We start from the raw sequence: 57,671 nt of genomic DNA on the forward strand, positions 1-57,671 counted from the left end.
GCTTAATGCAGGGAAAGTTTTCCCAACCAGCAGCACTTTCAATGTATTCACCTTCTCGGCTATACGTTTCTTGGAATCTTCGGAAATGCCCATGTCGCCGGAGAGGTAATATTTTTCGGCCAAATGCACCCAAACAGCCTCAGTACCTACTGTTTTAGGATTTTCATACTGATTGGCAATATAAAAAACCACCCAGGCTTTCGCATCCTTGTTTGCAGAAGCTTTTTTGATCATCAGATCGGCGTCGCGGATCAGTGAATCGGGGGTTTGTACGACGAGGTTTTTGAAATAACGATCGAGGCGCGGTTCCAGGAATGGGGTATTGACAATTCTTGCGTCCGCAAAGTCGAATGCATCCCAGTAATGTGATTTGTAGTAGTTGAATACCCAGATCGAGTCGGGCTTACCGTTCGCTAATTTTGGCGCCGTTGGTACATCGGGGTCGATTGACATTTTCAGCAATTGCGAAGTAAACGCTTCCGGATTGTCAGTCAGTACTTTCTGACGGTAGGCTGTAAAACTTTCCTGTATCTCGCGGATCTTAACCTTGGACTCGGGAGTGCCGGTTTTACCCAAAGCTTCAATTTCCTTCGCGCCTTTTTTCAGTTCTTTCTGGTAGTTATAAAAAAGCTCATTTTCCTTTGAGCCGGTAATTTTCATGTTCCCGATCATATCGACCGTGTCCGTTTCTATCGCGAAACTGGTCTCTTTCCCCGAATAGATCACTTCGATCAGTCGTTTGTTGCCCGGGAACAGGATCACGTACAAGCCGCCGGGAAGATTTTGCGGACCTTCAAAAACGATCTTACCATTCGCGTCGGCTTTGGCTGTGTCTTTTGGTACAAACTGGTTTGGAGCGCGGTTGTAATGCCCGATAATAAAGGACGAATCCTTCACGCCTTTGATCGTCGCTTCAAGCCGATACCCTTGCCCGAATGCATTTAAAGATAGTATTGAGACTAAAAACAGGGACAGGAAGGAAGTTCGGAAAGACGGGCTCATCAGATGGAAGTTTGCTTATCAGTGTTTATTTTGATTATTTCAAATCACGGCTGCAACAAAATTAGTTTCAAAACGACAACTTCTACCAGGTTCTTATTCAAATGTTTTTTTTTCTGTCAAAAGCAATAGACTTCCTGGTAATGCCGCTGAGCATTATCCTGTTATTCCTGGTTTACGGATTTTTTGCTAAAAACAACAAGCGGAAAAAGTGGGCGATCGGGCTGGCCCTTATTTCACTTTACCTTACATCCAATAGTTATCTGGTTATCAAAGCACTCAACGCGTGGGAGCCAAAAGTGACTTCCATGCAGCAGATTCAAGGTACTTACGACGTCGGTGTGCTGCTTTCCGGCGGACTGATAGCGGGTAGCAAACCCTATTCGGATCTGGTTTCAATAGGCGATAACGGTGACCGCGTTTTGCAGACTTTCAGGCTGTACAAGGCGGGAAAGATCAAGAAAATATTGATCACCGGCGCTAGCCTGGAATATCAGATGAAGCTGCGAAAAGGCGAAACACGTGAGGCTGCGGCGCTGATGGTCCAGTGGGGAGTTCCTGCTTCGGATATCATGTTTGAGGAGAAAGCCAGGAATACGCGCGAAAATGCGAAGTACTCGGCTGCTATCCTCAAACAAAAATTTCCATCCGGCAGATATATGCTGATCACATCGGCCTTCCACATGCGCAGGGCGCGGGGCTGTTTTGAAAAAGCAGGGATCAAGGTAGATATCTTTCCCGCTGATTACCACGGAGGTTACAACGATATCAGTTTCAATACCCTCGTAATCCCCGACGCAAATGCTTTTGCCGATTTTAGTATATTATGGCATGAACTGGTCGGCTATATTGTGTATAAGATCGCCGGGTACAGCTGAAAATCCAGTGCGTTTTAAACGCTCAGGATCTTCACCATTCTCAATAAATCCTCATTAATAGGCTTTGGAAGACGGATTGTGTCTTCAAACGGGGTATAAACAAGGTCGTTGTTGACAATACCCGCCATTACATTTTTCTGTCCGGCGATCAGACCTTCCACTGCACCCAGCCCGAGGCGGCTTGCTAGGATACGGTCGTACGCAGAAGGCTGGCCTCCGCGCTGGGTATGTCCCAATGTAGTTACACGGATATCCGCATTTTCATCTACCTGCGCCTTGATCTTCTCGGCTACTTCCTGTGCACTTCCCTCTTCGTCACCTTCGGCAACTACAATAATGGAAGATGATTTCGAGCGGCTCCATCCCTGTTTCAAAGTTTCAACCACTTCTGAGATCGGGGTTAGCACTTCCGGCACCATCACCAGTTCGGCGCCGCCGGCAATACCTGATTGTACTGCGATATAGCCCGAGTCACGGCCCATTACTTCAATAAAGAATATACGGTCGTGCGAGCTGGCGGTATCACGGATCCGGTCGATCGCGTCAAGCGCAGTGTTCACGGCAGTATCGAATCCGATCGTGTAATCTGTTCCGTAAAGGTCATTGTCGATCGTTCCGGGTGCACCAACTGTCGGAATTCCGTATTCATTTCCAAAAATCATGGCGCCGGTGAAAGTACCGTTTCCGCCAATCGCCACCAGACCTTCGATCCCATGCGCCTGCAAGTTCTCGTACGCTTTTTTGCGTCCTTCCGGTGTCATAAATTCTTTACTTCTTGCCGATTTGAGGATAGTACCTCCCCGCTGAACTATATTGCTTACCGAGTGTGATTCCATTTTATACAAATCACCGGCAATCATTCCGTTATATCCTTTTCTGATTCCAAAGACTTCAATCCCATGGTAGACAGCGCCGCGGACAACTGCCCTGATACAGGCGTTCATACCAGGTGCATCTCCTCCTGAGGTAAATACTCCAATTCTTTTCATTTAATGTCGGGTTACTTCTATTCTTTTAAATGTGTCGTGTCTTTTCAACCATAAAAGGCACAATTTCCGCAAATTTATCCGGTATTTCCTTAAAATATATAACCAAATTCTTAATTCTGTTAAAATTTTGCCGGAACAAGATTCTCGTTTTGCACCCTAAACATATATCAATACTTATATATTTGCGCCTGTTAATAGAAATATAATATTCACTTTCAGCCTGCCTTCTGAAACGTCACTGTTTGAAAAGTGATATTTTTGACGGCGCGGTGAAATTCGCTCTGCAAATTCCAAAACCAAGCCCCGGCTTACTTATTATCGAAATGAAAAATCTGATTTCCTGGCAAAAAAGCTGGCCCCACCTGATTGCTGTCATTGGCTTCATCCTGCTGTCGATCATGTACGTTTCTCCCGTTTTGCAGGGCAAGAAAATGGTTGCCGGAGATGATATTCAGGCGAAGGCAGCTGCAAGAGAAGTGCTCGATTATCATAAGCAAACAAAAGAATGGTCGTCGTGGACGAATGGGATGTTCGCCGGAATGCCCGCCTACCTCGTCGCGACGGATTATCCTACCAGTATTTCCACAAAAATAGGTCAGGGTGTGAACAAGATCCTGCCTGCTCCGGCCAATTACCTGCTCATCGGCATGGTGAGTGCGTATGTACTCTTTCTCGTGCTCGGTGCCGGCGGCTGGCTGGCTGCACTAGGCGGGGTTGCCTTTGCGTTCTCGACTTTCAATGTGATCAACCTCGAAGCCGGTCACATTTCGCAGGTAATCGCCATTATGTACGCGCCGGGCGTGATTGCGGGTGTTATAGTCGCATTCCGGAAAAACTGGCTGGCAGGCGCCGCATTGACCGCGCTTTTTCTATCTCTGGAATTATATGCCAATCACGTGCAGATTACCTATTATCTGGGCATCGGAATAGTGATTCTGGTAATTATTGAAAGTGTTTCCTTTATTAAAAGAGGTGCGGTAAAAGAGCTGGTTCCTATTTTGGGCGGGCTCGCGCTGGCGGCCGTGCTGGCTGTGGGAACGCACACGACCAGACTATGGAATGCATATGATTACACCAAAGAAACCATTCGCGGGAAGTCGGAGCTAACCAGCAAAGATCCTTCCAAAAGTCCTGAAAAAGGCAGCGGGCTGGACAAAACCTATGCATTTGCATACAGTTATGGATTCGGTGAGCTGCTTACATTGGTTATCCCGAATGCCTACGGAGGCGCCGGATATGGGCCGCTTTCTACAAATTCTGAAACTTATAAAACACTTACCGCGAGGGGCGTCGACGCTGCCAATGCGCAAAGCATTATCCAGCAAATGCCGCTCTACTGGGGAGATCAGCCTATTATGGGCGGCCCTAACTACGTCGGTGCGATCGTTTTTTTCCTTTTTGTACTCGGTATTTTTATTGTTAAAAGTCCGCTCAAATCTTGGGTAGTAGGTGTGGTGTTGCTGTATATTGTCTGGGCTTTGGGAAAAAGCTTCGCCGCGGTCAACTACCTGTTCTTCGATTATTTCCCGATGTTCAACAAGTTTCGCGCGATGACGATGGCCGTGTCACTGGCGCAGCTGCTGATGGTTATGCTTGGAATTCTGGCGCTGATCACGGTTGTACAGCGAAAAATCACGTGGAAAGAATTTCAGAAACCATTTTTAATATCACTCGGTATTACCGGTGGCTTAATGCTGATCATGGCGGTTATGCCCACACTGTTTTTCAGTTTCCAGGCTGCCGGCGATTCGACCACCTACGAGCAGTTTGCACAACAGACCCAGGATAAGGCATTTGCACAGCAGCTTGTTAACTCAATCGTGCAGGATAGGGTGGGTTTGATGAAAAGTGACGCATTCAGGAGTTTGATATTCGTATTGCTCGCGGCAAGCCTGATCTGGTTGTGGATGATCGAAAAAGTGAAGCCGGTAGTGCTGTATGTAGCCTTATTTGCATTGATGATCTTCGACCTTTTCGGTGTGGATAAAAGGTATCTCAACAATGAGGATTTTGTGTCGAATTACGTGGCGCAGGGAAATATTGCACCTTCGCCAGCCGACGAACAGATATTGCGCGATCCCGATCCTAACTACAAAGTGTATGATCTCACAGCCCGTCAGGGCGCATTCAATAGCGCAGAGGCTTCTAATTTCCATAAGTCATTGGGCGGCTATCACGGTGCGAAACTTCGGCGGTACCAGGAGCTTTTCGAACGGCAGATACTCACTGAAAGGCCCAATTTTGGCATGGTGAATATGTTAAACACAAAGTATTTTATCAGTGCAGACCAGCAGGGTAACAAAGTTGCGCAGACCAATCCGGGAGCGCTCGGGCATGCCTGGTTTGTAAATAGCTTTAAAATTGTCCCAAACGCCGACGCTGAAATGGCTGCGCTCGATTCGCTGAAACCACGCACAGAGGCAGTACTCGATCAGAAATTCGCTTCTAAACTGCAAGGTCTGAGCATCCAGCCGGATTCTGCGGCGGCAATTAGTCTGATCAGTTATAAACCGAATGAGTTGATTTACGAAAGCAATGCAAAGGGCGAGGGGCTGGCTGTTTTCTCAGAGATATATTACAATGTACGCGACGAATGGAAAGTGACGATCGACGATAAACCTGCGGACTTGCTGCGGGCGAACTATGTACTGCGCGCATTGCGGGTACCCGCCGGGAAGCACACGATCAAGTTTAGTTTTGAGCCTGTTTCGGTAGATGTAGGTCATAAAATTGATCTGGCCAGCTCACTGTTATTATTAGGATTGATCGCGGGCGCTGTATTTGTGGCAGTTAAAAACAAAAAAGCATGAAAAAGCTGCTGCTGATTTTATTGGTAGTATTCGCATTTGCAGGTTGTAAGAAGCCCGAAGTTGATACCGATCTTTTGCTGGTAGCCTACCCAAATCCTGCTACGAGCCAGATCTCGGTATACCTGATAAACGACCAGCAGCAAGCCTGCATTATCCGTATTTTTGACCCGAATGCAAAGCAGATCGCCGAGCTGAAAGTGGATGCGGGCACTTCAACCAGCGGTATTAAATTCGACCTGGAAGGGCAGGACAGAGGTACTTATCAGGTAGTAGTGGAAATAGGAGGTATTACACTCATCGAAAAATTTTATAAAGTATGAGATTCCTATCCGCGATTTTTTGTGCCTTGTTCCTGACAACCGCGTTTGATTCTCATTCTCAAACCAAATCAACCGCATGGTATGCGACGGCCAATGGTAATTTTTACCTGCCCGTCGACAACCGGTTAAAGGGCGTTTATCCGATTTTGGGTTACGATAAAACAACTTCTCCCAAAATACTCCTGGGCGGCGTCGGGTTTGGTGCAGCAATGCTGAAACCGCTGAGCAAGGATTTCAGCTTCAAAGCACAAACTAATTTTTCCAAACATACTTACTGGGAGGAGCAGGTGCAGATGAGAGATTATGTCGCCTCTTCGATCGGATACTTTCAATCCGGTTCTTCGGATTACGGACTGGGCCTGGCTGCAATGATCCATTATTTTCCCGTTGAAGCTTTCTCAATAGGAGCCGGAATCAGTGCGCAGGCTACTTTAATTTCATTTTCAAGAACTCCCGGAATGTACATCGGTGCAGATATTGATCCCGGTTTCGTTGTAAATCGCTATTACAAACCGGTCATGCCGATGGTGCCGGTTGAGCTTTCGTATAAACTGAAAAGTTTGCTGTTCAATGTGCGTTACGAGGCCGGATTCACCAACAGAATAAAAGGAGACCTGGCTAAGTACAAAACTGATAAATTTAGTCTCCTAACATTCGAACTTGGGTTTTTGCTCAATTAAGGCGCTTTTCCAAGGTTAATTTTTCTAAAAATCTATCAAAAATGACAGACAGGAGATATCCGATTGGTCCGTTTGTTCCTCAGGAAAGCTACACTGAAGAAGAGCTGACCGAGTTGATTGCTACTATCGAATCCGCTCCTTCGGCCTATCGCGAGCTGGCGGCCAGCTTTTCAGAGGAGGATCTTGCCAAGACTTACCGGGAAGGCAGCTGGACTGTTCAACAGCTTATTCACCACGTGGCAGATATCCATTTGGTGCACTTTTTCAGAATGAAAAAAGCATTGACCGAACCGGATTATAAAGAGGTTACATTGATCAATATGGACGGTTGGGTCAAAACGCCGGAAGCTAATTTTTACCCTGTTGAAGATTCGCTGGCTGCTTTTGAAAGTATTGGAAACCGGTATGTTTACCTCGCCAAAAACCTCACTGCCGAGCAATTGGATATTGCGTATTTTCATCCTGTCCGTCAAATCTGGATCAGTCAGAAAAATGCATTGGCAATGTCGGCCTGGCACGTTAAGCATCATTTTGCACATATCGAGCTCGCGCTGGGGATTCTTGAATAGCTTTTAATGCAAAAGTATGTCACAAGCTACCGGTAAATATCTGATCCTCATTGGTCTGGCGGTTGTTCTGATTGGCATTATCGTTTATTTCCTAAGTGATAAATTGCACTGGCTCGGCAGATTGCCCGGCGATATCCGCGTTGAAAAGGAAAATTTTAAATTTTACTTCCCAATAACTACAATGCTACTGCTCAGCGGGTTGCTGAATTTGGTTATTTGGCTGGTAAGGCGTTTTTGGGGTTAGTACAGGGTATTCTATTCTGTAAAATCATGAGCAATATTTCCGGGAGTATTATTTATCTTTTTGTTTTTGTCGTTGTTTGGCGCATGTTGCGGGAATCCGGCGAATTGCAAAGAGCAAGTAAGGCACGGTTTTCGATGTTGTATTTGCATGAAAATTCTCCTTACCGGCGCGACGGGTTACATTGGAAAACGGCTGCTCCCTGTATTGCTTGAAAATGGGCACGAAGTAGTATGTTGCGTCCGCGATAAGAACCGGTTTCCCACGGGCGGCATCTACGCGCAGCCCGGCATTTCTCTCTACGAAGTTGATTTTCTGAATGATAAAGTGGCTGAAAAGCTACCGGCTGGGATCGACGCTGCCTATTACCTGATTCACTCCATGAGTGCTGATTCAGGGGATTTTGAGAAAATGGAGGCAGTTTCGGCCAGAAATTTTATGAATCTCATCGCTGATTCTGGCATTAAGCAGATCATTTATCTCGGCGGGATCACCAATAGTAAGGAGCTTTCTAAACATTTATCTTCCCGAAAAAAAGTGGAGGAAATTCTCGGTGGAAGCGCTATTCCACTCACGGCCGTAAAGGCGGGAATTATTGTAGGATCGGGCAGCGCGTCTTTTGAGATAATTCGGGACCTGGTTGAAAAATTGCCCTTGATGGTCACACCTAAATGGCTCACTACCAAGAGTAAACCTATTGCTATCCGTAATATCCTGGAATTTCTTTCCGGTGTTTTGTTAAATGAAAAAACATTTGACCGTTCTTTCGACGTGGGTGGCCCGGAAGTGCTGACTTACAGGCAAATGCTGTTGCAATTTGCAGAAGTACGCGGATTAAAACGCTACATTTTAACATTGCCGGTGATGACGCCGAAGCTGTCGTCATACTGGCTCTACTTTGTCACTTCGACCTCCTTCAAACTGGCCGCCAATCTCGTCAATAGTATGAAAGTAGACGTTGTTCCGGAGAATAACGAGCTGGAACAAATGCTGGGCATAAAACCGATATCGTATAAGGAAGCCGTTTCGCTGGCTTTTCAAAAGATCGAACAGAACAATGTCGTTTCCAGCTGGACGGATTCATTTGTTTCGAGCTATTCAAACAGCTACATGATCGAACATATCCGCATTCCGAAAGCAGGTTGCTTTACGGACCGGCGCCAGAAAGAAATCACCGAAGATGTGGATCAGGTTGTTGAAAATATATGGTCGATCGGTGGCCGGCGCGGGTGGTATTATGGAAACTGGATGTGGAAGCTGCGCGGATTTATGGATAAAATGGTCGGTGGAGTGGGGCTACGTCGTGGCAGGACTAACGCGCATTCCATTTATAGTGGCGATACCCTCGATTTCTGGCGGGTACTGGCGGCGGATAAGCCCAACAAAAGATTGCTGCTTTATGCAGAAATGAAATTGCCTGGTGAGGCCTGGCTCGAATTCAAAATAGTGAGCAAAGATTCCAAAAACTACCTGATGCAAACTGCCACATTTCGCCCGAAAGGGCTATTGGGCAGGTTATACTGGTACTCCGTGCTGCCTTTCCACTTTTTTGTGTTTGAAGGTATGGTCAAAAATGTGATCGGGTACCGGGAAGAAGTTGTTTGACGGCGGGTGTTACCAGATCAAAATGTAGTTTGAGCTTCTTCCGCCAGCTTCATCTTTATACAAGATTCCTTTGTTTATCAGATCCTGGATATCTCTCCCAGCGGTGTCTTGTGAGCTTTTTGTAATTTTTGCCCACTTCGAAGTTGTCAGTTTTCCAAAGAAATCATCCTCCATTTTCCTGACCATCAGTTGTTGCCTCGCATTCAAAGTCACGTCTGCATTTTTATCCCAAAATGCTGCCCGTTGCAATACTACATCCAGCATTTGCAGCGTGTTGCCTAGCGAATCCTTCAAGCATTGAAGATACCAGTTCAGCCAGTCTGTGATTTCCAGGTTATTTTTCTGGGTCTTTTCAAGCACCTCGTAATACTCATTTCGGCGCTTTCTTATCTGTGAAGACATACTATAATAGCGTTGCGCACTTCCTTCTGCACGCGCCAGTTGCATATCCGCGATCGCCCTCGCAATCCTTCCGTTTCCATCGTTAAATGGGTGAATGGTAACAAACCAAAGATGAGCGATTCCGGATTTCAGAACAGGGTCAATGGCCTGGTTACTATTGAACCAGGTAAAAAAAATGCGCATTTCTTCTTCAAGACGAGCCGCATCAGGTGCTTCAAAATGAACTGTTTCCCTACCTATTGCTCCCGAAACCACCTGCATAGGACCTTTCCCGCCGTCGCGCCATCTGCCGGTTGCAATTGCAAACATGACGCTTTTACCCGAAGGAAATAGAGACGAATGCCAGCCAAATAAGCGATCATCCGTAAGTATATCGGTAAAGTTTTGCGTTGCATCCAGCGTCATTTCCACTACACCTTCTACATTCCGGTCAGAAGGCACAAGGCCTGCTATTTCCAATCCGAGCCGTCGGGCTATGGAAGATCGAACCTGGTCAGGATCCAAATGTTCCCCCTCAATCTCGGTAGACTTGAGTATATCTTCGGTAAGTGTTTTAAGAGCGGCTTGTGTTCGGGTCAAAAAGCCAAGTGACTGCATTCTCCCGGCAACTACACCTTGCAGGTAACGTACTTCTCCCAGCGTTCGGGATAAGTCTGATTCTTCCCACGTAAATTCCGGCCAACCCGCTTTTTGATGGATGTACAATGCCATATTGCTTGATTTGCGGTGAATATAATCACTATTCTCCGCAATAATGCGGAGAATAGCCTACTTAATCTCCGCATGCTCGTCAAAACCAATAAAAACATGGATCCAGATTGACCTGCCTAGTCTGATAATAATGGGTTGCAGCAGGAATAGAATAACTGTCAGCGCTACGAAAAACCAGTTCATTTCCATCTTGAAATACCCTAAAAACAAGATGGAAAGCAGCGTCATAATGAAAATGACGATCGGGAAGCTAGTCCATAACGCGCCAATATAAAAGCCAGGTTCTATCTTGAAATCCTGGCCGCAGGCTGCGCAGTGATCGGGCATATCCAGACTACCTTTCAAACTATAAGGATTTCGTTTTATAAAAAGATTTCCTTGACGGCAGCGCGGACATTTGAAGGTGATAATGCTGGCTAACTGCATGTTACTTACGGACAGGCTTCAAGCCGAGCATCGGTCTGGTCCCGATGGAAGCCGGTTGTTTCTGGAATGTCAATAAGCTGGTGATCTCTTGTGGTTCTATATATTGACGATAGCCGGAAATGTATCTCTCAATGATAAATGCCTCTTCCCGCTCAAATGAAACCGATCCGGTTCCGATAAATGCGGACATATCATACAGCTTTTTGTGCCAGATCGCCGCGCCGAGGTTACCATCGAAATGGTAGTGATTTTCAAATCCATGATCGAATTTAAAGTGGATCGGCTTCCCCGCATTCGCGATCAGGCTCTCCGGCGTACCCGTTAATGTGATCGGAATGTAAGTTTTCTTGTCATAAATAAATCCGCCGTAGTTATTTTTAATATGTTCCCGCATATTGCGTGGCGCGTCGCCGACCAGCAATGCATCCACCAGCAAAATGAGTTTCGCTGCATTGAATTGTTCGGGGTTTTCGATAAGTGGGAGTGTTGAAATGCGTATCATCGGCGGAAAAGTTACTGAGTTGCAAAGTTAACTAACAATTGTACCGCGTTTACGGCATGATAATTTTCGATTGGAGCAAAAAATATACAAAATTCAAAAAAATCAATGACAGTAAAAACGTACAGGTTCATCGGCCTTCTGGGCGATGGACGAGAAAATTTCAGTGATAAAGAACTGGATCAGGAACAACCAACCGAGCCTGTCGTAATCGACGCATTCGGCTTTTCGGATGTGTACAGGTATTCGGGATATGTGTTTTTGAATGAAGAATGGTATAAGAAATACGATAAAAATTCCCACGCCGATACTTCGAAAATTGACAGTTTGCTCGTTAATCTGGTAAAATATGCCGTGAAAGATTCGAAGTCGGAGAATTTGGCGAAAGTGGAGGCTTACCTGCAATCTCCGCCGGAGACCGTGGAGCAGGCGATTGAGGTTTGGAAAGGGTTTTGGGATCCGGCGCTGAAGCGGATATAGCGTTTTCGCACGTCCCCGGACTGAAGTCCGGGGTAATTGATTTTGGGCTTTGCTTGGTTACGTTTTTGCACGTCCCCGGACTGAAGTCCAGGGTAATTGATTTTTGCCTTCGCTTCGCTGGGCTCTGACTTTGTTGTTACCAACAAAAGGGTAACCGACAAAACTGCCTCGCAAATCAATCGTTACCGCGGCCGCGGTTTGGGAACAGGTATTTGGTGACTGCCAGGAAGAATGCGGCTACGTTGATCGTGGTGGTGGTGATCAATGCAATGGTAACCTCGTTCGAAAGTGTGAAATCAAGGTTGAAGTTGGATTGCTTGAACTGGATCGTTTTGAAGCCAACCATCAGAATTATTACAAATATTCCGAACAGCCACAGCGCGACCATCCAGAAAATGAGTTTGGCGTATTTCTTCCGCTCCTGCGTGTCTTGCCGGTAGCTTTCCAGTTCAGCTTTGTTTTTTTCCTCGGCGTAGCCCGCGGTACTTCTTGGGTCACGCGTTGCAAATACTTGACTGTCAGTCGTAATCTGATCGGGAATATCAGACTGACTGTTGATCACGTCGGCTACATTCTGGACGATATTGGGTGATGGCATCGGTGGTGCAGGCTGGCTTTATGGCAAAATTCTACTCAAATTTCGGGTTAAGCTTCCTGGGTAGAGATATTGAAAGATTCTTTGAAATACTGCTTGGTCAGGTCCGGGTTGATCGGCGTGTTAAGTGCCCGTTTGGCAGCCACGTCCCAGGGCGAGCCCGGTAAATGCGTCCAGTTCGCGAGCTTGATACCGTCTACACTTTTGGCAATATTCCAGACATCCAGTAAAATCGATTGCGTATTGGCGTCAAGATTGAGGTCGCCCGAGGGTTGCGGCGCGGTGATTGGCTTGTCGGCCCAGCCTTTGAAAGTATTATAAACCGAAGGAATAACGGGCCCATATCTCCAAGCCTGAATATCATCGGCCAGCAGCGGTTTTTCTGTGAGCGCCAAATGCATTCCATTGGCCAGATAAAGCACTTTTTGCAATTTCATGTTCGTGAGCGGCACGTCGTCTACAATGCCGAGATTCACGAAATAAGAAGCTACCTTAATTGCATCGTACATATCAATAATCTTAGTTTGTGAGAAGGAATTAGAATAAAAAGCAACAAAAATGTCCTGAATATAACGAAATATCTTTGAAAAATAGTTTCGTAACAGGGCTTATTGCGCTTGTAAATAGCTTTCGGTACGGAGATTTTTTTTGTGGTAAATAAAATTTAGGTCGTATCATTATACGCAGATTAAGTTAGTTTCATTTTACTTAGAGTAGCATGCAGGAAGACATTCTTTTGCAGATCAGCAATAAATTAAAGGAGGTAAGGAAAAACAAAGGAGTTACTCTTCAGGAAATTGCCGACGATGCCGGAGTGACCAAAAGTCTGGTTTCTCAAATTGAAAACAGCCGCACCATTCCCTCGCTTCCCGTCATGCTCGGGCTCATCAAAGCATTGGACATCGATCTCAATGTATTTTTCAACGATATTATTTCCAAAACACCAGGCGAAAATGTGCTGATCCGCAGAAAAGAGGACTACCAGCCATTCACGAAAGAGAATGCGAAAGGCTTTTTTTACCAGCGGATATTCAGCAAGCAATTCAAGGATAATCACATTGATGTGGTCCTTTTACGGCTCGAAAAAGATGCGAAGCGGCCGATGGTAAAGACCAATGCGTTCGAATTTAAATACGTGTTGCAGGGCTCCGTTGAATACACGGTCGGAAAGAATAAGTATGTGCTCAATCAGGGCGATTCCATGTTTTTCGACGCGAACGAATTGCATAACCCCAAATGCATCGACGGCGACGAGGTGTTGCTGCTTGTTATCTACTTTTTTCACGATCCTGTGTAGCCTTTCTTTACACTCCGCACTTATCTTCTTCGAAAGTTAAATATAAATTAACATTCGCTTAATTTGTTTTTACGTCATTCCTTCTAGTTTTGTGAAATCAGTTCGTGTTAGCGGGCTTAGTTGACGGGTTAAGTATTACTTTACTATTGCCCATCCTAAATCAGATTTTTCACCAATTATTGAGAATTGAAAATGATAGAGTTAGTTGTTTTTGATATGGCCGGAACGACGGTTAAAGACAGGAATTTCGTCGGTATTGCCTTTCAAACCGCCATGCAATCGCAAGGTTATGATGTGGCTGTTGAAATCATTAATCCCTTAATGGGCTACGAAAAGCCGCTGGCGATCAGGATGATGCTGGAAACGCATGAAGCTGAAAAGTCAAAAATAACAGATGAATTGGTGAGCAGCATTCACAAGCGGTTTGTGGATGAAATGATCCATTTTTATAGCACCACCCAGGAAATAGCGCCGCTTCCAAACGTGGAAGAAACATTCGAAACGCTTCGCGCAGAGGGCATTAAAATTGCTCTCAATACTGGTTTTTCAAGAGATATAGCGAATGTGATCGTCGAGCGGCTGGGCTGGGCAGATAAAATAGATATGCTGGTTGCCAGCGACGAGGTACCGCACGGTCGCCCGTTCCCGGATATGATCAATAAAATGATCGCCGAACTGCAAATCACTTCTCCTGAGAATGTCGCCAAAGTAGGTGATACCGAGGTAGATATCAATGAAGGGATCAATGCAGGCTGCAAATATGTGATCGGGATTACGACGGGGGCATTCACGCGGGAAGCATTGCAGCCACATAATCCTACTCATATTATCGACGATATCGCAGCTGTTGTGAATATCGTTTCTCCCAGTCACAGTTTGGCGTAGTCTGTTGTAAATCAGTTAGTTTTATTCAAAATGAACAAATCTGCGATTGTAATCGGAGCGGGCATTGTCGGGCTGGCTACTGCCCGTGCACTGGCTGTGAGAGGCTATCAGGTAACAGTGATCGAAAGGTCTTCCAAAGCAGTGGGCGCTTCGATCCGGAATTTCGGAATGGTGTGGCCGATCGGGCAGCCGGAAGGAAAGCTTTACGAACGCGCATTGCACGCCAAAAGCATCTGGAAAGAGGTACTGGCCGGCGCAAAATGCTGGTCGCAGGAAGCGGGCAGCCTGCATATGGCGTATCATAATGATGAAAAAGAAGTAATACAGCAATTCGTGGAAGTGAGCGGATACCGTCCTGTCAGTTTTCTGAATGCTGCCGAAACGCTTGAAAGATCGCCGGCGGTAAATGGAAGCGGTCTGCTCGGTTCTTTGTATTCAGAAGACGAGATGATTGTGGATCCGAGAGAGGCGATCGCCGCAATACCAGGTTACCTCGAAGCTACCCAGGGCATTACATTTATCTGGAACACAGCGATTTCGGAGATCAATTTTCCGCAGGCAGTATCAGGAACCAAAAGCTGGTCGGCGGATGAAATATATGTTTGCAGTGGACAGGATTTTGAGACCTTATATCCCGAACATTTCGGCGCGGCGCCGCTTACCAAATGCAAGCTGCAAATGCTGCGACTGGAAACCCAGCCTGAAAACTGGCGGATCGGACCGGCATTGTGCGGCGGGTTGTCGCTGATCCACTATCACGGTTTCAAAGCAGCCGCCTCGCTGCCCGGATTGAAAGCGCGTTACGAAAGTGAATATGCCGAACATTTGAAATGGGGTATTCACGTCATGGCGTCGCAAAATGGGCTGGGAGAGATCACAGTGGGCGATTCGCATGAATATGCACTCACGTTCGATCCTTTTGACAGGGAATTTATCAATACCATGATCCTCGATTACCTCGCCACTTTCGCGCGGTTTAAATCTCCGAAAGTATTCCAGACCTGGCACGGGATATATCCCAAACTGACAAATGGGAAAACCGAGATCGTGATCAGGCCCGAAAGCGGAGTTACTATTATAAACGGGCTCGGCGGCAATGGAATGACACTTTCTTTCGGTTTGTGCGACGAAGTGATAGGAGGTACCTACGCACCTATTGACTAAATATAGCTTTTACTATTCCTAAATCCTTTCCTATGAATCCAATCCGGGTTTTGGTCGCTCTTACCGTCTGCTCAATTGCATTGACTTCCTTTCAAACATCAAAAGAAGGTCCCGCCGGGATTGAACATGTGATCGTGATCGGGGTCGACGGACTCAGTCCTGACGGTATTAAAAAAGCAAAAACGCCATTTATCCAGAAAATGATCGCGGGCGGAAGTGTGAAATGGAATGTGCGCACGGTACTTACCTCGGCGAGCAGCCAGAACTGGGCTTCAATGATCATGGGCGCCGGGCCGGAACAACACGGCATCATTAACAACGACTGGGAAATGGACGATCACTCACTACCGGCGATCGTGAACGAAGCCGACGGTCGCTTTCCGACGATTTTCAGTGTGCTACACAAGGCGCGGCCCGATGCAGAAATTGGTGTGGTTTATCACTGGGATGGATTTGGGAGGTTGTATCAAAAGAATGCAGTTAATTACGACAAACGATTCTCCACGGAAGATTCCACTGCTGCCGATTTTATCCAATATATTAAAACAAAAAAACCGGCACTCGGTTTCATTCATCTGGACCACGTAGATCACGCGGGGCACCACGGCGGGCATGGTTCGGCCGAGTATTATCAGTCTGTTTCCAAGGCTGATTCGCTGGTAGGGCAGATACTGAAGGGAATTGAAGACGCGGGGATCATGGATAAGACGCTCGTGATCCTCTGGGCAGATCATGGCGGCATTGGTTACGGACACGGCGGTGCCACGCCTCAGGAAGCTGAGATAGCAGGTGTTTTTTATGGGAAGAGTGTAAAAAAAGGGTACGAAATCGCGCAGCAGGTTTATACATACGACCTGGCTTCTACGATCGCATTTGCACTCGGAATCGAGCAGCCTTATGCCTGGATCGGGCGGCCGGTAAAGCCTGCTTTCGAAGGTTTGAATGAGCCTGAGAATCTCTGGCTGGGCGAAAAAGCAGTTCAGATGCCGGTTATTTTCCCAGACAGAAATCTCTACGCACAAGCCGGCGGACTTTATATTGATAAAAAACCTTCGGTGAAAATAGAAACCAAGGCGAATAATGGCGTGACGCGCTACACCACCGACGGGACCGAGCCTGATCAGTCTTCTCCGGTTTACGAAAAGGAATTTACAGTCGACAAAACGACCGTAGTCAAGGCGAGGAGCTTTGATGAAAAAGGTAACCCGAGCCAGCGCGCCACTGCCTATTTCAGGGTATTGAATTCGGGTAGCGGCAATGGACTGACAGCCACTTTTTACCCTGGGAAAGAATTGAAGAAACTGCCTGATTTTACCAAAACACAAAAAGAAACCAGCTGGACCTCACCCGAATTCAATATGGAAAAGGAGAGGATCAGTAAGTTGATGAAAGCTGGTAATGAGAGTTTTGCATTGCGATTCGAGGGTTTTATACAAATTGACAAACCGGGTAAATATACCTTCTACACCCAGTCTGACGATGGCAGCAAGCTGTTTATCAATGGAAAAGAAGTGGTGGATAACGACGGGAACCACGGCGTGAAAGAGGAATCCGGTTCCGTGGAATTGAAAGCGGGCAAACACCCGATTAGGGTCGAATATTATAATAATGGAGGCGGGTTTTGGCTCGATGCATTCTACAAAGGTCCCGGGCTGACCAAGCAGCTGATTCCTGCGGACAAGCTTTTTATCAAATAATCAAACAATACACTTCCTGACAGCTCACAAAATGGCAGAAGCGCACAACCGAACAGAAGGAGATATTAACCTATCGTCCGCCCGGCGCGAGTGGTATGCATTGATCAGCGACGCAGAGACGGTTTCCTATCTTCACGAAGATGAAACGCACTTTCTGCACCAGTCGCTGTCAACACCCTGCCTGGATGTGCTTGCTTCCTGCGACGGTATTTATCTCACTGATGTTCAGGGTAAAACGTACATGGATTTTCATGGTAACAATGTGCATCAGCTCGGTTACCGCAATTCTTATATCGTCGAAAAACTGAAAGAGCAGCTGGATATTCTGCCTTTTTCCCCAAGAAGGTATACCAATGTGCCCGCTATTGAGCTGGCCAAAAAGCTGTGTAGTCTGATGCCGGGCGACCTGAACCGCGTGCTCTTTGCGCCGGGCGGCACTTCGGCGATCAGTATGGCATTGAAGCTGGCCCGAGTTGTGACGGGGAAGCACAAGGTTATTTCGCTCTGGGACTCATTTCACGGTGCTTCACTGGATGCGATCTCGGCTGGCGGCGAACTGGATTTCAGGAAAGATATGGGACCGTTGATGCCTGGTGTTGAGCGAATTCCGCCACCTATGACCTACCGCGGGCCTTTTTCAGCAGCCGGAAACGGCGACCTGCCTTATGCGGATTATCTGGAATATGTGATTGAAAAAGAAGGAGATATTGGTGCATTCCTGATCGAAACGATCCGGAATACCGACGTACAGATTCCGTCTCAGGAATACTGGCAAAAGGTGCGGCGCATTTGTACGAAACACAACGTTTTGCTCATCCTCGACGAGATCCCGATCGCATTCGGGCGTACGGGCAAAATGTTCGCATTTGAGCATTATGACTTGGAGCCTGATATTGTTTGCCTCGGAAAAGGACTCGGCGGCGGTATCATGCCAATGGCGGCGATCGTAGCGAGAGACAGTTACAATATCGCTCAAAACATTTCCCTAGGCCATTTTACGCACGAAAAAAGTCCGCTCGGCTCCGTAGCTGCGCTCGCGATGTTTGAATACATGGAGCAGAACCAGATCCTTGAAAAAGTAATGCAGGACGAGGAATTTATGAGGGAGGAATTGAATGGACTTAAAGCAAAGTTTCCGCTGATCGGCGATGTGCGCGGGATAGGGTTATTGTGGGGAATTGAATTGGTTACCAACCGTGAAACCAAGGAAAAAGCAGTGAAGCAGGCAGAGATCGTGATGTACGAATGTCTAAAAAATGGACTGAGTTTCAAGGTTTCCCAAGGAAATGTGATCCAGCTTTCGCCACCGCTCATTATCACGCGTGGGCAATTGAAAGAAGCTTTGGCAATACTTGAAAATGCATTGAAAATCGCGTCGGACGCAGTCTGACAAAAATGAGGGAATATGCGACTGAAAGAACTACTTGCCCGCTCAAATGCATTGTTTATTCTGTGGGCTATTATCGCCTCTTTTGGAGCTTATTTCTGCATGTACGCATTCAGGAAGCCGTTTAGCGCAGGTTTATATGACGGCTTGCAGTTGGGCGATATCAGCTATAAAGCGGTTCTGATCATCGCGCAGGTCGCCGGTTATACGCTCTCCAAATTCATGGGTATCCGGGTTATTTCAGAATTAAAACCAGGTACCCGGATCGCATTTGTGATCAGTCTTGTCGTAATAGCTGAGCTGGCGCTGCTGGGTTTTGGCCTCGTGCCGCATCCTTATAACTTTCTTTTCCTATTCCTGAACGGACTCCCGCTGGGAATGGTTTGGGGCGTTATTTTTAGTTTTCTGGAAGGGCGCAGATTCACGGAAATGCTATCTATCGGGCTTAATATCAGCGTTATAGTAGCCTCCGGTATTTTGAAAACTACCTATCTTGAAATCCACCTTTCGTTTCCTGCAATATCCGAATTCTGGATGCCGGCGCTGATGGGCGGACTATTTCTTCCTTTCTTTCTGCTGTTTGTCTGGATGTTAACCTTCATTCCTGCGCCCACCAAAGAGGATATCCGGTTGCGGGCAGAGCGGCCGCCGATGACGCAGGCGGATAAAAAGGAAGTGATGAAACAGTTCGGATTTCCTGTATTCTGCCTCGTTATTTTCTACGGTACGATCGTAGTGATGCGCGATTTTCGGGACAATTTTATGATCGAGATCTGGAATGAAATCGATGCGCATTGGGTAAGCAGCGTATTGACCAAAACTGAAATGATCACCGGCTTCATCGTCCTGATCATCATCGGCTCGCTCGCATTTGTTACCGACAACCGGAAGGGTTTCAGGATCACAAATTTCATTTTGCTGTCGGGAATCCTGCTGATCGGTGGCGCGACCTTCTTATTTGAACAAAAACTGATCAGCGGATTTTCCTGGATGCTATTCCTGGGAATGGGCTTGCTGCTAAACTATACCTTGCTCCAAACTGTACTTTTCGACAGAATGATCGCGCTTTATCGAATCCGTGCAAATGCCGGCTATTTCGTTTACATCTGCGAAAGTATGGGTTATATGGGCAGCGTGGGATTGCTGTTATACAAAGAGTTTTTTCTGAAAGAACTCAGCTGGTCCCACGTGCTGATGCAGTTTTCTTACCTCCTGTTCGGAGCTGGGTTTTTGTTGCTGCTGCTGAGTAATATTTACCTGGCGAGGCGTGCAGACGGGCAATCGCCCAAAAATGGTTCTCCTATTGTTGTGATTTAAACCGGGCACAAAAAAGGGTAAGCTAGCGAATAGCTTATTCAATACAGGCGAGTGTTACTACTTGTACTAATGCTTATTCGGCAATGCAGGTAAGCGCGCAAACTTCGATTGAGTTACTCAGTTTTGCATTTGATCAGAATATAATCAAGATCTCCCTTCGCTGAAAAGGCGGCTATTTGGGTGTATTTTTCATAATTATCCCAGCGCTTGATCTCGTCTTCATCCAGTTTTGGTTCAATGTTTTCTTTCAGATTAAGCAATCCCAGGATCACGCGATTTTCAAACTCATAATCTGACAGATCTTTCAGAACAATGCGGTCTGCAATTTCATTGATAAAGATGATCTCAATCTTACCTTCCCGGTAAATGCGTTTCGGACATTTCTCGCAGCCGGCTTTTGCGTCGCTGAAATAGCTGTCGAGCTTGCCCGGCCCGAGTATCGCTTCTACCTCCTGCTCATTTCTGAATGCAACCTGTCCGAGGTCCAGCGCTACGGTCACTGTGGCGTTTTCATCGTGTTCATCCAGGACGAAAAATTTGACAAAAACAGCAAGAAGGATGATAATAAAAACAACGAATTTCCAATTTGCCCATTTGCGCTTCACCGTACTTTGTTCCATGAGGATGGTCTGATTTTTTAATTGAAGATATTTAATCAGGTAAACAACGAATATCATGCCAGCTTCTTTGAATCAGATTGTCCCTACGCCGCAGTCGAACTACGACCAGCTTTCCATTACGGAGGCGACGGGAATTCAAAAAAAGCTGCGCGGATTTCTGAACCTGGATCCGTTGGAAAAGCAGATCCGGACCATTGCAGGTGCTGATATTTCATTGTCACTCGGCAGTGATACCGTTTATGCCGGGATGATTATTCTCAGCTATCCGGATTTGAAGCCTGTTGCCTATTCACTCATCAAAAGCACCACTGCATTTCCCTATGTGCCGGGCTATCTTGCGTTCCGTGAAATTCCGGCCCTATTGCAGGCTTACGAACAAATTCCTGAAAAACCCGATGTAGTGATGTTTGATGGAAATGGCTTTTTGCACGCCCGGAGAATGGGTATCGCTTCCCACTTTGGGGTTTTGACAGGAACCGTAACTATGGGCTGTGCGAAGAAAAAGCTGGCAGGCATTTACCAGGAGCCCGGCGAAAGTCGGGGCGCATATACGCCGGTGATAGACAAAGGAGAGCAGATCGGTTTTGCACTCAGAAGTAAAGAGAAAGTAAAGCCGGTGTTCATTTCGCCGGGGCACAATATGAGCTTTGACGATAGTATGAATATCACATTGAAGTGCCTTAATAAACACCGACTGCCCGAACCAACCCGAAAGGCCCACGAATATGTGAACCTTTTCAGGAATGGAGAATTAAAGGAAGGTTACCACGAGATCAAAGAGTTGCGGCTATTCTAATCCGCGCTGCCGCCTTGACCTCCAAAGAGCTACTTCAAAACCTTATCGATCTCGTTTAGCAGGTAATTTTTCGGGTCAGAATCGTATTCCCAGAACATAACGCCTGCCAGTTTGTTGTCCAGCACGTATTGGCATTTGTCCCGGATCGATTGCTCGTCTTCATAGCTCAGTATCTGGCCCGTTTTTGCATTGAGCAGATAAGGTACCTTCGCCACATCGTCACGCATTGCTTTGAAGCCTTTTTGATCTACCAGACTATCTTTTACATAAGTATAACCCTTGTAATACTCCTGATTCGTCTGTTTTTGTCCCAAACCATTTTCCAGTTTTGCGACCGTAAACATCCGGCTGTAAAACGGCAGACCAACCACCAGTTTATTAATTGGTACGCCCGCCGCATGGAATGCTTTTACAGCCTTATCAACCGAATGTGCGGCTTTGTATTTGTCGCTCTGGTACAAACTTGCGTGATGCACAACGGTATCTCCCTGAAAAAGATCGTAGGTCATTAAATTTACAAAGTCCAGATATTCAGCAGCTTTGCCCATTTCTGTTGTATTCAAAAACGAAACGAAGCCGGCGGTTGCGGTAGTCAGGAGCTTATCCTTTCCGGATTCTTTTTCTAGAACATCCAGTTCTTTGCGGATCGCTTCGAACATCAATGTATAATTTTGTTTGTCCTCTGGCCTGTAAACGTTTCCTTCTTCACCTGGAATTGCAGGGTATTCCCAGTCGATATCCACACCATCGAGCTTATATTTTCGGATAATATCCACCGAGCTGGCTGCGAATTTCTTCCGGGCTTCTTCCGTGAGCACTGCGTCTGAAAAATTCTCACTCCACGCCCAGCCGCCGATCGAGATCAGGATTTGGAGGCCAGGATTTTTTTCTTTGAGTAAATTGAGCTTACGGAAATTGGTAGAATCGGTTTTTTCATTTGTTAAGAATGCTTTACCGTCTTTCACATCTACAAATGCATAATTGATATGCGTCAGCTTATTGGCTTGTATATTCTCAGTATCGAGCAGCCCGTGGAAGCCACCCACATACCCGATCACGACCGGCCGGGATTTGGTCTCAGTCTGAGCACCTTCATTTTTTTGTTCTGATTTACAGGAGGAGGCAAAAAGCAGCGAACCGGATAATAAAAGCAGTGCGCCGGAAATCTGTCTGACAGATTGGAGAGTAACCATCGGATTGGGGTTGAGTGAAGCATTAAAATAAATATTACTTCAACTCAACTCCTAATAAAAATTGGCATTGCACGTGGTTTAATCCGCTTCGTGCATGTTTTCCAGCTTTTGAAGCGCTTTCTTGATATCAATACCTTTACCCAGCACACCTTTGAACAGATCGCCTTTTTCCTCCACCCGCTGCAAAATATTTTTGATTGTAAAATCGCTGGTTTTCAGGCCGCTTTTGACCTCTTTCCATTCCAGCGGGGTCGATATAGTGGCGCCGGGTTTTGGTCTTACGCTGTACGCGCAGGCAAGCGTCTGCCCGATCCTGTTTTGGAGATAATCGACGTAAATGTGGTTTTTCTTTCTTTTGGCCAGAGACCTTTCCAGGGTTGTAATGCCGGGCAGCATTTCTGTGACCATACTAGCCATGATTTCCGCAAAATCGCGTGCTTCGTCGTAGTTGTATTTTTTATTGAAAGGAATATAAACATGCAATCCCCGAGACCCGCTTGTCTTGCAAAAACCTTCATAACCGATCTTATCCAGTATTTCCTTGATCGCCAGCGCCACCTCGATCACCTCTTCGAAAGTGTTTTTGGGGGAAGGATCAATATCCATGACGATGTAATCTGGGTATTCCAGCTTGTTGACGGTCGAATTCCAGGGATTCATTTCAATGCAGCCCAGATTGGCCACATACAACAAACTTTCCACATCATTACAAACGAGGTAGTTTACCATTTTATCCGTGGATTCAGCATGTATCTCCACCGTTTTCACCCAATCAGGCGCTGAATCTCCTGCATCTTTTTGAAAAAAGCCGGGCTCTGTAATCCCGTTGGGTTGCCGCCGCAGGGAGAGCGCGCGGTTTTTGAGATAGGGTAAAATATACGGTGCGATCTTACTGTAATATTCCAGCAGATCCCCCTTTGTGATCTTTTCGTCGGGCCAGTATATTTTGTCGAGGTTGGTAAGTTCCGCGTGCTTTTTCATATCAGGATGCTTTTCGTTTCGGTGCGCTCAAACTTTCTTTCAGCTGCGCCATCAAATCCTTGCTCTTCGAATGTACGATCTTCATTTTCGGCGTGGCGGGTTTCTTGCCTTTCGCTTTCGCCATGATGAGTTTCAGCAGGTTTTCATTGTAGGTATCCTTGTATCTCGAAATATCAAAATCGGTGGTCAGTTGCTCGATGAGCTGCACCGCCATATTCATTTCGGCCGGTTTAACTTTAATATCCGGGATATTCAGTTCCTCGGAATCTCGGATCTCCTCGGCGAAACGAATTTTATTGAGTATCAGCAAATCGCCTGCGGGCTTGATCAATACCAGACTTTCCCGGTTGCGCAATACATAAGTACCAAGCCCGGCTTTGCCTGTTTTTTTCAATGCATCGCGCAGCAATGCGTAAGGTTTAGCGCCAGATTTTTCGGGTTGCAGGTAATAGGGTGTTTCGTAGTAAATGCTGTCAATATCCTTTTCGTTGACAAACTCGGCGATCTCGATGATCTTGCTTTTTTCGGGGCTGGCCTTTTCAAAATCTTTATCGTCCAGAATCACATAATCGTCTTCTACTTTGTAGCCTTTCACGATATTTTCCCACTGGACTTCCTTGCCGGTATTTGCATTCACGCGGTGGAATTTGATATTGGCGTGGTCTTTTTTATCCAGCATATCAAGGTCCAGCTCGCTGCCCTGCGTTGCACTGAAAAGTTTGACGGGGATACTAACAAGGCCAAATCCAATGGCTCCTGACCAAATAGCTCTCATAATTGTTGCTCGGCTGATTTCAATAGCCAATGCATTCAAAATCCGTGCCTTTGGCGAAACTCAATTGCCCCGGGTTTCAACCCGGGGAGAAAAAGCTATCTCAATTCATATTCTGCAATCAGTGCATCAGCAGGAATGTGAAGAAGTCTGCTGAATTTCCGGACCATCGTTAAAGACAAAGCTTGTTTATAATTCAGGACTTTGCTGATAGTGCCTTTGTCGCCATATTCTTTTGCAAGGTCAACAGGCTTGTAACCAAAATCCTCCATTCTGATCTTGATAAGTTCGACCGGATCGACTTCCGGCAGCTCGCTCGTCCTTTCTTCAAAGTCTGAAATTAAGTGAGCCAACAAGAGTTTTTCCTTGTGCTCGGAAACTCCCGGTTCTGAATACTTGATTTCCTGATAGCGGGCGAGTGCAGCTTCGTATTCCTCTTCCGTATCAATTAAAAACCAGTCTTTTTTCAACTTTTTCATATCTGATTAATCAAAACGTTCAAATTGTGGAAGCATCAACCGCATCATATTCTGTGTGCGTGCCTATGAATCTTATCTCAACTATTTCATCCACATAATCGATTTCCACAATCAGCCGGTATTTATTTCCCACAATCTTAAATCTGGCTCGGCTTCCCGGGATTAGTGCGGCATTGGGAAAATCCTTCAATACATCAGTGCCTTTTTTCCAGATCGCCTTTCTGGTCACCGTCTTCCAGCTCGTCAGGCTTTTACCTGAGTCTGAATGCTTTTTAGCAAACTGATCCAGCTTGCGAGCTCTTACTATAATCATCCTTCAACTCAGTTTGACTTGTTTTGCATACGATAGTCTGATTAAGAAGTTGAGTGATGATTAAAAAACAGGTTGCCATAATCAACCAACAATGTTATAAATAAGTTGGCAAAATACCAACTATGAAAAGCGAACTGTATCCCAGATTTCAATCCGCGGACAGCACAAACGCTTCTTTCGCCGACCACATTTTTACACAGCAAGACAACATAATCTCACTTTTTCAGTGAAAAGTATAAAAAAACTTTTCACTTTGTAACCTATTTGAATTCAGCTAATTACTTATTCTGGAATGACTGAATTAATACTGCCGGACTCAACATTTGGGTTCTGCAGGCTTCACTTGTGGGGAATCTGGCACATCTTTTTAATAAAGCTTTTCGAAAACAATTTCACAGCAGATATTCCACTCGAAAATCAATATCAAATATGGTAGCTTCATTAGGTAACAACGCAATCAATACTTTAAAGCCAGGCGCAGTACTTACGGTAACAGGCGCCATTAATGAAACAGATGCTCAGAAAGAAATTGCAGATTTCCTGCAATCAAGTAACAGAACTGATTTGGGATATTTCCCTATTTCGAAAGACTACTTTTTGCTATATATGAAATCGGGGGGTACTGTAAGTGGAATTGCATAAAGTTTAATTTTTCGTTAGTAGAGAGACATGGTACAGTCAGGTACATTTCAATTGTTGGGGCAAAAGCTCATTAATATTATTATCCATAGAGACGACGTAGTGAAGATAGCACCGATTAAAAAAGGGCAGGGAACCGTCATTCATCTGAAAAACAAAGTTCCTTACGTCGTAAGTGAAAGCGAAAGGGAAGTTTACGAAAAGCTTAACTGGATCGCAGCATAACATTATCTATTGTCATGGAAATAAAAGAGAGGCTTCGGGAAACCGGTGCCTCTTATTTTTTGTACCAATAAGCGCAATGCACCGAACCTGCGCGGGTATATGCATGTTACAGTTTCGCTACACCACAAAGTTCAAATGCCAAAAAAGACATATTTCTTCCTGATTTTAATCCTGGGAAGTCTCACCGCACTCGGTCCGTTTTCGATCGATATGTACCTGCCGGGCTTTCCTGCAATTGCCAAAGACCTTAATACCACAGCCGCAAAAGTATCCCTTTCACTTTCCGGATATTTCGTCGGAATATCGCTTGGCCAGCTGCTTTACGGACCTTTGCTCGATCGTTTCGGGCGTAAAAAACCGCTTTTCATCGGGTTGGTTGTGTATATTCTCGCATCAATCGGCTGCGCATTTACAACGAGCATCGATGGCCTGATCGTGTTTCGCATCATTCAGGCAATAGGCAGCTGCGCGGCCGCGGTAGCATCTGTCGCTATGGTTCGCGATCTGTTTCCAGTTAGTGAGAATGCGAAGGTATTTTCTCTTTTGCTGCTCGTCGTGGGTGTTTCGCCAATGATCGCGCCTACGGTTGGCGGGTATGTGACAGCTATGTTCGGCTGGCACGCGGTGTTTTTTATATTGACAGGAATGGGTATCGCTATTTTGCTCGCGACCATTCTGTGGCTTCCCGATAGCTATAAGCCCGATAAATCCATGTCGCTGAAACCGAAGCCGATTATCATGAATTTCCTGGCTGTAATTCGCGAGCCCCAATTTTATACCTATTCAATCACCGGCGCTGTCGCTTTTGCGGGGTTGTTTGCCTATGTGGCCGGTTCGCCTATCGTTTTTATGGAAGTTTTTCACACGGATGAAAAAGTATACGGGTGGATCTTTGCATTTCTTTCGGTCGGATTTATCGGTTCCAGCCAGCTGAATACGTTTTTTCTGCGGCGGTTTAGTAGTGAACAAGTGGTGAATGCTGCATTGATCTGTCAGGTAATTATCGGAATTGCATTCCTGATCGCCGCGCTGAGCGGGTTACTGACACTTACCTTCACACTCGTTTTTCTGTTTTTGTTCCTTTGCTGCGTAGGTTACACTTTCCCGAATGCAGCGGCACTTTCGCTGGCTCCTTTCTCGAAGAACGCCGGCAGCGCCTCCGCATTAATGGGCGCATTTCAAATGGGAATGGGAACTTTGATTTCTGTCGCGATCAGTATGTTTGAGGTACCTTCGCTGATTCCGATGGTTGCCGCGATGGCATTCTCAGCATCGGCCGCATTGCTGATCCTGGTGATCGGCAGAAAGTTTATTACTACCAAAGTGGAAGTAAGTGCGGGTGCTGATGGCGGGGTAATGCATTGAAGATTTGGGGAGAAGGGAGGAAGGGAGGAAGGGAGGAAGGAGGAAGGGCGGCCCGCGTAGGGAGGAAGGAGAGGATGTTCTGGTAAGATTATGAAAATTATGAGTGAATATTTTAGGAAACTTCTTGATTTACTGAAAGTTGAGCGTGAGGAGGATAGGCAGGCTTATATCCGGATGACGGAAATGGCATCTGTTTCTGAGCGGCGCGCGAATGGACTGGCGTGGTACCCGATCGCGATACGGGGAAATGAAATGAGCCGGGGCGACTACCTGACTGTGGAAGTAGAGCGCACAACCCACCAGGATCTGCCGCACCAGTTACGGTTTGGAATGCCGGCCGTTTTGTTCAGTAACCACGAACCGAAGAAGGACCGGGTGGAAGGAGTTATCTCACACCAAAGCGGTAATAGACTCAAAATCACATTAAAAACCGACGAGCTACCAGATTGGTCGCGCGACGGAAAGCTGGGGATCGATCTGTTGTTTGACGACAATAGCTACGACGAAATGCAGAATGCATTGAAAACGGCGTCGTCGCGTGCGGAAAGTGAGAAGGATTCGCATTTAATAAGAGTTTTGACCGGAGAAAAATCGCCTGGTTTTGATGATACCCTTCTGAAAATTGATATACTCAAATTAAACCCCTCACAAAACGAGGCTGTCAATAAGATACTGTCGGCCAATGAATTGGCGATCGTGCACGGTCCACCGGGAACAGGGAAAACGACTACTTTGGTGCAGGCTATTAAAGCAATGCTGCTGAAAGATCGCAAACAGATCCTGGTCGTCGCGCCGAGCAATACTGCTGTGGACCTGCTGAGTGAAAAGTTAAGTGAAGAGGGGCTGGAAGTGTTGCGTGTGGGAAATCCCGTGCGCGTTTCGGAGCGGCTGCTTTCGCTTACGTTAGATAGTAAAATGGCCGCGCATAGTCGGATCAAAGATATTAAGGCGCTGAAAAAGCAGGCGGGAGAGTACAAAAATATGGCGCATAAATATAAGCGGCAGTTTGGAAAAGCCGAGCGCGAGCAGCGGAAAGCACTTTTTGACGAAGCCCACAAAATCATGAAAGATGTCGCGAGCATTGAGCAATATGTGACCGACGATCTTTTGGCTAAAACACAGGTGGTAACCGCCACGCTGGTCGGGGCGAACCACTATACGGTTAGAAGTTTGAATTACCATACCGTTGTAATCGATGAAGCCGGGCAGGCGCTGGAACCGGCCTGCTGGATCCCGATATTGAAAGCGGAGAAACTCGTGCTGGCTGGCGACCATTTGCAACTGGCGCCCACGATCAAATCGGCCGAGGCGGCCCGGAACGGACTGAGTACGACCTTGCTCGAAAAATCAGTAGCAGCACATCCGGAATCAGTGGTGTTACTGGAAGAGCAATACCGTATGAACGAGGCGATTATGGGTTATTCTTCCAAAGTTTTTTACCAAAATAAACTAAAAGCGCACACATCGGTAGCGACGCGCACACTATTCCCTGGCGATTCGCCGCTGGCATTTATAGATACCGCCGGTTGCGGTTTCGACGAAAAATTACAGGGTACCAGTTCCACAAATCCCGAGGAAGCCGCATTCTTGTTCAAGCATTTGTCGCAGCTCGTAAATGAGCTGACAGAAGCAAATAAAAAGCCGCTTGATATTTCCCAATTCCCTTCAATCGCCATTATTTCGCCTTACAAAGAGCAGATCAATATCCTGAAAGAGCAGCTGCTGCACGCGCCTGCGCTCAAAGATTATCTCTCTAAAATCGCCGTGAATACGATCGACAGTTTCCAGGGGCAGGAGCGGGATGTGGTGTATATCAGCATGACGCGCAGTAATCCCGAGGCAGAGATCGGATTTTTGTCGGATATCAGGAGAATGAATGTGGCTATGACGCGGGCGCGGAAGAAACTTGTCGTGATCGGGGATAGTGCCACTTTGTCTTCGTTACCGTTTTATACAGATTTCATCGCCTACGCTGAGGGACTTGGCGCTTACCAGAGTGCGTGGGAATTTGCGGATATTTAGCAAAAACACAAATACTATTTTTTTTCCAATGCAACCGGATTAGATTTAAGCGCATCTGTCTTTTCAAAGCGCTTACTCACTACCGGCTGCATTTATGCTCAAAAACTACTTCACTGCATTACTTCTTGTATTCCTGACCGCCAATCTGGCTTTTACGCAAACAGCCGCACCGGCCACCGGAATAAAAGGGCTTATCAAGAACAAAAATGGCGATCCGCTTCCATTCGCCGGAATACTCGTAAAAGGAACCAATATCAGCACGATTTCTAATGAAGAAGGCCGCTACCAGCTCGATCTCAAGCCGGGCTATTATGAGGTGATCTTCCAATATCTGGGATTCAAAACGGGCATGAAACCTTTTACGGTCGAGACCGGAATGCAGACTTTTGACCTTACGATGGAAGAGCAGGCGCTGAATCTGGGAGAAGTGAGGATTGGTAGTAAAGGTGAAGATCCGGCGTACACGATCATGCGGCGCGCAATTGCAAAAAGCCGCTACCACTTGTTGCAGGTGGATAGTTATACAGCCAAAGCCTATTCCAAATCGTCCATAGTGATCACCGATCTGCCGATGGAATTTCTGTATAAAAAGGAATTAAAGGAGATTGAAAATGAGACGAATTTTAAAAAGGGCGTCCCGATATTGAATGAAAGCGTTTCGATGGTGACTTTCAAGCAGCCGAATACTTACAAACAAAAAGTGATCGCTTCCAGAAATAGTCAGGACAAGGATTTTGCTAATCCGAATGCCTATTTGCTCGCGAGTTTTTACCAGCCGGAAGTTGTAAAAGCAGTGTCTCCGCTCTCGCCGCGCGCTTTTGCCTATTATAAATTCGAATATCTCGGTGCTTTTCGGGAGAATGGAATTGAGGTGAATAAGATCAAAGTGACGCCGCGCTCCTGGGGCGAGGGCGTTTACCGCGGCACGATCCAGATCATTGAGAACGAGTGGAGCATTTACAGCCTCGATCTGCAAACTGTAAATACTGGTTTTACGATCGATATCAAACAGGTTTATAGTCCGGTGCAGGATGTTTGGATGCCGGTAAACCAGCAATTTCACATTCGGGGAGGTATTTATGGTTTGAAAGGAAAAGCTGATTTTGTGATCTCGCAGTCTTTCAGCAATGTAAAAATCAACCCGACTTTCAGACCGGATATTGTGGTAGTGGATGGTAAAAAAGAAAAGGACGAGGCTAAGAAAGTGAAGCTCAGCAACCGGGAGATCAAATCGCAGAAACTGGAAGAAGTGGTGAGCAAGCAAAAGGAATTTTCGGCCAAAAACCTCCGAAAGTTAATGAAGGAATACGAAAAGCAGGACCTGAAAGAGAAGGAGGAAAAGGGGGAGGATATTGATCTTAATTTCACCAGAAATGATTCCACCGAGGTCGATTCCATGGCCAGCAGACGTACCATGGCATTCTGGGACTCGATCCGCACTGTGCCGCTCACGACCGCCGAAGTGAAAAGTTACACGCGGCTCGATAGTATTATTGTGGTAAAATCCGGGACTGAGGAACAGAAAGATAGTCTGAAAACCGCGAATGCAGACACTACTAAAAGCAAACGGAAAAGCGGCGGCGGGTCGGGATTTCTTAGCGATATTATCCAGGGTACCAGTTTTGGTTTGGGTAAAAAAAGTCCGTGGAGGCTGGATTATGTAAGTCCGCTGCTGGGCGCGCAGATCAATACTGTGGAGGGGCTTGCTTTGAATGGCGGCGGTTTTAAGTTGCGGTACCGCGGCGGCGATCCGAAGAAGAATATGGAAGGTATACAGATCGGGGAGAATGGTAATGTAAAACGTATCTCCTCGCGTGCCGGGCAGCAATTGTCATTCAATGCATTGACGCGCTATTCCTTTGCACGGCAAAAACTGATGGTATTCGGTGGGATCGATTACAGCAGAAAAAGGACCAGCCTAAACCTTTCCGGTGGACAGACGATCTCTCAATTCAACAGCGAGCACCCGATGCATCCGCTGCTGAACACATTTACCACACTTTTTCTGGAAAGGAATTTTATCAAGATATATGAAAAGGATTTCGTCCGCCTCGACTTTAAAACCGACCGGGAAAACGAACATTTTGAACTGAAAGCGAATATAGAATTTGCCGATCGCAGGCCGCTGCGCAATGTGCGTGATATGAATCCTTACAGCTGGATCGACTGGAACCGCCGCGCATTCACTTCCAACATTCCTTTCAATGAAGAAAATACCGACGGAAGCGGCACGGCCTCACTTGAAATCAACCCACATAAAGCCTTGACGCTTGGGATTTCAGCGGCTTACAAACCCTGGCAGAAATACCGGATTAAAGGCGGGAAAACCACTTTTTATGACGACGATTCGCCCATCTTATCCATTAACTACAGGAAGGGTATCAGTACTATTTTCGGCAGCGATGTTGATTATGATTTTGTCCAGATCGGGATTCAGCACGGTTTTGAAACCGGCGTGAGGAGTAAGTTAAGTTATAAGCTGGCAGCTGGTAAGTTTCTGAATTCAAACGCCGTACGTTTCCCCGATTATCAGCATTTTGCCGGAAACAGGTTTTTCTTCCAGTTTGGCGACCCGGTGAGCACATTCCGGATGCTCGACTATTACAGATATTCCACTGCTACGCAGTTTGCGGAGGCGCATGTTTTTAGCGAGTTTCGCAAGTTTTTGCTTACGCAGGTTTCTTGGTTTCGGGTTATGGGGATTAAGGAGAATTTCTTTTTGCATTACCTGGCTACACCTTCTTCGGATAATTATACGGAGCTGGGTTATGGTCTGGACGTAGGTATCCGCTTCCCGTTCCGAATTGAAGTCGCGAACAGTTTTGAGGGTTTCAAATACAAAAACACCGTTTTCCGGATCGGGACTACGATGAATATTAATCTGGGGCGGAATTAATCCGCCGCCAGCGCCTCAAACAATATCTCCGCCGGGTGCAATGCTTTTCGGCCGGTTCCGTCGTGGATCTGGTGGCGGCAGCTGGTTCCTGGGGCGGCGATAATTACTTCTTCGGGCTGCTGACGAACAGCCGGGAAAAGTACGAGCTCGCCAATCTGCATCGAAATATCATAGTGCTCTTTCTCGTAGCCGAATGAGCCCGCCATTCCGCAGCATCCTGAGGGGATCAGTTGTACCGTGTAGTTTTCAGGAAGTGAAAGCATTTTTTTGGTCGGTATCATGCTGGAAATCGCCTTTTGCTGGCAATGTCCGTGCAGCTTGATCAATCGCTTTTCCTTGGTAAACTGATCTTTAGAAATATGTTTTAACTCAATTTCGCGGGAAATGAATTCGTCAAACTGCAACGCATTTTGCGCCAGCTTTTTTGCGTCTTCCAGCATTTCGGTGCTTACCAGGTCAGGGTACTCATCGCGGAAAGTCAATATCGCCGAAGGCTCAATGCCTATCAGCGGCGTGTCGTAAGATATGAGGTCTCGTAACAGGCGGACATTTTCCTCTGCAATCTTTTTGGCGTCTTTTAATAGTCCTTTTGAGAGTTGCGGCCTGCCCGATGGTCCGTGATTTGGTATAACTACTTCGTAGCCAAGTTTTTCCAGGACCAGGATGGTTTTTTTACCAATTTCAACATCATTATAATTGGTAAACTCGTCACAGAAAAGGTAGACTTTTTTGCCGGTAGAACTGGTGCCTTTTCTTCGTTTTTCATACCACTTTTTAAGGGTAGTATTATGTAAAAGCGGCATCGAACGCTCGGGGTGAAAGCCTACTACCTGATTTGCTATTTTGCGCAGCGGCTTATTTTTAAAGATCAGATTATAAGCCCACGGCACATAACTTGCCAGTCCCGTCATTTTAGAAAAATTACCTACCAGCCACGACCGTAACGGAACCCCATGTACGTCGTGATATTGCTGCAAAAACTCCATTTTCAGCTTTGCAACGTCCACATTGGAAGGGCACTCGCCTTTGCAGCCCTTACAAGCCAGACACAGGTCATAAACCTCCTTAATCTCCTCATTATCAAATCGATTTTCTTTTGGAGATCTGGTCAGCATTTCGCGCAGGATATTGGCTCTTGCACGCGTAGTATCCTTTTCATTCCGTGTCGCCATAAAGCTGGGGCACATGGTACCGCCGCTCAATTGCGTTTTACGGCAGTCACCCGACCCATTGCATTGCTCGGCGTGCTGCAAAATATCCTGGTCGTGAAAGCGGAAATAGGTCTTGAACTGCGGCGTTTTCTGGTCCGCTTCGTAACGCAAAAACGTATCCATCGGCGCAGTATCGACTATTTTTCCTGGATTAAATATATTGTTGGGATCCCAAGCTTTCTTAATGTCCTTGAAAAGCTGGTAGTTGTGTTGCCCCACCATTTTAGGAATAAACTCGCCCCGCAAACGGCCGTCGCCGTGCTCGCCGGAAAGTGAACCGTCGTATCGTTTCACCAGGTCCGCAATTTCTTCCGCGATCATCCTGAATTGACGGTGTCCTTCGCTGGTTTTTAGATTGATAATAGGACGCAAATGCAGTTCTCCTGAGCCTGCATGCGCATAATGCACGGCCGACATTCCATGCTTTTTAAGTATTTCATTAAAGTCGCGGATGTATTCTGGCTGGTCATAAACGTCGATCGCGGTATCTTCAATGACTGCAACCGCCTTTTCGTCGCCGGGAATGTTGGCCAGCAAGCCGAGGCCCGCTTTACGCAACGTCCATATTTTTTTAGTATCGTCCCCGAAAAGCAAAGGATAGTGAAACCCGATTCCTGCCTCGCGAAGCTCCTGTTCCATCGCTGCGGCCAGTTGCTCCACTTCCTCTTTGGTCTCCCGGGAAAGGTCAACTACCAGGATCGCGGGGAAATTTCCGTCGGGTTTATTTTTTACAAAAAATGCATTTTTCTTCTGTTCTGCATTGGTAGCAGCACATTCGAGCACGTAATCATCGATCAGCTCTACCGCGTGCGGACCATATTTGAGCGTCAAAATAGTCGCTCTCAGCGCCTCGTCAATAGTGAAACAATGCACGCACACCAGCCCCTGCGTTTTCGGCGGAAGCGGAACAAGGTTTAATTTTATCTCGGTCAAAAAACACAATGTACCCTCAGAACCTGCGATCAGACTGCACATATTGAACTCCTTAGCAGGTTCATTTTCAGCTAGTCCCGCCTGATAAGGTTCCATATTAAGCAGCATATCGAGCGCATAGCCCGTATTTCGCCGCTCTACCGAAGGTTTCGGGAAGTTCTTTCTGATCTCCGCCTGGTTTTCGGCAGAAGCAAGGATCTCATTGGTTTTAAGATATATTTTATCAAGAAGTGTTGCGCTTCCATTTTTACGGGTGGCATCATGCAGCATTGCATTAAAATCGGCTGTCCGGATATTGGAAAAAACTGCATCGGAACCGTCGGCCAGGATCGCCTTTACTTCCAGGGTATGTTCGCGTGTACTTCCATAAACGATCGAATTGGAGCCGCAGGAGTTATTTCCGACCATTCCGGCGATCATCGCGCGGTTAGCAGTGGATGTTTCCGGACCAAAATAAAGTCCGTAAGGTTTGAGCGCCATATTCAGCTCGTCGCGTACGACGCCTGGTTCAACACGCACCCATCTTTCCTCTGCATTGATCTCGATGATTTTAGTAAAATTCCGCGAAACGTCCACGACGATCCCATTTCCTACCACCTGTCCGGCCAGTGAAGTCCCGGCTGTTCTCGGGATCAGGGAAATCCGGTTAGCCGTCGCAAACGAGATCAGCGCCTTGATATCCCCTAGAGACTTTGGAATAGCAACTGCCAGCGGCATTTCACGATAGGCCGAGGCGTCGGTCGCGTAAAGCGTACGCATGGTATTATCGTAATGCAACTCGCCTTCGAGGGTCTTTGAAAAGGAATTTAGCTGGTCGGTGGATACGGAAGAAACCGGTGTCATAAAAGCATTTGGACTAAAAAAGGAATGCAAAGTTACGCACTAGCCACTAGGATTTCCAGCATTTCTTTGAATGATTAACAGGCGGTTGATCCCCTGGAAACGACCGTTGGTTTGCCCATTTGCCGCGTTCGTTAATTAATCAGATTTTAATTGCATGTAACCGTATCGCTGCATTGCATTATCCGAATGATTTTTATTATTTTGTGTGAGTTGTAATGAAAATCTCTAACTATTTATACGAATAATCAGATAAACAAGCAGTTGTATTATAAGTGTTTAGCCGGTTACATTTTGTGATAAGTATTTAGAGTGCCTCAGAAGACCACAGATACCAAATTAATTATCTAACCTATGATGAATTTATCCTTTCAAGAATCTTATTATCAAGATGTTCTAGGGAGAAGCAACCGACTTTTCAGAACAGGCGCGCTCAAAGTGGGCATTTCTACGCTGATCGTTTTGCTTTTATCTGTTGTAAACATTGCTTACGCTCAGGATGTGGAGGTTACCGGCAAGGTAATTGACGGCAAAGGCAGCGGATTGCCGGGCGTTTCGATCACAGTAAAAGGTACCACAAAGGGTGCTAACTCGGATATGGACGGAAATTATTCCATCTCCGCCCCCTCAAATTCGACGCTCGTTTTCAGCTTCATTGGTTTTACATCCAAGGAAGTTGAGATTGGCAACCAATCTAAAATCGATGTAACGTTAAGTGACGACGTAAAGGCACTGGAAGAAGTGGTGGTTGTGGGATATGGTACTGCAAGAAGAAAGGACGTGACGGGAACAGTTACTTCCGTGAGTTCGAAAGACTTCAACGCAGGAATTAACCCAAACCCGTTACAGGCGATCCAGGGTCGTGTGGCTGGTTTAACGATTACCCAACCAAATGGTGACCCAAACACAAGCCCGACTGTGCGGCTTCGCGGTTACACTTCGCTCGCCGGTGGTAGTGATCCTTTATATGTAGTGGATGGAATTATCGGTGTGCCGATCAGCACCATTTCTCCTACTGATATCGAATCAATGGACGTATTAAAAGATGCATCTGCTTCTGCGATCTATGGTTCACGTGCTGCGAATGGTGTTATCATTATTACAACCAAACGTGGAAAATCGGGTCGCGCAACGGTCTCATTCAATAACTATGTGGGGGTGGATGTGATCTCGAATAACCTGAAACTGCTGGATGGTCCTGGATATGTTTCTGAGGTACAGCGTATTAAAGGTGATTCCTCACTATTAGATAGCCAGCGTTTTCCACGCGATGCCAGTGGCGGCTTTCACAATACCGACTGGTGGGATGAAATTTCACGCAGCGGTTTCACAAACAGCCACGACCTTGCGGTTTCCGGTGGTTCGCCTACATTCTCTTACCGGGGTTCTGTAAACTATACAAAACGTCAGGGTATCATTAAAAATACAGGGTTTGATCGTTTGACGGGCCGTATTAACCTTGATCAGAAAGCGCTTGACAACAGGTTGAACATTCAGTACAGCTTGTCTTATACCAATACAAATTCTGATCTGACTGACGGAGGTATCCTGGCAAACGCGACTTTGTTCCTTCCTACGCTTCCTGTACGCAATGCAGATGGTTCCCATTACGAGATCCCAGGTGCATTTGACCTCAACAACCCGGTTGCAATGTTGGAAAACGAAGTGTTCGGGCGTCAGAAAAATACATTGGTTGGAGCAGTCAATCTGAAATACGAAGTGTTAAGCGGATTGATCCTTGGCGTGAACGGCGCTCTTAAAAATGATCAGGAAGTAACAAGCCGGGCACGCGACAGGTCTGTGAAAGCTTTTCAGATTACAAATGGAGAGGCTTCCCGGAACCTGGGTCAGGAAAACGACAAGCTTCTGGAACTGACAGCTACTTATTTAAAAGGTTTTGGTGATAAAGGAAGCAACTTTTCACTTCTTGGCGGTTATTCCTACCAGAATATTGTTAGAGATGGATTCGGCGCGAATAACACACAGTTTGTTGCAACTGGATTGGGTTATGACAACCTTGGACTAGGATCCGGATCATTAATTCTTCCAAAAACAGGGTATGTAAGTTCATACAGAAACCAAACTTCTCTGGCATCTTTCTTCGGTAGAGGTACTTTAAATTTCAACGACAAATACAACCTGACAGCGACACTTCGCTACGACGGAAGTTCGAAATTCGGAGCAAACAACAAATGGGGGCTATTCCCGTCGGTTGCGGCAGGTTGGACAATTTCTGACGAATCTTTCTTCCCAAAATCAGAAGCATTCAATTATTTGAAACTGCGTGCGAGCTGGGGTAAAACGGGTAACTCCGAAGGATTGGTACCCTATCAATCACTTCAGTTATACGGACCAACTACATCTTATTATGACGGTAGTATCAACAACTTCCTTCCTGGATACGCGATCACACAGAATACAAACCCTAACCTGAAATGGGAAGTTGTTTCTCAAACAAACTTAGGTCTTGACTTCCAGTTCGTAAACGGTCGCTTCTCAGGATCGATTGATGTTTTTGACAAGAGAACCAATGATATGCTTTACAAATATTCGGTTCCTGCGGATGGTGTAAAATACTTCACCAACTTCATCTGGGCTAACGTAGGAGAGATGAGCAACAAAGGTATCGAGCTTTCGTTTGGAGGAAATGTTGTTGAGACTGATAATTTCACATGGACCAGCCGTTTGACAGGATCTTATATCAAGAACTCGATTATCAATCTGAAAAGTGATGATTTCGATTCAGGTATCATTCGGTTTAATGCATTCGGAGGCCGTGGTCTTTCCAACGTCTATGCTTCCATCCTTACACCCGGACTTCCACTTGGCTCGTTCAACAACGTAGGTCACTTTGTTGGGTTTGACGATAAAGGACAGATGTTGCTGGAACAAGCAGAGGGTGCAACACCGGTGACAGACCCTGCGAAGGCTAAGTTAGGATTTAAAGATAACCCGCAGCCTTACGTAACCGGCGCGTGGATTAACAGCGTAGCTTACAAGAAGTTTGACCTTAGCTTTCAGCTGAGAGGAGTATTTGGAAACAGTATTCTGAACAACCTGCGCTCTAACCTTTCTATCCCTGGATCTATCCTGGAAACCAATATGTTGGAAAGTGTAAAAGAACTCCCTGGTAATTTTAGCACTAATGCTCTGTCTGATTACTGGCTGGAAAAGGCGACTTATATTCGGCTCGACAACTGGCAGGTTGGTTATAATGTAACCTTGGAAAGCAAATACCTGAGCAACGCACGCATTTACCTGGGTGGAAATAACCTGTTTATCATTACAAAATACCGCGGGGTAGATCCTGAGCTTGAAGTGAAGGGAGATTTTAACAATGATATCTCAGCGCCAAACAGCTTGGGTCTGGATGCAACCGGTATTTATCCTAAGACACGTACATTCCAGTTAGGAGTTAACCTGACATTCTGATATGACCGAGTAGGGTTGTGCTAACAAGCCAGCCGATTCGTCCAAACTTAAAATGAAAATTCAAATGAAACTCAAAGTAAAACATATATTACTTGGCTCCGCATTACTTCTGAGCGGCCAGGCATGTACTGATCTCACTGAAACACCCTTTGACGTAATTCCGACGGATCAATTTGGTTCTACGCCACAGCAACAGGCGGCACTACTTGGGCCACTTTATAGTTCGCTGGGTGATTATTTCGGAAGGTATGCAGAGTTTAATACGGTTACTGACGAGCAGGTAATCCCTACCCGAGGTGGTGACTGGAAGGACAGTGACGCTTGGAAACGTTTGAAACAACATTCGTGGACACCACTTGGTGACGATGATAAATTTAATGGTATGTGGACTTGGTGCTATAATGCCATTACCTCGATCAATCAACAGTTGAATAATCCGGAAATTACGGATGTTGCTACGAAGTCGGAACTGCGTGCATTACGTGCGTTTTACCACTATATATTACTTGATCACTTCCGTAATGTTATTATCGCCGACAAACTTGGCGGTGACGGTCCTACCCAGAAAACGGGAGCAGAAGTATTTGCCTGGATTGAGAAGGAACTGAAAGAAGTTTATCCAAACCTGAGCGAAACTACGGGTGGCGCTTATTACGGCAGGTTCAACAAGTACGTAGCTGATATGACCCTGGCTAAACTGTATATCAATGCAGAAGTTTATACAGGTACACCGAAGTGGGCAGAAGCAAAGGCGGAATGTGATATTATCATCAACTCCGGGAAATACGCTTTGTCAGCTGACTTTTTCAGCAACTTCTCGACGCAAAACCAGTCTTCAAAAGAGAATATCCTGGCGGTTCCTTACGATGCATCAAAGAGAGGCGGCTTTAATATGAATATGCGTACGCTCCACTATTTGAGCCAGTTGACTTACAATACGCCGCAGGCACCCTGGAACGGATACTGTACTGCGACAGAGTTTTACAACTCGTTCAAAGAAGGGGATAATCGCAAGAATATGTGGATCGTTGGACAGCAGTTTTCGTCAGACGGTAAGCCGCTTACAGATGATGGAAAACCATTCATTTTCACACCCGAAATTCCAGCTTTCGAAATGGCAGCGGGACCTGTTGCAAGACTTGCAGGTGCGCGAAGCCAGAAATACGAGATCCAACGAAACGGAGCAAGTAATGATCAGGATAACGACTTTGTAATTTTCCGTTTGGGTGACGCTTATCTGTTGCGTGCAGAAGCTAATCTTCGTCTTGGAAAAACTACTGATGCGATCAAAGATGTGAACATTATCCGCGAAAGAGCTGGTACTACGCCGGTTACGACGCTTACACTGGACGGATTGCTCGCAGAAAGAGGCTTTGAAATGGCCTGGGAATACACCCGTCGTCAGGATCTGATCCGCTTTGGACAGTTTAACAAAGCGTGGCAGTTTAAAACCGCTTCGCCTGTATTCAGAAATATCTTTCCGATTCCTTTGTCACAATTGCAGCTTAACCCAAATCTGAAACAGAACCCGGGTTACTGATTTTCTTTAATTATAATCATCTTTGACAGGAGCAAGCTTATTTCCAAGCTGCTCCTGTTTTAATTTACATAATGTGATAGTTTCTTCGTCAGAAGCAACAATGATTTTTTACCTCCGATGATCAAGATCAGTAAGGGACTTTCGGTTTGTGCGCTAGGTGTTTTAATTTTTTCAGGGTGTTCAAAAAATGAAAAAAAGGATACACTTTTTCAGGAAATGTCTTCCTCAGAAACGGGTATTGCTTTTGAAAATACGATCACAAACAGTGAGGAATTCAATATTTTCAACTACCGTAATTTCTACAATGGCGGCGGCGTCGCGATAGGGGATATTAATAATGATAACCTACCCGATGTATATCTGATAGCCAATCAGGGCGACAACAAGCTTTTCCTGAATAAGGGAAACTTTCAGTTCGAAGATATTACAGCCAAAGCAGGTGTGGTCGGAACAAAATCGTGGAGTACGGGAGCGACTTTTGCCGATGTGAACGGAGACGGGCTGCTCGACTTGTACGTTTGTAATGCAGGTCGATCCGAGGAACGCGCCAATGAGCTTTTTATCAATAAAGGCGACGGTACATTTACTGACCAGGCAAAGGAATACGGACTCGCCGATGGCGGATATTCAACGCACGCCGCATTTTTCGATTTCGATAAAGACGGCGATCTGGATATGTTCCTGCTCAATAATAGCTTCACGCCCGTGGGGCGGCTGGCTTATGCCAATATTCGCAACCAGCGAGACAAAGAGGGCGGCCACAAGCTATTCAGAAATGACGGCAAAAGTTTTACAGATATCAGTGAAGCTGCGGGTATTTACGGCAGTTTGATCGGCTTCGGGCTGGGTATCACAATCGGGGATGTAAATGACGATAATTGGCTCGATCTGTACATTTCCAACGATTTTTACGAGCACGATTATCTTTATATTAATAATCACGACGGTACATTCACAGAATCAATCCAGTCGGCGATGGAGCATACCAGCCTGTCTTCAATGGGAGCCGATATTGCGGATATTAACAACGACGGGAAGCTGGATATATATGTGACCGATATGCTGCCCGGCATTGACCGGCGGCTGAAACTGACCTCTACTTACGAAGGTTACGACCTTTTCGAGCTTAAAGTGTCACGTGATTTTCATCACCAATACATGCAAAATACATTGCAACTCAACCAGTCAGGCGGGCCCGACGGGAAAACTTGGTTCAGTGAAATTGCCAGATTTACAGGCACCCACTCCACGGATTGGAGCTGGGGTGCCTTGATTTTTGATATGGATGCGGACGGGCAAAAGGATATTTTTGTCGCAAACGGGATTAATAAAGATCTTACTAATCAGGATTTTGTCGCGTTCCTGGCCGACCCTTCGAATATTGCAGAAGTGAGCCGGACAAGAAAGTTTGACTATAAAATGTTCCTCGATAAAATGCCTTCCGAGCCGCTCGCGAACTACGCTTTTCGGAATAATGGCAACCTGTCCTTTGCAAATCATTCGGAAGATTGGGGACTCAATACTCCCTCATTTTCAAATGGAGCGGCTTATGGAGATCTGGACAATGACGGCGACCTCGACCTGATCGTGAATAATGTGAACAGTCAGCTTTTTGTATATAAAAACCGATCAAATGAACGGAAGGATTTTCATTATGTGAAGTTTAAACTAAATGGCGACCAGGGAAATGTGAATGCGATCGGGGCGAAAATATATGTGCACCAGTCGGACAAAACGCAGATGCTGCAACAAATGCCAAATCGCGGTTTTGAGTCTTCTGTCGATCTGCGGCTCGTTTTCGGATTGGGTAGTAATTCTGCTATTGACTCGGTCAGAGTAGTTTGGCCAAATGATAAAGAGCAGATTATCAAAAAGATATCGGCCGACTCTACCTACACATTAAACCAAAAAGACGCTACTGCCCCGTGGAAGATCCGTAGTCAAAAAGGCTCGGAAAGCTTTGAAGAATTGACAGCCGGCGGAATTGATTTCACGCATAAAGAGGCGGAATATGTGGATTACAATCAGAATCCGCTGGTGAAACAAATGTATTCGCGGCTCGGGCCCGGACTGGCGACTGGTGACGTGGATAAAGACGGGCTTGACGATGTTTTTATCGGCGGAGCGTCGGGGCAGGGAGGCAGGCTTTACCGCCAAAAATCTAACGGTGCTTTTGCCGAAATAACACCCGATATCTTAAAAAATGAAACCGAAATGGAGGTTTCCGATGCGGCCTTTTTTGACGCCAATCAGGATGGGAATATGGACCTGCTGATCGTGTCGGGCAGTAACGAGTTTAAAGATGACGATGATATATTGCAGCCAAAGTTGTTTCTGGGCGATGGGAAAGGCGGTTTCTCGAAAAGTAACGGTTTGCCAGGATTGAAAATCAATGCATCCTGCATTGCAGTGGCGGATTATGATAAGGATGGTGACCAGGATATTTTTATTGGGTCGAGATTGAAGTCGGGGCAATATGGTATCGATCCGCCGAGTTATTTGCTGACCAACGATGGGACCGGAAATTTCAAGAATTACACCAAAAGATATATTTCGCAAGTTGAGCAGCTGGGGATGATAACGGACGCAATTTGGGCCGACCTCGACGGAGATACTTATCCAGAACTCATTGCGGTTGGCGACTGGATGCCGGTTACTGTTTTTAAAAATAACGGGGGAAAGCTTGATCTGGGCAAACAGGAGTTTAAAAATGAAGCGAGTAACCCGGTTAAAACGAACGGCTGGTGGAATACTGTCGCAGTGGCTGACGTGGACGGCGACGGCGATCTGGATATTATCGGCGGGAATTTGGGGTTGAATTCCCGGTTGAAAGCCAATCAGGAAAAGCCGGTTGAAATGTATGTAAAGGATTTTGACAACAATGGCATTACCAAGCAGATCATCACTTGTCCTGACGAGACGGGCGAGCTATTTCCGATGGTAATGAAACCCGATCTGCTGCGGGCAATGCCTTCCTTGAAGAAGAAATTTGTGAAGTTTGAGCAGTATGCGGACAAGAAAATCGAAGATGTGATTGATAAAAAAGATCTGGAAACGGCGGTGAAGAAAGAGGTTTTTATGCCTGAATCTGCAATTTTTATAAATAACAATAAGGGAACAGCATTCACTTTCAAACCTTTGCCTCCACTGGCGCAATTATCTCCCGTCCACGCAATCATCCCGACGGATTATGACAAAAACGGAACCATAGACCTGATCATTGCGGGGAATTACTACAACGTTTTACCCGAGATCGGCAGGTATGATGCGCTCAAAGGGCTGATATTGAGCAATAGTAAAGGGAATTTTAATGCGGTAATGCCTTCGGAAACGGGTTTGTGGACGGAAAATCAGGTACGGCAAATGCGCCAGTTGAGCCAGGGTCAGATCGTGGTTGGAAACAACAATAGTAAAATTCAGGTATTCAGACCGGTAAGCGGGAAAAAAGTGACTTCTCGTCCCGGATTAGCATCGAAATGAAGAAAATAGCATTGATAGTATTCGCGGCAAGTGTGTTTTTTCAGGCCTGCAAGTCGGATAAAAAGGAAAAGGAAAAGCCCATGTTTGCGGTGAAAGATTCTGCCGCGACGGGCGTTGCATTTACCAATAAGGTTGTCGGAAATGAAAAGGTAAACCTGATGGACTACCTCTATTTTTATAATGGTGGCGGAGTTGCGACGGGCGATATTAACAACGACGGACTTACCGACGTATACTTTGTGTCGAACCAGGGGAAAAACAAGCTGTACCTCAATAAAGGCAATTTTAAGTTTGAGGATATTTCTGAAAAAGCGGGTGTGGAAGGTTTTTCTGACTGGCAGACCGGGGTTACCATGGCGGATATAAACGGCGACGGACTACTGGACATTTACGTTTCTGCCGTCGGGAATTTCAGAGGAATGGAAGGAGCTAATGAGCTCTATATCAACAATGGAGACCTTACGTTCACAGAGAAAGCCGCGGATTATGGGCTGGATTTTACAGGATTTTCTACCCAGGCTGTGTTCTTTGATTATGACAAGGACGGAGATCTCGATTGTTACCTCTTGAACCACGCCGTGCACACGTCGCGCAGTTATGATCGCGTAAGTACCAGGCATTTACGCAATAATGAAGCTGGCGATTATCTATATGAAAGTAAGGTCAGCAATACAAAGGTTACTCCTGAAAGGGCCGTGAAATTTGAGGATGTAAGTGAGAAAGCAGGGATATATGGCGCTGCAATGGGGTACGGTTTGGGAATTGGAATAGCGGATCTGAACAACGACGGCTGGGACGATATTTATGTTTCCAACGACTTTCACGAAGATGATTATTGCTACATCAACAACAGAAACGGCACTTTTACCAATAAAAGCAGCGAAATGTTCCGATACACGAGCAGGTATTCAATGGGGAATGATATTGCCGACGTGAATAACGATGGGTATCCCGATATCATGACGCTCGATATGTACCCGGAGGATGAGGCAATTGAGAAATCGTCGATAGGGGAAGATGCATTGGACATTTATCTGTACAAACTTTCATTTGGTTATATGCCGCAGCTGAGTCGCAACTGTTTGCAAATTAATCAGTTTGGTAAAAAATTTATCGAAGTTGGTGCGATGGCGGGATTGGCTGCAACAGATTGGAGCTGGTCGCCGCTGCTGGCTGATTATGATAATGACGGGATCAAAGATCTTTTTGTAAGTAACGGAATTGCTCACCGGCCCAACAACCTGGATTATGCCAAATATGCGGCAGACGATTCGCTGCGTTACGCGTCTGAAACCTCAATGGAGCTGGACAAGAAGGCGCTGGAAATGATGCCCGAAGGCAAAGTGCATAATTACATTTATAAAGGCTCCACCGGGCCGGTTTTTGAAGATAAGTCGGCCAGCTGGGGTTTTGAAACGCCTTCGCTGTCGAATGGAGCGGCTTATGCGGATCTGGACAATGATGGCGACCTGGATCTTGTGATCAATAACCTGAACGAACCTTCGGTATTTTACCAGAATCAATCAAATACGGTTTCAGGAAATGGGTACCTGCGCATTAAACTGGAAGGTTATCCTCAGAATACTTCTGCAATAGGCGCGAAGGCGGTTTTGAAACAAAAAGGCAGCATTCAAATGCAGCAGCTTTCGACTACCCGGGGCTTCGAGTCTTCGAGTGAGCCGATTTTGCATTTTGGTATTGGAAAAGAGACGGTTATCGATTCAGTGATTATAGTTTGGCCCGATCAGCGCGAGCAGATTTTGACCCGGGTCAAAACCAACCAGATGCTTAAAATCAAATACGAACCGGCGAGTTCTACATTGAAAAATAACCAGCAACTTGTTGAACCGGCGCCCGCAACGCTTTTTACAAATGTGACAGATCAGTTTAAAATACCTTACAAACATGCTGAAAACCTGTATTTTGATTTTTATCGCGAAAGCTTAATGCCATTTATGGTTTCTACGGAAGGACCGAAAATAGCGGTTGCTGATGTGAATGGAGATGGGCTGGAAGATATGTTTGTCGGTGGTGGAAAATGGCAGGCGGGCGAGTTGTACCTGCAAACAAAAGCCGGCGCATTTGCTTTGAGCAGGCAGGCGGATTTTCGGGCAGATTCTACGTTTGAGGATATCGAAGCGGTGTTTTTCGATGCCAATAAAGACGGTTTTCAGGATCTGTACGTGGTATCAGGCGGGAATGAATTTTATGGGAATATGCCCCAGCAGAACGATAGGCTGTACTTCAACGACGGAAAAGGAAACTTTAAAAGAAATGAAAAAGCATTGCCGCCGATGCTTGTCAATAAATCGTGTGTAAAGCCTTTTGATATTGATAATGACGGAGATCTGGATCTGTTTGTCGGCGGAAGAGTAGTGGGATTCAATTATGGAAAGGCTGCGGATTCTTATATATTGATCAACGACGGGAAAGGGAATTTTTCTGATCAAACCAAAAATCTTGCTCAGGGGCTGCTGCAAATTGGCATGGTTACCGACGCGCTCTGGGCGGATATCGACGGTGATAAAGTAGCCGATCTGGTAGTGGCAGGCGACTGGATGCCGGTAACTATATTTTTGAATAAAAAAGGGCGACTGAAAAAAGCGGATCAATACAAGGTTCCAGCCGGCTTCTGGCAATGCATTCAAGCTGCGGATTTTGATCAGGACGGTGATATTGACCTTGTTGCAGGTAATATCGGCAGCAATACAAAATTCAGAAAACGTGCTGATTCTCGTTTGAAAATGTGGGTAAAGGATTTTGACAACAACCAGGGCCTCGAACAGGTTGTCGCGTATAGTGTGGATAGAAAATGGTATCCTATTGCATTCAAAGACGAGCTCGGAAAGCGCATTCCTTCGATAATTAATAAGCGTTTTACAGATTATAAAACATTCGCAGGCAAGACCATAGACGAAATTTTCAAGCCGGAAGAACTGCGTGACGCGCGGTTGCTGGAAGTGGAGAAATTTGAATCTGTTTATATTGAAAACAAAGGCGGAAGTTTTGCTATTCACGATCTGCCTGCTGCTGCCCAGGTTTCTAAAATGTTTGCATTTGCGGTAGCTGATATCAATAATGATGGTAAGCCTGATCTGCTCGGCGGCGGCAATTACCTGGGCGTGAGTACCTACCAGGGCCGATACGATTCGAGTTACGGGCTGGTTTTATTGAATGAAGGAAAAGGGAAGTTTAAGTCCGTATCTGCTGTTGCAAGTGGTTTTCTGCTCGAAGGAGAAGTGCGGGATATTAAGCCGATTACTAAAAACGGCGAAATTTTTTGGCTTGTTGCGCGTAATAATATGCCGGTTTCAATATTTCAGCCCGTCAGATAGATCATGAAAAAGTTACGCTCCATATTGTTTTTGCTGAGTGTAATTTTTAGTTCTTGCGATGATGACTACGCGCCGATCGGTGTGGAACAGAAAGTGGATATTCCGCACGCGATTGTTTCTGTTGAACAAAACAGATCTGCGTCGCAGGCTGATATAATCTTAAAAATCCCCCAAACTGAAACAGAGACATTTCATCTGGAAATGTCCAATAGTAAGGGTGCAAAAATCCCCCTGGTCTCAGGCACAAATGAGGTAACGGGGAAATTTAATCTCCGGAATTTCACTACTACCGGACTGGTCGCCGGAGAAACGTACAAACTGCAACTTACCTACACCGATTCGCAGGGAAATCCTATTGTCACTTCGAGAAGTTTTGTTTCCAAAGTCGCTGCGAACTGGAAGCGGCTGCCACATATTCCGGTTGCCAGCGGCGATTTTACAGGAGCCGCCGTACTTTCTCCACTCTACAATTCTCAGCTGGCCGTATTTCGTTACCAGGATGCTGAAAATTGGAATATCCTGAAATTTATAAACGGTCAATGGGAAAGTTCTGAAACTCAGAAACCGACGCCCCGGCATAATGCGATCGCCTTTCCGCTTAGTCAGGTGGGCGGTCGGGAGTTAGTATTCATGGGTTTCGGTTACATCGACGATGATAAGTTGCCTGGCAAAAAAGCATATCTGAATGATTTTTGGTGGACCATGAGCTTCTATTATATTGGCCAGCATTCAGGTGTTGTTTTTCCCCTTTACGAAGGAATAGACAGGGATGTGAAGTTTTTCCTGACTTTTGACAAAGCCTATTTATTAAAAGAAAATAGCAACGGAAGTATGTGGTCACTGGATATTAGCTGGGACCAGAAAATATGCGCGCCGCTTCCTGAAAAAACGGGCAAAATCGCGGCGTTTACTATTGGAGATAATGGTTACGTGGTCAATCAGTTGCCTGGTACCGCACCACATCTTTACGCCTATTCGCCTGAGAAAGATACGTGGGTCCGCAAAGCAGATTTCCCCGGAAAAATGCGCGATCTGGGAATTGGTTTTTCGGCAAAAGGAAAAGGTTATTTTGGCTTAGGTATTGATAATGAGGGAAATGGGTTGCGTGATCTGTGGGAATATAATGCCGAAAAGAATACCTGGGTTATGCATTCCGAATACCCGGGGCAGGGAAACAGATTGCTTGTTTCGTTTTCGGCTGGGAATAAGGCTTACCTGGGCTGGGGATACGAGTCGCGTCAAATTGATGGAACTGCAGCGAAGCAAATAGTAGGGTGCACTGATTTTTGGGAATTTAATCCATAAATGAAACTTAGACTTTTATTACTGCTTTTACTGGCGGTTATTTCCGGTTGTGTGGATGAAGTACAGCTTCCTGCACGATCGGTAGCGTCGCGGCTTGTGGTAGAGGGACTTGTTACCAACGAAAAGCCGCCCTATACAGTTAAATTGACATTGACCGGGGAATATAACTCATTGATTTACGGGCAAAACGAAATTCCGGTCAATGGTGCGACTGTCAGTATCACGGAAATCGGCGGCCGGACTGTAACACTTTCGCAAGACGCACTTACACCTGCTTATTATTGGATGTATGACTCTACGTTTGTTGGTCAGTCGGGCAAAAGCTACCAGCTGAAAATCATATTACCCGGAGGAGAAACCTACATTTCAGAGCCCGAACTCCTCAATCCGGTTTCGGAAATCGATCGCATTTATGCCGAGTACCGGCCGCGGGCCGATGCCGAAGTTTACATACCCGACCATTACCAGATTTTATTGGATACCAAAGATCCTGCCTCGGCGGGGAATTACTATCGCTGGTCGGGTTACGGTTATGTGCCGCGACTGTCGACGGGCGAGCCGATTGGTTTTGGATTTTGCTGTAAATGGTGCTGGGTGCCGGTTTATGGTTCGAGAAGTGAAGTGCTTTCGGATGTACTCGTGAATGGAAACAGCATTAGCAGGCGGCCGATCATGCTATCGCCGGTTTACTATGTGGGCAGGCATTATATTGAAGTCCGGCAATATTCGCTCACAAAATCAGCTTATCAGTTTTGGGTCAAATTTGAAGAACAGCGCAAGCGTACCGGCTCGCTGTTCGATCCGCTGCCTGCTTCTATTGAAGGGAATGTACACCGCGAGGACGACGCGAATGTATTGGCGCTGGGCTATTTCGGATCGTCGGGGGTGAGCACGCGCAGGCTGACCATACCCGGTGATACCTTGAATGCAGCGAGAATGGAGATTAAATACGGGGATGTTTTTGTGGAAGACGGCAACTGCCAGCTTATTTATAATCAGGGGCAACTTAATCCTCCGGCCAACTGGTGATGAAACGCGGCTGCTACATATTAACCCAAACCGTAACCAGGAGACTGGCGTTTTTAGCGATTTTGCTGCTCATGCCATTTCTTTCATTTGCGCAAAATTGGGTTTTGAAAGGAAATGTGGCGGACTTAACATTCGGTACTCCCATCCCAAATGCGTCTGTGATTTCCCGCGCATCCAAAGCCAGTACAATTTCAGATAGCACGGGTAATTTCACGATTATCTTAAAAGCTGGCGAACAGCTGATTACAGTATCTTCCGTTGGATATTTTCCCAAAAATCTGAGCATTACCTATAAAGAAATCCTGGCGGGCGTGGATGTAAAGCTTGCGCCTGAAACGAGAGAATTAAAAGAACTGATCGTGAAAGAAAAAGCGCCGGACGAAAATGTGCGTTCGAGCCAGATGAGCGTCGCGCGGCTTGATATTAAAAACCTTAAAAATATCCCTGTCGTGTTCGGTGAAGTCGATATTATCAAGGCGCTTACCTTGCAGCCGGGCGTGAGTACGGTGGGAGAAGGTACCTCGGGTTTCAATGTACGTGGCGGCCGGACGGACCAGAATCTCGTACTTCTCGACGGCGCGCCTTTGTTTAATACCTCGCATTTGCTTGGTTTCCTGAGTAATGTAAATGCGGACGCGATCCGTGATGTGACTTTATACAAAGGCGATATTCCGGCGGCTTACGGCGGTCGGCTTTCGTCTTTATTGGAGATCAATACGCGCTCGGGGAATAAAGAGCGGGTGAATGTTGCTGCCGGCGTGGGACTTATGACGGCAGGTATAACAGCCGACGGTCCGCTCACCAAAAACAAGCGGCTGACTTTTCTGGCAGGCGGCCGCGTCGCATATCCTAATTTGCTGATCAAACGTTTTCCCGAACCCACTAATCAGAACAAAGCCTTCTTCTTTGATCTTAATGCACGATTATCTTATGAAATATCTGAAAATAGTGTGCTGTCAGCGACGGGTTATTATAGTCACGATTCATTTAAGTTTCCGGAAGATACCTTGTACGGATGGAAATCTACGGCGGCTACATTGAATTGGAACAAGCAGATTAACAAGTCGTTATCATTTCAGGTCGGGGCTAATCTGAGCTACTACACATTTAATCTGGAAGGTATTTCGCCCACCAATGAATACCTTTTTCAATCGGGTATCCGGCAGCATAACGGACATTTGCGCGTGCTTTGGATACCTTCGCCCGCGCACAAGCTGGATGCCGGGATGGTCTTTACACATTACCAGTTAGCACCAGGCAACCTTTCTCCCGAAAAACAATCGAATATCACAAATATTGACCTCGAAAAGGAACAGGCAATAGAGCAGGCCGCGTACATTTCTGACGAATGGAGCCCGTTTTCTTGGATTTCGGTGAGCGCGGGTCTTCGTTATGTGTATTTCAAAAATTCAGGTCCGGGTACTGTTTATGAATATCAAAATGGCGTGCCGCGCACGGAGGAATCGATTGTAGATACTTTAACTTATGGAAAAGGGAAATCCATTTCAAACTTCGGCGGCTTGGAACCGAGACTTTCTGTGCGGATCAATACAGGGAAGACAAGCTCGCTGAAAATGAGCTATACTAAAACCAGGCAATACCTGCATTTAATCTCCAATACCACGGCCATTTCGCCAGTTGACTTTTGGAAGTTGGCCGATGATTTCGTGCCGCCGCAAAGTGCCGAACAGCTTGCGCTGGGATATTTTCGGAACTTCAATGACAACACATTTGAAACGTCGGTGGAAATTTACCGAAAGCGGCTCAGTAACCTGGTTGAATATAAAAATGGCGCTACATTATTATTGAATCCTGCGCTGGAAACGGATCTGGTGCCGGCAGTGGGAAAGGCTTACGGGGTTGAGTTCAGTATTCAAAAATCAAAAGGTATATTAACCGGGCTTGTTTCCTATACGTACAGCCGGACTTTCGCGCGGGTGCAATCAGGCTTTTCGAGTGAGCAGATCAACAAAGGAGACTGGTTTCCCTCGACGGTTGATCGCCCCAATTCGGTCAGCATTTCAACGCAATGGAAATGGAAAAGGGGCTGGACTTTCGGTACTAATTTTGTGTACATGACAGGCCGCCCGATCACTTTCCCCGACGGTACTTACTTGCTTAATGACGTGGTAGTGCAGGATTATTCGCAGCGCAACCTGGATCGCGTGCCGGATTATCACCGAATGGATGTTTCATTCACGAAAGATACCCGCGTCGCTACCGACCAGCGACGCTATTCGCTCTGGTCATTTTCGCTCTATAATCTTTACGCCAGAAAAAACCCCTATTCAATCTACTTCAAACAATCCGGAACACGGCTGGTGAGTTACAGGCTTTCAGTTTTCGGGACAATTATTCCTTCGATCAACTGGAAATATCACTTTTAACTACATACTCTCCGTTCTCCCACCATCAACTGGCAAATTAACGCCATTGATACTCCCGGCGGCGGGGCTGCACAGGAATGCAACTGCGGCGGCGGTTTCCTCGGCTTTCGCAAATCTCCTGGTAGGGATACTCGCTGCCATTTCGCGGGCAACTTCTTTGGGTGACTGATTCTGCGCCTCGGCACGCATTTCCAGCACGGAATACAGGCGGGCGGTTTCGGTATACCCGGGCAATACATTATTTACCGTGATCCCGAACTGCGCGATTTCAAGCGACAAAGTTTTAGCCCAGCTCGCTACCGCGCCACGGATCGTATTCGAAACGCCAAGCCCGATAATAGGTTGTTTAACAGAAGTACTGATAATATTCACAATGCGTCCGTACCCTTCTTTTTTCATCGAAGGCAAAACAGATTGGACTAAAAACTGATTGTTGATCACATGCATCTGAAAGGTTTTCAGAAACTGATCTGCTTCTGCTTCTGCGATCGGGCCGCCCGAGGGACCACCGGTATTATTCACCAGAATATGTACTTCCGGGCAAAGACGGAGGTAGTTTCCGATTGCTTCTTTCACCTGTTCATGGTCAGAAAAATCGGCCACTACGTAGCGGTGCAACTGCCCGGCCGAATCATCCAGGGTTTCTACAACCTCTCTCAGCTTCTCTTCATTCCGCGCTACGAGCGTTACATTTGCGCCGAGTAATGCAAGCTCAATGCCCGAGGCCAGACCAATACCCTGCGTGGCTCCGCACACAATCGCCGTTTTTCCTTTGAGATCCAGGTTCATATTATTTCAAATTTTAAGGTCATATTAGTTTAAATAACCGCTTCGATTTTAGCAGTTCTGACTTCTAACTTCGCACATTTTTAGGCTATCTTTGCGGTTTATTTTCAGTCAAGAGAATCTTACAGTTAACATTTTACAATGTCTAAAAAAATTCAATCCGCACTTATTTCTGTGTATTATAAGGACGGACTAGAACCTTTGGTTCGCCTCTTGCACACCAATGGTGTAAAATTATACTCAACCGGAGGCACGCAGACTTTCATCGAAAATCTGAATATCCCTGTTACCGCAGCCGAAGAACTGACAGGTTATCCTTCCATTTTCGGGGGTAGGGTAAAAACGCTGCACCCTGCGATCATGGGCGGCATTTTGTATCGTCGCGACGACGAAGGTGACGTAGCGCAGGCGGCGCAATACAACATTCCGGCGATCGATATGGTGATCGTGGATTTGTATCCTTTTGAAGAAACGGTTGCATCGGGAGCAAGTGAGGAGGATATTATTGAAAAAATAGATATTGGTGGTATTTCGCTGATCAGAGCGACTGCGAAGAACTTCAAAGACACCTTGATAGTCTCTTCCCGCGAACAATATGCGGAGGTGGTGGAGCTGCTTACTGCGAAAGCGGGCACTACCGACCTGGAAGACCGCCGCTACTATGCAGGTCAGGCATTTGGTGTTTCCTCGCATTACGACGGGGCGATCAATCGTTTTTTCACCGCTGACAAAACAATTACAGATAAGGCACTTTTTGACTTTACTTCACTGCAATCGCAAACTTTGCGCTACGGCGAAAACCCGCACCAGAATGCTACCTATTACGGTGATCTGGAAGGTATTTTCGAGAAATTGCATGGTAAAGAGCTTTCTTATAATAACCTCGTAGATGTAGACGCGTGCGTAAACCTGATCGATGAATTTCAGGATGCGCAACCAACATTTGCGATCATTAAACATACCAATGCGTGCGGAATTGCCACTGCGGCCACAGCCAAAGCAGCTTACGATAATGCATTGGCCTGTGACCCGGTTTCTGCATTTGGAGGAGTAGTGATCACGAATTCGAAAGTTGACCTCGCGACGGCGGAGGAGCTGAACAAGCTTTTCATGGAAATCCTGATCGCGCCGGAATACGAAGAAGAAGCGTTGCAACTTTTGAAATCCAAGAAAAACCGGATTTTACTAAAAAGAAATACAGTGGAGCTGCCGCAGATCATGTTCAAGACGATCCTGAACGGGGTTTTGGTACAGGATAAAGATCTGTCGACCGAAGTAGCTTCCCAATATACCACTGTCACCGAAAAGGCGCCGACCGAGCAGGAACTGACTGCGATGGAGTTTGCATTGAAAGTTTGCAAGCATACCAAGTCTAACACGATCGTTTTGGCCAAAGAAAACCAACTTCTGGCGAGCGGTACCGGACAAACTTCCCGCGTCGATGCATTGCGTCAGGCGATTGAAAAAGCAAATGCGTTTGGTTTTGATCTGAATGGCGCGGTAATGGCGTCGGATGCATTTTTTCCTTTTGCGGATTGTGTTGAAATCGCGCATAAGGCTGGAATTACGGCGGTAGTGCAGCCGGGAGGCTCTATTCGTGACAAGGATTCGGTAGCCTATTGCGATGCCAACGGACTTTCAATGGTCACAACTGGCATTCGTCACTTCAAGCATTGATTTTTAATGCCACGAATTCACGAATAATAATGCACGAATTATTGGTGTATCATTTGCAGCCGCCGCTGTGGTGTATTCGTGGCATACTTATTAAAAGTATTCTCTTTTGAAAGATAATCGGTTACCGGCGCGCGCATTACGGATTGTTAAAGTGATCATAGCGCTGCTATTCGTGTTGCCGGCCAGCCTTTTCTTTCTCTACCCACAGATATTCTACTGCGAACTGATCGGGCTTTCCGGGTTCCATGAAAACGGTTTGGTTTATTTCAGTCCCGAAATCAGTCCCGCTTCCTACAAAAAGCTGGGCGCCGCTATTAAAAAATCAGAAGCGAGGGTCGACTCTTTTTTTTCAGGCAAAAAATCCTCTCCCAGAATTATCATTTGCAGTAACCTGCAACAATACCAGCGCTATTGCAGCAGTACCGAAGGAGCGGGCTGCAGTGTGGGCACGCCGTGGGGCAATAGCTACGTGATCCTGAATGCACAAGGCGCAAATGTGGATGTGATCGCGCATGAAATGAGTCACATCGAGCTGCTTAAAAGAGTAGGCTGGTGGAAAGTGACCAGTGATATTCCGCAGTGGTTTAACGAAGGCGTGGCATTAATGCTTGACAAACGTTTCGTCAATAATCCCGATCCAGCACTTAAATACCTCGACTATATGGACGAATGGATGTATTATACAGGAGGAGGCCAGGAGATTCTCGAACTGGGAGAGATTACTACGATCAAGGAGTTCTTTAATGGCGGACAGAAAAAGGTAATGTTGGCTTACATGTCGGCGGGAATGGAAATAGCTTACTGGCAAACGCTTTCGGGGCCGGACGGAATGCAGAAATTCATAGAAAATCTCAGCGCAGGAAAATCATTTGAAGAAGCTTATCTGAGTGCAGAAGATGAAAAGTTGAGAAGGTATTTCAGGAGATTGCCGCCAAACCCGCTCCGGTTGACGGTTTCTAAGAAAAAATCAGACTAAATCTTCGTACTAAAAAGCTTGTAGTTATATTTATAAAATGGACTTTAAATACGGTTAAGCCCATCTTCGCGAAATTCCCTCTTGTACTATTTTCGGAAAATAATGTACCTTTCGATTTAAACTGACAAACCTCATTATTCATCACTTTTATACTTTGCAATGCAAGCTTTACAAGACCTTGATTACATCGTTTTTTTCTTCTATTTCATACTTGTTTCCGGTTACGGTTATTGGATTTACCAGCGAAAAAGGTCAGGTGTAGAATCGACCAAAGATTTCTTCCTTGCAGAAGGTTCCTTAACGTGGTGGGCGATCGGAGCTTCGCTTATCGCTTCCAATATTTCAGCAGAACAATTTATCGGAATGTCCGGGAACGGATTTTCAATGGGGCTCGGTATTTCGACCTACGAATGGATGGCAGCAGCAACTTTGATCATAGTCGCTGTTTTTTTTATGCCTATTTATTTGAAGAACAAGATCTACACGATGCCGCAATTCCTGAGCACCCGCTACAATCCGACCGTGAGTTTGATCATGGCGGTATTCTGGCTGGCGCTGTATATTCTGGTCAATCTGACGTCGATTCTGTACCTGGGCGCATTGGCGGTTTCAGGTATTTCAGGGCTTGATTTTCAGTTTTGTATGATCGCGCTGGCGGCTTTTGCGATCATTATTACGATCGGTGGAATGAAAGTGATCGGTTATACCGACGTAATTCAGGTGTTCTTTCTGGTAATCGGCGGTCTGGCTACTACTTACCTGGCGGTTAATCTGGTATCTGCAACGGATGGAATGGAAGGGATTACGGCCGGTTTCAAGCTGATGCGTGAAAACCATGATGATCATTTTCATATGATATTTCCCAAAAGCAGCCCATTTTATATGCAGCTTCCTGGCTTAACGGTATTGCTGGGTGGTATGTGGATCGTGAACCTGAACTATTGGGGTTGTAATCAATATATTACGCAACGTGCATTGGGAGCGGATTTGAAGACGGCAAGAAACGGTATTCTTTTTGCCGCGTTCTTAAAGTTATTGATGCCGGTTATCGTGGTGTTGCCAGGTATCGCTGCTTATGCATTGTACAGCAAAGGAATGTTCCAGAAAGAAATGCTTGGTGACGATGGTGTCATTAACCCGGATATGGCTTACCCTGTATTGCTGAATCTTTTACCTGCCGGTTTAAAAGGACTTTCATTTGCCGCATTAACCGCCGCAGTTGTTGCTTCTCTTGCCGGAAAGGCAAATAGTATCTCGACCATTTTTACACTCGATATTTTCAAAAATTATATTGGTAAAGATGCAAGTGAGAAAACGCTGGTAAGAATTGGCCGTATCGTGGTTGTAGTTTCTATGATCCTGGCGATCGTCGTTTCTCCTTATATGGGAATTGATAAAAAAGGTGGTTTCCAGTTCATTCAGGAAATGACAGGTCTGCTTTCTCCAGGGATCTTCGCCGCGTTTATTATGGGCTTCTTCTGGAAACGGACGAACTCGGCAGGCGCATTATTCGCGATCGTGGGTGGATTCCTGATCGCATTGGCGATGCATAACAACTTTTTCCCATTCGCAGACTGGACCCAGGTCCCATTCCTGGATCGTATGGGAATTGTATTCCTGATTTGCGTGGTGGTAATGGTAATTCTTGGATTGGTAATGCCGGATGAGAAAAAAGGATTGGCAATCGATTCCTCCATGTTTATTCCGCACCGCAGCTTTATCGTCGGTGCCGTGATCGTGATCGGGATGATTACTTTCCTTTACGCTTATTTCTGGTAGCAGATAGCATTATAAAAAAGACCGGCCTGGATATTTCCAGGCCGGTCTTTTTTATTTAAGAACAAAAATTAAGCTTCCTGCTCTTCGATAATTGTGATCTTCTGGATCTTGTCTCCCTGACGCAGCAGGTCAACAGTATCAACACCTTCAACCACTTTTCCGAAGCAAGTGTGGTTGCCGTCAAGGTGCGCAGTGTTATTGCGGCTGTGACAGATGAAGAACTGAGAACCACCTGTATCACGTCCCGCGTGCGCCATTGAAAGTACACCGCGATCGTGGTATTGGTTACCGCCTGAAAGCTCGCATTTAATTTTGTAACCAGGACCTCCACGGCCGGTTCCGGTAGGATCGCCGCCCTGAACCATAAAGTCAGGAATCACACGGTGAAAAATCAATCCGTCATAAAAGCCTTTTTTAGAAAGGTCAACAAAGTTTTTCACTGTTCCCGGCGCGTCTGCATCGTAAAACTCGATGAGCATAGTGCCCTTATCAGTGATCATTTCCGCTTTTGTCATGTTCAGAAGAATATTAGATTTTGAAGATTAAGCTGGGTGGCCAGCCTTTTAATTGGGGTACTGGTGCTATAAAACACAAAGAAAAGGAGAATGAGTCCTTTTCTTTGCATTATCATAAATAAAAGATATTACTCAGGAATCCGCGGCCACTTTTGCCAGATCCATTTCCGCTTTTTTCTGTTCGGATTTAAAGT

47 protein-coding genes (2 of these 47 running past the window's edge) are annotated in these 57,671 nt (G+C 46.1%); 30 read left to right on the forward strand and 17 right to left on the reverse strand.

Going from position 1 to position 57,671, the window contains the following annotated elements:
- Nucleotides 1–1,002: the 5' portion of a TlpA family protein disulfide reductase gene (locus KOD92_RS15300; protein WP_215234451.1), read on the reverse strand. 405 nt of this gene lie to the left of the window's left edge; only the first 1,002 of its 1,407 coding nucleotides appear in the window; the start codon lies at nucleotides 1,000–1,002; the stop codon falls past the left edge of the window.
- Nucleotides 1,003–1,103: 101 nt separating this feature from the next.
- Here KOD92_RS15300 and KOD92_RS15305 point away from each other — a divergent pair, with 101 nt between their 5' ends.
- Entirely contained in the window at nucleotides 1,104–1,877 is a 774-nt protein-coding gene (locus tag KOD92_RS15305; RefSeq protein WP_215234452.1) for a YdcF family protein, read from the forward strand.
- 14 nt (nucleotides 1,878–1,891) lie between these two features.
- Here the strand turns inward: KOD92_RS15305 and pfkA are convergent, their stop codons facing one another.
- Nucleotides 1,892–2,866 (reverse strand): 6-phosphofructokinase, encoded by a 975-nt coding sequence (gene pfkA / locus KOD92_RS15310; protein WP_215234453.1) that lies wholly within the window; start codon nucleotides 2,864–2,866, stop codon nucleotides 1,892–1,894.
- A 323-nt stretch (nucleotides 2,867–3,189) separates the two neighbouring features.
- Here pfkA and KOD92_RS15315 point away from each other — a divergent pair, with 323 nt between their 5' ends.
- The 6 genes from KOD92_RS15315 (at nucleotide 3,190) to KOD92_RS15340 (ending at nucleotide 9,091) form a co-directional block, all read left to right on the forward strand.
- Nucleotides 3,190–5,676, forward strand: coding sequence for a YfhO family protein (locus KOD92_RS15315; RefSeq protein ID WP_215234454.1), 2,487 nt, complete (start codon nucleotides 3,190–3,192; stop codon nucleotides 5,674–5,676).
- Nucleotides 5,673–5,996, forward strand: a complete 324-nt coding sequence (locus KOD92_RS15320) for a T9SS type A sorting domain-containing protein (protein WP_215234455.1) — start codon at nucleotides 5,673–5,675, stop codon at nucleotides 5,994–5,996. The genes KOD92_RS15315 and KOD92_RS15320 overlap by 4 nt, the downstream gene beginning before the upstream one ends.
- Nucleotides 5,993–6,676 carry a hypothetical protein gene (locus KOD92_RS15325; RefSeq protein WP_215234456.1) on the forward strand — a complete coding sequence of 228 codons (684 nt, stop codon included), beginning with the start codon at nucleotides 5,993–5,995 and terminating at the stop codon, nucleotides 6,674–6,676. Before KOD92_RS15320 ends, KOD92_RS15325 begins: the two co-directional genes overlap by 4 nt.
- 41 nt (nucleotides 6,677–6,717) lie before the next feature.
- The gene (locus KOD92_RS15330; protein ID WP_215234457.1) at nucleotides 6,718–7,245 is read left to right on the forward strand and encodes a YfiT family bacillithiol transferase; all 528 of its coding nucleotides are present in this window, start codon (nucleotides 6,718–6,720) and stop codon (nucleotides 7,243–7,245) included.
- Nucleotides 7,246–7,261: 16 nt separating this feature from the next.
- A complete protein-coding gene (locus KOD92_RS15335) occupies nucleotides 7,262–7,489 on the forward strand; it encodes a DUF2905 domain-containing protein (protein ID WP_215234458.1) in 228 nt (75 codons plus the stop codon).
- 147 nt (nucleotides 7,490–7,636) lie between these two features.
- A complete protein-coding gene (locus KOD92_RS15340; RefSeq protein WP_215234459.1) occupies nucleotides 7,637–9,091 on the forward strand; it encodes an SDR family oxidoreductase in 1,455 nt (484 codons plus the stop codon).
- A 9-nt stretch (nucleotides 9,092–9,100) separates the two neighbouring features.
- Here KOD92_RS15340 and KOD92_RS15345 read toward each other — a convergent pair whose 3' ends face one another.
- The 3 genes from KOD92_RS15345 to KOD92_RS15355 form a co-directional block, all read right to left on the reverse strand.
- Complete coding sequence (locus KOD92_RS15345; RefSeq protein ID WP_215234460.1) at nucleotides 9,101–10,204, reverse strand: Fic family protein; 1,104 nt, start codon at nucleotides 10,202–10,204, stop codon at nucleotides 9,101–9,103.
- 57 nt (nucleotides 10,205–10,261) lie between these two features.
- On the reverse strand, nucleotides 10,262–10,549 hold the full coding sequence (locus KOD92_RS15350; RefSeq protein WP_215234461.1) for a DUF983 domain-containing protein: 288 nt from the start codon (nucleotides 10,547–10,549) through the stop codon (nucleotides 10,262–10,264).
- Nucleotides 10,550–10,631: 82 nt separating this feature from the next.
- Entirely contained in the window at nucleotides 10,632–11,132 is a 501-nt protein-coding gene (locus KOD92_RS15355) for a hypothetical protein (RefSeq protein ID WP_215234462.1), read from the reverse strand.
- Between the two features lie 105 nt (nucleotides 11,133–11,237).
- Between KOD92_RS15355 and KOD92_RS15360 the strand changes: the two genes are divergently transcribed.
- A complete protein-coding gene (locus tag KOD92_RS15360) occupies nucleotides 11,238–11,609 on the forward strand; it encodes a hypothetical protein (RefSeq protein ID WP_215234463.1) in 372 nt (123 codons plus the stop codon).
- A gap of 175 nt (nucleotides 11,610–11,784) precedes the next feature.
- On the opposite strand, the gene KOD92_RS15365 is transcribed toward KOD92_RS15360, so the two are convergent.
- Nucleotides 11,785–12,207: a hypothetical protein gene (locus tag KOD92_RS15365; RefSeq protein ID WP_215234464.1), complete on the reverse strand. Its 423-nt coding sequence runs from the start codon at nucleotides 12,205–12,207 to the stop codon at nucleotides 11,785–11,787.
- Between the two features lie 47 nt (nucleotides 12,208–12,254).
- The gene (locus KOD92_RS15370; RefSeq protein WP_215234465.1) at nucleotides 12,255–12,713 is read right to left on the reverse strand and encodes a Panacea domain-containing protein; all 459 of its coding nucleotides are present in this window, start codon (nucleotides 12,711–12,713) and stop codon (nucleotides 12,255–12,257) included.
- A gap of 209 nt (nucleotides 12,714–12,922) precedes the next feature.
- On the opposite strand from KOD92_RS15370, the gene KOD92_RS15375 reads away from it, so the two are divergent.
- The 6 genes from KOD92_RS15375 to KOD92_RS15400 all read left to right on the forward strand — a co-directional run bounded on the left by KOD92_RS15375 (nucleotide 12,923) and on the right by KOD92_RS15400 (nucleotide 19,951).
- Nucleotides 12,923–13,501 carry a helix-turn-helix domain-containing protein gene (locus KOD92_RS15375; protein WP_215234466.1) on the forward strand — a complete coding sequence of 193 codons (579 nt, stop codon included), beginning with the start codon at nucleotides 12,923–12,925 and terminating at the stop codon, nucleotides 13,499–13,501.
- Between the two features lie 192 nt (nucleotides 13,502–13,693).
- Complete coding sequence (locus KOD92_RS15380; protein ID WP_215234467.1) at nucleotides 13,694–14,386, forward strand: HAD-IA family hydrolase; 693 nt, start codon at nucleotides 13,694–13,696, stop codon at nucleotides 14,384–14,386.
- 30 nt (nucleotides 14,387–14,416) lie between these two features.
- On the forward strand, nucleotides 14,417–15,550 hold the full coding sequence (locus KOD92_RS15385; RefSeq protein ID WP_215234468.1) for a TIGR03364 family FAD-dependent oxidoreductase: 1,134 nt from the start codon (nucleotides 14,417–14,419) through the stop codon (nucleotides 15,548–15,550).
- A 32-nt stretch (nucleotides 15,551–15,582) separates the two neighbouring features.
- Nucleotides 15,583–17,247, forward strand: coding sequence for an alkaline phosphatase family protein (locus tag KOD92_RS15390; protein WP_215234469.1), 1,665 nt, complete (start codon nucleotides 15,583–15,585; stop codon nucleotides 17,245–17,247).
- Nucleotides 17,248–17,278: 31 nt separating this feature from the next.
- Nucleotides 17,279–18,637, forward strand: a complete 1,359-nt coding sequence (locus tag KOD92_RS15395) for an aspartate aminotransferase family protein (RefSeq protein WP_215234470.1) — start codon at nucleotides 17,279–17,281, stop codon at nucleotides 18,635–18,637.
- Between the two features lie 15 nt (nucleotides 18,638–18,652).
- Nucleotides 18,653–19,951 carry a DUF5690 family protein gene (locus KOD92_RS15400; protein WP_215234471.1) on the forward strand — a complete coding sequence of 433 codons (1,299 nt, stop codon included), beginning with the start codon at nucleotides 18,653–18,655 and terminating at the stop codon, nucleotides 19,949–19,951.
- 113 nt (nucleotides 19,952–20,064) lie between these two features.
- Here KOD92_RS15400 and KOD92_RS15405 read toward each other — a convergent pair whose 3' ends face one another.
- On the reverse strand, nucleotides 20,065–20,571 hold the full coding sequence (locus KOD92_RS15405) for a hypothetical protein (RefSeq protein ID WP_215234472.1): 507 nt from the start codon (nucleotides 20,569–20,571) through the stop codon (nucleotides 20,065–20,067).
- A 55-nt stretch (nucleotides 20,572–20,626) separates the two neighbouring features.
- On the opposite strand from KOD92_RS15405, the gene nfi reads away from it, so the two are divergent.
- Complete coding sequence (gene nfi / locus KOD92_RS15410) at nucleotides 20,627–21,367, forward strand: deoxyribonuclease V (protein WP_215234473.1); 741 nt, start codon at nucleotides 20,627–20,629, stop codon at nucleotides 21,365–21,367.
- A 29-nt stretch (nucleotides 21,368–21,396) separates the two neighbouring features.
- Here nfi and KOD92_RS15415 read toward each other — a convergent pair whose 3' ends face one another.
- The 5 genes from KOD92_RS15415 to KOD92_RS15435 form a co-directional block, all read right to left on the reverse strand.
- Nucleotides 21,397–22,560, reverse strand: a complete 1,164-nt coding sequence (locus KOD92_RS15415) for a glycoside hydrolase family 18 protein (protein WP_215234474.1) — start codon at nucleotides 22,558–22,560, stop codon at nucleotides 21,397–21,399.
- A gap of 78 nt (nucleotides 22,561–22,638) precedes the next feature.
- The gene (ligD, locus tag KOD92_RS15420; protein ID WP_215234475.1) at nucleotides 22,639–23,541 is read right to left on the reverse strand and encodes a non-homologous end-joining DNA ligase; all 903 of its coding nucleotides are present in this window, start codon (nucleotides 23,539–23,541) and stop codon (nucleotides 22,639–22,641) included.
- A 1-nt stretch (nucleotide 23,542) separates the two neighbouring features.
- A complete protein-coding gene (gene ku, locus KOD92_RS15425) occupies nucleotides 23,543–24,316 on the reverse strand; it encodes a non-homologous end joining protein Ku (protein ID WP_215234476.1) in 774 nt (257 codons plus the stop codon).
- Between the two features lie 95 nt (nucleotides 24,317–24,411).
- A complete protein-coding gene (locus tag KOD92_RS15430; RefSeq protein WP_215234477.1) occupies nucleotides 24,412–24,792 on the reverse strand; it encodes a helix-turn-helix domain-containing protein in 381 nt (126 codons plus the stop codon).
- A 19-nt stretch (nucleotides 24,793–24,811) separates the two neighbouring features.
- Entirely contained in the window at nucleotides 24,812–25,105 is a 294-nt protein-coding gene (locus KOD92_RS15435; protein WP_215234478.1) for a type II toxin-antitoxin system HigB family toxin, read from the reverse strand.
- 429 nt (nucleotides 25,106–25,534) lie between these two features.
- On the opposite strand from KOD92_RS15435, the gene KOD92_RS15440 reads away from it, so the two are divergent.
- The 5 genes from KOD92_RS15440 to KOD92_RS15460 all read left to right on the forward strand — a co-directional run bounded on the left by KOD92_RS15440 (nucleotide 25,535) and on the right by KOD92_RS15460 (nucleotide 32,252).
- A complete protein-coding gene (locus tag KOD92_RS15440; RefSeq protein ID WP_215234479.1) occupies nucleotides 25,535–25,747 on the forward strand; it encodes a hypothetical protein in 213 nt (70 codons plus the stop codon).
- 27 nt (nucleotides 25,748–25,774) lie between these two features.
- Nucleotides 25,775–25,969, forward strand: a complete 195-nt coding sequence (locus KOD92_RS15445; protein ID WP_215234480.1) for a hypothetical protein — start codon at nucleotides 25,775–25,777, stop codon at nucleotides 25,967–25,969.
- Nucleotides 25,970–26,104: 135 nt separating this feature from the next.
- The gene (locus KOD92_RS15450; protein WP_215234481.1) at nucleotides 26,105–27,334 is read left to right on the forward strand and encodes a multidrug effflux MFS transporter; all 1,230 of its coding nucleotides are present in this window, start codon (nucleotides 26,105–26,107) and stop codon (nucleotides 27,332–27,334) included.
- A 99-nt stretch (nucleotides 27,335–27,433) separates the two neighbouring features.
- Nucleotides 27,434–29,356 (forward strand): AAA domain-containing protein, encoded by a 1,923-nt coding sequence (locus KOD92_RS15455; protein WP_215234482.1) that lies wholly within the window; start codon nucleotides 27,434–27,436, stop codon nucleotides 29,354–29,356.
- A 94-nt stretch (nucleotides 29,357–29,450) separates the two neighbouring features.
- Nucleotides 29,451–32,252: a DUF5686 and carboxypeptidase regulatory-like domain-containing protein gene (locus tag KOD92_RS15460; protein WP_215234483.1), complete on the forward strand. Its 2,802-nt coding sequence runs from the start codon at nucleotides 29,451–29,453 to the stop codon at nucleotides 32,250–32,252.
- Here the strand turns inward: KOD92_RS15460 and KOD92_RS15465 are convergent.
- Nucleotides 32,249–35,239, reverse strand: a complete 2,991-nt coding sequence (locus KOD92_RS15465; RefSeq protein ID WP_215234484.1) for an FAD-binding and (Fe-S)-binding domain-containing protein — start codon at nucleotides 35,237–35,239, stop codon at nucleotides 32,249–32,251. The two genes, KOD92_RS15460 and KOD92_RS15465, sit on opposite strands and share 4 nt — an antisense overlap.
- A gap of 351 nt (nucleotides 35,240–35,590) precedes the next feature.
- Between KOD92_RS15465 and KOD92_RS15470 the strand changes: the two genes are divergently transcribed.
- The 7 genes from KOD92_RS15470 (at nucleotide 35,591) to KOD92_RS15500 (ending at nucleotide 51,744) form a co-directional block, all read left to right on the forward strand.
- Nucleotides 35,591–38,668, forward strand: coding sequence for a SusC/RagA family TonB-linked outer membrane protein (locus tag KOD92_RS15470; protein ID WP_215234485.1), 3,078 nt, complete (start codon nucleotides 35,591–35,593; stop codon nucleotides 38,666–38,668).
- A 64-nt stretch (nucleotides 38,669–38,732) separates the two neighbouring features.
- The gene (locus tag KOD92_RS15475) at nucleotides 38,733–40,208 is read left to right on the forward strand and encodes a RagB/SusD family nutrient uptake outer membrane protein (RefSeq protein WP_215234486.1); all 1,476 of its coding nucleotides are present in this window, start codon (nucleotides 38,733–38,735) and stop codon (nucleotides 40,206–40,208) included.
- Between the two features lie 216 nt (nucleotides 40,209–40,424).
- Entirely contained in the window at nucleotides 40,425–43,688 is a 3,264-nt protein-coding gene (locus KOD92_RS15480) for a VCBS repeat-containing protein (RefSeq protein ID WP_229254690.1), read from the forward strand.
- A complete protein-coding gene (locus KOD92_RS15485; protein WP_215234488.1) occupies nucleotides 43,685–47,023 on the forward strand; it encodes a VCBS repeat-containing protein in 3,339 nt (1,112 codons plus the stop codon). The genes KOD92_RS15480 and KOD92_RS15485 overlap by 4 nt, the downstream gene beginning before the upstream one ends.
- 3 nt (nucleotides 47,024–47,026) lie before the next feature.
- The gene (locus tag KOD92_RS15490) at nucleotides 47,027–48,328 is read left to right on the forward strand and encodes a Kelch repeat-containing protein (RefSeq protein WP_215234489.1); all 1,302 of its coding nucleotides are present in this window, start codon (nucleotides 47,027–47,029) and stop codon (nucleotides 48,326–48,328) included.
- Nucleotides 48,329–49,357: a DUF4249 domain-containing protein gene (locus KOD92_RS15495; RefSeq protein WP_215234490.1), complete on the forward strand. Its 1,029-nt coding sequence runs from the start codon at nucleotides 48,329–48,331 to the stop codon at nucleotides 49,355–49,357.
- Nucleotides 49,357–51,744 carry a TonB-dependent receptor gene (locus KOD92_RS15500; protein ID WP_229254691.1) on the forward strand — a complete coding sequence of 796 codons (2,388 nt, stop codon included), beginning with the start codon at nucleotides 49,357–49,359 and terminating at the stop codon, nucleotides 51,742–51,744. Before KOD92_RS15495 ends, KOD92_RS15500 begins: the two co-directional genes overlap by 1 nt.
- Here the strand turns inward: KOD92_RS15500 and KOD92_RS15505 are convergent, their stop codons facing one another.
- Nucleotides 51,745–52,533, reverse strand: a complete 789-nt coding sequence (locus KOD92_RS15505) for an SDR family oxidoreductase (protein ID WP_215234491.1) — start codon at nucleotides 52,531–52,533, stop codon at nucleotides 51,745–51,747. It abuts the gene before it with no gap.
- A 138-nt stretch (nucleotides 52,534–52,671) separates the two neighbouring features.
- On the opposite strand from KOD92_RS15505, the gene purH reads away from it, so the two are divergent.
- The 3 genes from purH to KOD92_RS15520 all read left to right on the forward strand — a co-directional run bounded on the left by purH (nucleotide 52,672) and on the right by KOD92_RS15520 (nucleotide 56,962).
- The gene (gene purH / locus KOD92_RS15510; RefSeq protein WP_215234492.1) at nucleotides 52,672–54,207 is read left to right on the forward strand and encodes a bifunctional phosphoribosylaminoimidazolecarboxamide formyltransferase/IMP cyclohydrolase; all 1,536 of its coding nucleotides are present in this window, start codon (nucleotides 52,672–52,674) and stop codon (nucleotides 54,205–54,207) included.
- Nucleotides 54,208–54,313: 106 nt separating this feature from the next.
- Nucleotides 54,314–55,183, forward strand: a complete 870-nt coding sequence (locus tag KOD92_RS15515) for a hypothetical protein (RefSeq protein ID WP_215234493.1) — start codon at nucleotides 54,314–54,316, stop codon at nucleotides 55,181–55,183.
- A gap of 159 nt (nucleotides 55,184–55,342) precedes the next feature.
- Nucleotides 55,343–56,962 (forward strand): sodium:solute symporter family transporter, encoded by a 1,620-nt coding sequence (locus KOD92_RS15520; protein WP_215234494.1) that lies wholly within the window; start codon nucleotides 55,343–55,345, stop codon nucleotides 56,960–56,962.
- A 68-nt stretch (nucleotides 56,963–57,030) separates the two neighbouring features.
- On the opposite strand, the gene KOD92_RS15525 is transcribed toward KOD92_RS15520, so the two are convergent.
- On the reverse strand, nucleotides 57,031–57,477 hold the full coding sequence (locus KOD92_RS15525; protein ID WP_215234495.1) for a peptidylprolyl isomerase: 447 nt from the start codon (nucleotides 57,475–57,477) through the stop codon (nucleotides 57,031–57,033).
- A 132-nt stretch (nucleotides 57,478–57,609) separates the two neighbouring features.
- Nucleotides 57,610–57,671, reverse strand: the end of a protein-coding gene (locus tag KOD92_RS15530; protein ID WP_229254692.1) for a lytic transglycosylase domain-containing protein. Its footprint extends 691 nt past the window's final position; only the last 62 of its 753 coding nucleotides appear in the window; the start codon falls outside the window, past its right edge — the gene reads right to left on this strand; its stop codon occupies nucleotides 57,610–57,612.

The organism is Dyadobacter linearis (genome assembly GCF_907165045.1).
GTDB classification, from domain to species: domain Bacteria; phylum Bacteroidota; class Bacteroidia; order Cytophagales; family Spirosomataceae; genus Dyadobacter; species Dyadobacter linearis.

Bases quoted from the DNA above. Each gene is read 5' to 3' on its own strand.
- KOD92_RS15305 (WP_215234452.1), top strand. From the start codon at position 1,104: ATGTTTTTTTTTCTGTCAAAAGCAATAGACTTCCTGGTAATGCCGCTG.
- pfkA (WP_215234453.1), bottom strand. From the start codon at position 2,866: ATGAAAAGAATTGGAGTATTTACCTCAGGAGGAGATGCACCTGGTATG.
- KOD92_RS15315 (WP_215234454.1), top strand. From the start codon at position 3,190: ATGAAAAATCTGATTTCCTGGCAAAAAAGCTGGCCCCACCTGATTGCT.
- KOD92_RS15320 (WP_215234455.1), top strand. From the start codon at position 5,673: ATGAAAAAGCTGCTGCTGATTTTATTGGTAGTATTCGCATTTGCAGGT.
- KOD92_RS15325 (WP_215234456.1), top strand. From the start codon at position 5,993: ATGAGATTCCTATCCGCGATTTTTTGTGCCTTGTTCCTGACAACCGCG.
- KOD92_RS15330 (WP_215234457.1), top strand. From the start codon at position 6,718: ATGACAGACAGGAGATATCCGATTGGTCCGTTTGTTCCTCAGGAAAGC.
- KOD92_RS15335 (WP_215234458.1), top strand. From the start codon at position 7,262: ATGTCACAAGCTACCGGTAAATATCTGATCCTCATTGGTCTGGCGGTT.
- KOD92_RS15340 (WP_215234459.1), top strand. From the start codon at position 7,637: ATGAAAATTCTCCTTACCGGCGCGACGGGTTACATTGGAAAACGGCTG.
- KOD92_RS15345 (WP_215234460.1), bottom strand. From the start codon at position 10,204: ATGGCATTGTACATCCATCAAAAAGCGGGTTGGCCGGAATTTACGTGG.
- KOD92_RS15355 (WP_215234462.1), bottom strand. From the start codon at position 11,132: ATGATACGCATTTCAACACTCCCACTTATCGAAAACCCCGAACAATTC.
- KOD92_RS15360 (WP_215234463.1), top strand. From the start codon at position 11,238: ATGACAGTAAAAACGTACAGGTTCATCGGCCTTCTGGGCGATGGACGA.
- KOD92_RS15365 (WP_215234464.1), bottom strand. From the start codon at position 12,207: ATGCCATCACCCAATATCGTCCAGAATGTAGCCGACGTGATCAACAGT.
- KOD92_RS15370 (WP_215234465.1), bottom strand. From the start codon at position 12,713: ATGTACGATGCAATTAAGGTAGCTTCTTATTTCGTGAATCTCGGCATT.
- KOD92_RS15375 (WP_215234466.1), top strand. From the start codon at position 12,923: ATGCAGGAAGACATTCTTTTGCAGATCAGCAATAAATTAAAGGAGGTA.
- KOD92_RS15380 (WP_215234467.1), top strand. From the start codon at position 13,694: ATGATAGAGTTAGTTGTTTTTGATATGGCCGGAACGACGGTTAAAGAC.
- KOD92_RS15385 (WP_215234468.1), top strand. From the start codon at position 14,417: ATGAACAAATCTGCGATTGTAATCGGAGCGGGCATTGTCGGGCTGGCT.
- KOD92_RS15390 (WP_215234469.1), top strand. From the start codon at position 15,583: ATGAATCCAATCCGGGTTTTGGTCGCTCTTACCGTCTGCTCAATTGCA.
- KOD92_RS15395 (WP_215234470.1), top strand. From the start codon at position 17,279: ATGGCAGAAGCGCACAACCGAACAGAAGGAGATATTAACCTATCGTCC.
- KOD92_RS15400 (WP_215234471.1), top strand. From the start codon at position 18,653: ATGCGACTGAAAGAACTACTTGCCCGCTCAAATGCATTGTTTATTCTG.
- KOD92_RS15405 (WP_215234472.1), bottom strand. From the start codon at position 20,571: ATGGAACAAAGTACGGTGAAGCGCAAATGGGCAAATTGGAAATTCGTT.
- nfi (WP_215234473.1), top strand. From the start codon at position 20,627: ATGCCAGCTTCTTTGAATCAGATTGTCCCTACGCCGCAGTCGAACTAC.
- KOD92_RS15415 (WP_215234474.1), bottom strand. From the start codon at position 22,560: ATGGTTACTCTCCAATCTGTCAGACAGATTTCCGGCGCACTGCTTTTA.
- ligD (WP_215234475.1), bottom strand. From the start codon at position 23,541: ATGAAAAAGCACGCGGAACTTACCAACCTCGACAAAATATACTGGCCC.
- ku (WP_215234476.1), bottom strand. From the start codon at position 24,316: ATGAGAGCTATTTGGTCAGGAGCCATTGGATTTGGCCTTGTTAGTATC.
- KOD92_RS15430 (WP_215234477.1), bottom strand. From the start codon at position 24,792: ATGAAAAAGTTGAAAAAAGACTGGTTTTTAATTGATACGGAAGAGGAA.
- KOD92_RS15435 (WP_215234478.1), bottom strand. From the start codon at position 25,105: ATGATTATAGTAAGAGCTCGCAAGCTGGATCAGTTTGCTAAAAAGCAT.
- KOD92_RS15440 (WP_215234479.1), top strand. From the start codon at position 25,535: ATGGTAGCTTCATTAGGTAACAACGCAATCAATACTTTAAAGCCAGGC.
- KOD92_RS15445 (WP_215234480.1), top strand. From the start codon at position 25,775: ATGGTACAGTCAGGTACATTTCAATTGTTGGGGCAAAAGCTCATTAAT.
- KOD92_RS15450 (WP_215234481.1), top strand. From the start codon at position 26,105: ATGCCAAAAAAGACATATTTCTTCCTGATTTTAATCCTGGGAAGTCTC.
- KOD92_RS15455 (WP_215234482.1), top strand. From the start codon at position 27,434: ATGAGTGAATATTTTAGGAAACTTCTTGATTTACTGAAAGTTGAGCGT.
- KOD92_RS15460 (WP_215234483.1), top strand. From the start codon at position 29,451: ATGCTCAAAAACTACTTCACTGCATTACTTCTTGTATTCCTGACCGCC.
- KOD92_RS15465 (WP_215234484.1), bottom strand. From the start codon at position 35,239: ATGACACCGGTTTCTTCCGTATCCACCGACCAGCTAAATTCCTTTTCA.
- KOD92_RS15470 (WP_215234485.1), top strand. From the start codon at position 35,591: ATGATGAATTTATCCTTTCAAGAATCTTATTATCAAGATGTTCTAGGG.
- KOD92_RS15475 (WP_215234486.1), top strand. From the start codon at position 38,733: ATGAAACTCAAAGTAAAACATATATTACTTGGCTCCGCATTACTTCTG.
- KOD92_RS15480 (WP_229254690.1), top strand. From the start codon at position 40,425: ATGTCTTCCTCAGAAACGGGTATTGCTTTTGAAAATACGATCACAAAC.
- KOD92_RS15485 (WP_215234488.1), top strand. From the start codon at position 43,685: ATGAAGAAAATAGCATTGATAGTATTCGCGGCAAGTGTGTTTTTTCAG.
- KOD92_RS15490 (WP_215234489.1), top strand. From the start codon at position 47,027: ATGAAAAAGTTACGCTCCATATTGTTTTTGCTGAGTGTAATTTTTAGT.
- KOD92_RS15495 (WP_215234490.1), top strand. From the start codon at position 48,329: ATGAAACTTAGACTTTTATTACTGCTTTTACTGGCGGTTATTTCCGGT.
- KOD92_RS15500 (WP_229254691.1), top strand. From the start codon at position 49,357: ATGAAACGCGGCTGCTACATATTAACCCAAACCGTAACCAGGAGACTG.
- KOD92_RS15505 (WP_215234491.1), bottom strand. From the start codon at position 52,533: ATGAACCTGGATCTCAAAGGAAAAACGGCGATTGTGTGCGGAGCCACG.
- purH (WP_215234492.1), top strand. From the start codon at position 52,672: ATGTCTAAAAAAATTCAATCCGCACTTATTTCTGTGTATTATAAGGAC.
- KOD92_RS15520 (WP_215234494.1), top strand. From the start codon at position 55,343: ATGCAAGCTTTACAAGACCTTGATTACATCGTTTTTTTCTTCTATTTC.
- KOD92_RS15525 (WP_215234495.1), bottom strand. From the start codon at position 57,477: ATGACAAAAGCGGAAATGATCACTGATAAGGGCACTATGCTCATCGAG.